This is a genomic window from Enterovibrio nigricans DSM 22720 (assembly GCF_900167155.1).
GTDB classification, from domain to species: domain Bacteria; phylum Pseudomonadota; class Gammaproteobacteria; order Enterobacterales; family Vibrionaceae; genus Enterovibrio; species Enterovibrio nigricans.
This window is the reverse complement of record NZ_FUXU01000023.1, coordinates 1-57,671: the sequence shown is the minus strand read 5'-3', so window position 1 is coordinate 57,671 and position 57,671 is coordinate 1. Positions and strand designations below refer to the sequence as shown.

The window sequence follows — 57,671 nt, the reverse complement described above, 5'->3', positions numbered from 1 at the left end:
AATAGACTTAAAATCATTTTCAAAGTCTGAAATCAGCTTTGATTCATTTATAAATACATCACCTTTATCTGTAATCTGAAACCCACCATTAGATGTTTTTGCTATTAACCCTTCTGATACCGCAAAAGAAAGAGCCATATTTAAAGATGGATCAATGCCCCATACCCCAATGACTAACTCTTTTCTCTCAGCTGATAACTCTAATGCCCTAAGTCTCTTGGGTTCCAACATTGCCCAATTAAAAAGATGTAGCTTGAGAAGACTAGACTTTCCACCAGCACAGCACACTCTCAAAATCGTAAGTACTTTAGCAATTTTGTATAATGGTCTGAGCTCTGGAAGTACAACGCTTTTTTCCTTGAGAAGGATAGCTTACTCATCACTCAATCCTCATCGGACATTCAGCTATCCATCTCGCGACCATATGTTTACAAATAGATTCTAAATTTGAATACTCTATTGTTTTTATGTAGCTGTCTCTTTCGAACCTTTCCATCAACTTTTCTCTAATTTTGTCAATTAGTTCTTGAGGAGCCCCCTCCCAAGTCATTGATAAGATTTCCACATCATCTTCAAAATCATTAACTGATTTTGCTATCCTCTGATAAAGCTCTGGATTATTGTTGTAAATATTCCTTAATATTTTATATCTACCGATATAATCTTCAGTTGTTTGACTGTTTAGAAATAAATGCAGTTTTTCTTTATACCCACCACCAACATAACTTCTAACTTTATTTTTATCGTGAATATTTTCTTCGTAGTCTGTCTTATCGATGGGCTCACAGATGATTTCATCTTCGAATGCTGAAAAACTGAGAAGCTTCCCATTTACAGTTTGAATAGCTCTTATATCGCTCTCATAGTTACCCAAATCATGAATGAGAATCGTAAAGTCATGAGTACAGATATCTATATTGCTTTCCCTAATGAGCTTTTCATTTTCTCTTGCTACAGCATGAAGATCATTTTTCCCTACTCTCGGAGTTATAAATATCCACTTAGATATTTTGCAGTCACCCAGTCTTTCCCTAATTTGGTCCTTGTACTTTACAAGCTTAGAAATGTCTTCAGTCATTTTCTTCTTCTGCTTTTTATGTAAAGTACCTCCGTCATAGTTTTCTTGTGGGCAATAACACTGAATTGCTACTCCGTTTTCGAGAACAAAACCTTCAATACCATAGTCTCCAGGGGATGCAATCATTGGCTGGTAAGTATCATAGCGGCTCTTATAAACCGATTGGATCAAACCTTCCCACTTGTCACCGTCTAGTAGACCTATATCTGTCTGAAACATGGATTCATTAGTTCTCATAACCACTGATAAATCCATATTACTTGTTGAGCAACCTCGGTTTAATCGATTGTTTTATTGTGGCTTTTTAACTTCTCACTTATGAGACGTTGCGCACATTCCGTTCACTGTTTTATCAACTGACATTTCTATTTACTGTAGATAATAACAATATAACTGTATATAAAAACAGTTGTTTTTGAGGCATAACTCTCAGCTATAGTAATTCGAGGACATTGGCTCAATTACCCCTACCCAGCTGCAACTATCTGGGTAGGGTTTTGTTTTTACTTCTCTATCAGTCTCGAAAAGCTCTCACTGGTCACTCTCTGCCGCTGTATGCTAAGTTTCGCGTATCGCATGGTGCTTTGGATGCTCTGATGGTTCAGCATCATTTGTACCGCTCTGGTGTCGGCTCCGGTCTGGTCAGCATGAGACAGCAACAAGCTCGCCACACTATGCCGCGCTGTATGCAGCACAACCTCGTCAGGATTAACTATCCCTGCCCTTTCCTTTATCAAGTCGAACGCCATGTACGATGAGCCTATCGCCTTGCCTCTACAGCCTGGAAAGAGGTAAGGATTCCCTGCTTTCTGAGAACGCTGCGTAGGGTCTCTATCATCAAATCTGTTAGGTAGATGATATGTGGCGTACCGTTCTTGGTCTGAGGAATGGTGAGGGTGCGTTGTTCCCAGTTCACGTCTGAGTAGAGTCTGACACGAAGCTCATTAAGGCGGCATCCTGTTAAGAACAGCATGGCAATGAAGCCACCAGCACTCTTGTTCTTGTATTGTCGGCATTCGCGCAAAATGGCCTGTACCTCTTCAACACTACAAAAGCGTTGCTTGACGTTGTTCTCACGCAGCAGCGTGACCCGATTAGCTACATTGGGGATGCCTAGCAGCCTTTCAGCCAATCCTCCCATTGTCTTGAGCAAGGCAAGGACTCGGTTACTGGTAGCAGGCTTATATGGCTGCCCGTCTTCCCGTAGCTTCTCCCTCAGTGCCAGTTGTATGGCTTGTATATCAGTGGCTCTGAGTTCGTCATAACGAACGGAGGCAATGCTCTTGCAATGCAGCCTATAACGGGTCTCGTCATCGTCCCATGTTTTCTTTTTCTTCTTCGCCAATGGCAGGAAGGTGTTGTAGAAGAACTCTTCCAGCGTTGGCATCTGCTTATAGCTGTCCCGCTCTTCTTTGGGGTCTATGCATTCGGCAATTTGGTTACGGTATTTCACCGCTATCTTACGGGCCTGAGTGACATCAATATCAGGGAACCTACCGATAGCAATGCTGCGCTTGCGACCTTTGAAGGTATAGCGAAACAGGAAACGTTTACTGCCAGAGCGGCCTGATAGCAGCTTGAGCCCTGAGCACTCCGTATCACTGAACTCTAGCTCGGTGGTTTTGCTTTCTGCCGTGTTAGCTGGAAGGGCTTTTAGGTTGGTATTAGTAAATTTGAAGCGTTTCATCATAAATCCTCCGATTGCTCATCATTTCTTGATGATTCAAAGGATTAATATGCGTTTATGCTTGGGGTCATTACCCTTGTTGTCCCCTGTTTTCTGATGAGGGGTGCCCCGCTTCGCGCTTGCCTAATTACATGATAAACACGGCAATCCCCCGCTTTCCCCAGTTTTCTCTTTGATAAGGGTGAAACTGTCCCTCTTCATCACCTCTCCCAAGAATGAGGGGAAACGGGGTTTTATGGGGGTGGAAAGACCGTAGGGAGACCGGAAAACTCTCCCTGTCTACGAGCGCGAAAGATCTTGGCTATGTTGACCGAGTTAGACCAAGTTGGACGACGTTAGCCGACAATTTTCACAGAAAATGCACAGAAGAAAGCAGGATATGGACAGGAGAGCCCATCAGAGGGTGTTGTTTTTGGGGGATTTATGCGTGATAAGAACTGCTTGATGAGGGATAAAAGCGCAGCTAAGTATTTGATCAGGCTAGAAACAACAAAGCCTCAATCTTTCGATTGAGGCTTTGTCATGAAATTGGTGCCCGGGGCCGGACTTGAACCGGCACAGTTATTCACCGGCGGATTTTGAATCCGCTGCGTCTACCAATTTCGCCACCCGGGCAAGTGAGGCTGATTATACGCAAGCCGAACTACAGCGCAAGCCTATAATTCACAAAAAGTGTTTAACCGTTTCTTTTTTCACCAAGGTGATGCGATAACGCGCAATTTGCAGCAATTTACCCCATACATTCTGCTCGCCAACACTGGTAGACTAGACACATTACTCATTATTAGGACAAACATAATGTCGCAGACATCTGCCCAATTCAGTGTTCCAAAAGGAGCAGGATTCTTCCGCCGCATGGGCGCTTGGCTTTATGACTTTATGGTGCTGGTCGCCGTCGAGATGCTGGCTATCGGTTTGGTCGTTGCTGGCTTTGCTATTGCTATACAATTTGGCTTTTCAATCGAAGGCTATGAGGATGTCAGTCACTACCTCACCAGCAACCCCACCGTGAGTCCTATTTTTACTGTTTACGTGTTTGCTATTGCCGCCGGCTTTTACGGTTACTTCTGGACCCGTGCAGGCCAGACCGTTGGAATGAAAGCTTGGAAATTAAAATTGGTTAGTGAGTTTGGTGGTAACATCACCTTTACGCAAGCCGTTATCCGCATGGCGACATCATGTCTGGGCGCGGGAAATCTTCTCGCGCTGTTCGATAGAAACAACCGCGCGTTTCAAGATCACTTCTCAAACAGCCAAGTCGTTAAAATCGACTAAGCAGCTTTAAAAAAGAAGGGAGCCAAATGGCTCCCTTCTTTTTATGTGTATTTATAACTTCCGGTTTAGCAGGTAGAGCGTTATACCGATAAAGGCCAAACTCGGTGCGATAGCCCCAAAGAATGGCGGCAATTGGTATACTAGGGTAATAGGGCCAAACACTTCATTGGAAATGTAAAAGCCAAAACCAAATATCACACCTGACAATACACGCGCCCCCATGGTGACCGATCGCAGCGGTCCAAAGACGAAGCTCAATGCCAGTAGCATCATGACACCAATAGAGAGCGGTTGAAGCACTTTACGCCACAAGGCCAACTCGTAACGTGACGCATCTTGCTCCGAGGCCTTCAAGTACTCAACGTAACTGTATACACCCGTTAAAGATAACTCTTCGGGTTTCACGGTGACGATAGAGAGCTTCTCTGGCGTTAACGTGGATTGCCAAACGAGCTCAGGCTCCTTGGTTTCCGTAATTTTCACTGGCCCATCAAAGTGCGTGACGGTGACGTTCTTCAGCATCCAGCTATCTTTGTTTAAGTACTCGCCTTTTTCTGCGAACACCACGGCGTCAAGCTGTTGGGTATCGTCGAATTTCCAAATGTTAACGCCTGTCAGAGACTCTTGCTGATCAGTGCGCGCAATATAGATAAAGTCGTTACCATCTTTTGCCCACACACCGCGTCGCACGGACATCACATTACCACCAGACTTGGCAAATGCTCTCAGCTCTCTGGCCTCTCGTTGTGCATCGGGTGCGCCCCACTGCCCAAGCGCCAAGACGATAAGCATCAAAGGCATCGCTGTTTTAAGTACCGAAAGCCCAATGTCCAGCTTTGAGAAACCCGCTGCCTGCATAACCACAAGCTCTGAGCTCGATGCCAAGGTACCAAGTCCAATCAAGGCGCCAAGCAATACCGCCATCGGAAAAAACATCTCGATATCGCGCGGCATACTCAGCAACACATATTGCAGTGCCGTGACCATGGTGAAGGTACCCTCACCCACGGAGCGAAGCTGCTCAACGAACTTGATAATGGCGGACAAGCCCACCAGCGTAGCCAGACACAGGGTTGTCGTGGCGATGATGGTTCGCCCAATGTATAAATCGAGAATCTTAAACATTAGGCAGTTCTCCGCAGTCGATATCGGAATTTACGCATTGGAAGGCTATCCCAACTCAACAAAACAATCGCCAAAAGCAGCGCGGCGACGTTTACGCTCCAAAGCCCAATTTCCGGGATTAAGGTTCCCTCTTCTACCGCTGACTTTGCGGCACTGATCGCCAAGAAGTACGCCAGATAAATCAGTACTGCCGGGAACAACTTCGCAAAGCGGCCTTGTCGCGGATTGACCGAAGACAAAGGCACCACAATCATGGTCATAAGCGGTATACACAGCACAAGCGCGATGCGCCATTGCAGCTCAGCTTGTGCCTGATGAGAGGACTGGCCGAACAAATCTTGCGTTGGCATTGCATCCCAATCCCGGCTTTTCTGACGCACCTCGCGTTGACCAATCAGCACCTGATAGTTTTCATAGTCCGTGACGGTGTAATCCAATCGCGTAGGGAAACCTTCATAGCGGGTACCTTCATTCAAATCCAGTACTTGTCGACCGTCTGGTAACTCTGACACATAGCCTTTCTCAGCAACCACCACATTCGGACGCATGGTGCCGCGCGGAACCGGTTGTGCGATAAAGACCTTGTGCAAATCTTTCCCGTCACCCGTGATGTTATTGATATACACCACGGCCTGACCATCAGGTGTGGTTTGAATTTGACCTTGCATCAGCAATTCGAGTCCGGTATCGGCCTCTAGCTGCTCCATCACTTTAATTTCTTTGTTGTTTGCCCAAGGTGTCAGCCATAGCGAATTGAACGCTGCTACCGCGCCAGTAATTATGGCTAGACAAAGCGCAGCACGGATAAGGAACTTGTTCCCGATACCTGTTGCATTCATCACAGTGATTTCACTTTCGGCATACAGACGGCCAAAAGTGATCAATATGCCAATGTACAAACTCAATGGCAGCATCAGCATTGCCATCGATGGCATATAGAGACCAACCAGTGTTAACACATCGCTGCCCGGAATTGAGCCATCTGTTGCGCTGGTTAGCACGCGAATGAATTTTTGGCTAAAAAAGACCAAAAATAGAACAAACAGCACCGCAAGTTGCGTTTTGACTGTTTCTCGGATCAAATACCGAACAATAATCACGGCGTTTTACCTTTAGAAAACTTGTTTTTTTACTCGAATCGCTATAGTTTTTCGGTAAATCAGTTGTTTTTTAATCTTTCGGCCAAGTGTTGACCTGCTTCTATTCGATTTACGTCGAACACGGTTTCGAGTTCCAATAAAGCGGGCATTATCTAACATTTAGCCTCACTTGTCTTTAGGATGTAGGAGTACGCATGGAGTTCAGTGTAAAAAGCGGGAGTCCCGAGAAGCAACGCAGTGCATGTATCGTCGTTGGTGTGTTTGAACCACGCCGCCTGTCTCCGGTTGCGGAACAGCTCGACAAAATCAGTGATGGCTACATCAGTAGCTTGCTGCGTCGCGGAGACCTCGAAGGCAAACCTGGCCAGATGCTGCTATTGCATCACGTTCCTAATGTACTGTCTGAGCGCGTGCTACTTGTCGGCTGTGGCAAGGAACGTGAACTCGGCGAACGTCAGTATAAAGAAATCATCAAAAACACCATCAATACCCTGAACGAAACCGGTTCGATGGAAGCAGTTTGCTTCCTGACAGAGCTGCACGTTAAAGGACGTGATACCTATTGGAAGGTTCGTCAGGCCGTTGAAAGCACCAAAGACACCCTGTACACCTTCAACCAATTCAAGAGTGTAAAACCTGAGACACGCCGTCCGCTACGTAAACTGGTCTTTAACGTACCGACACGTCGCGAACTGAACTTGGGTGAGCGCGCAATTGCACACGGCCTCGCGGTTTCATCAGGCGTGCGTGCATGTAAAGACCTTGGCAACATGCCACCAAACGTGGCAAACCCAGCATACCTTGCTTCTCAAGCTCGCCGCTTGGCGGACGACTTTGAACGCGTCAGCACCAAAATTATTGGTGAGCAAGAAATGAAAGAGCTGGGGATGACCTCGTATCTTGCGGTCGGCCAAGGCTCGAAAAACGAATCGTTTATGTCCATCATGGAATACAAAGGCCACCCAGATCCAAATGCGAAGCCTATCGTTTTGGTCGGTAAAGGTCTGACGTTTGATGCGGGCGGCATTTCACTGAAACCTGCCGCGAACATGGACGAAATGAAGTACGACATGTGTGGTGCAGCCTCTGTGTTCGGTGCAATGAAAGCACTGGCGAAACTGGACTTGCCAATCAACGTTGTTGGCGCACTGGCGGGCTGTGAAAACATGCCTGATGGCAACGCATACCGTCCGGGTGACATCGTGACTACCATGTCTGGTCAAACGGTTGAAGTGCTGAACACTGACGCAGAAGGCCGTCTGGTTCTGTGTGATGCGTTGACGTACGTTGAGCGTTACGAGCCTGAGTGTGTGATCGACGTAGCGACGCTGACTGGCGCATGTATCGTGGCCCTCAGCCACCACATCAGCGGTTTGTTGTCTAACCACAACCCATTGGCGCACGAAATCGTGAATGCGTCTGAGCAAGCCGGTGACCGTGCTTGGCGTCTGCCAATGACCGAAGAGTACCAAGAGCAGCTTAAGAGCCCGTTTGCGGATATGGCAAACATCGGTGGCCCTGGCGGCGGCACCATTACCGCTGGCTGCTTCCTGTCTCGCTTTGCTAAGAAGTACAACTGGGCACACCTAGATGTCGCAGGTACGTCTTTCCAAGGCGGCGCAAACAAAGGGGCAACCGGTCGTCCTGTCCCATTGCTGGTCCAGTTCTTATTGAACCGTTCTGGCCTTGAGGTTGCAGAGTAAAAACTGCACGAGAGAAAAAGGAGGCCTTGGCCTCCTTTTTTTATCTCCGGCTTATAAAAAGCAGTAGCTTTTAGCACTAACACAACGCACACTGAGCCGGTTAAATTATCATCTTTTCGGAAACCACCATGGCATTGGCAACCTTCTACATTCTGGATGAAAAGCACGCCGAACCTCAGCAACAAATGCTGGAAAAGGTGAGTCTGCTTGCAGGCCAGTACAGTCAGCAAGGTATGAAAGTGTTTATTGCCGCCGAAAGCAAACCTCAGGCAGAAGCCATTGATGAACTGCTTTGGCAACGTTCACCAGACCATTTTGTTCCGCACAATCTTATTGGTGAAGGGCCGCGTGGTGGTACGCAAGTAGAAATTGGCTGGCCGGGCGTACGCCCTGCGGGTCACCGAAATGTGCTAATAAACTTGGCGCAGGAAGCAGCAATTTTTGCGCCTTCCTTTGCACAAGTGGTAGACTTCGTGCCTTGCGAAGAAACTCTCAAGCAACAGGCAAGAGAACGCTACAAAACTTACCGCATGGCGGGGCGCCAAATGCGCACCCTTGCCATTGAAGAATCGTCCGTTATTTGATCCAGCAAGAGCGCTATGGAAAAGACATACAACCCAACATCAATTGAAAAGGCGCTGTACCAGCGCTGGGAAGAGGCTGGTTATTTCAAGCCTCACGGTGACACATCTAAAGATGCTTATAGCATCATGATCCCACCACCCAACGTCACCGGTAGCCTGCACATGGGCCATGCATTCCAAGACACCATCATGGATACCCTGATCCGTTGCGAACGCATGAAAGGCAAAAACACCTTGTGGCAGGTTGGTACTGACCACGCAGGTATCGCAACGCAAATGGTTGTTGAACGCAAAATCGCGGCTGAAGAAGGCAAAACCAAGCACGATTACGGCCGTGAAGCATTCATCGACAAGATTTGGGAATGGAAAGGCGAATCAGGTGGCACAATCACCAAACAGCTTCGTCGCCTTGGCGCATCTGTAGACTGGGATCGTGAACGATTCACTATGGATGATGGCCTGTCTAACGCCGTTCAAGAAGTGTTTGTTCGTCTTTTCCAAGAAGACCTCATCTACCGTGGCAAGCGTCTGGTTAACTGGGATCCGAAACTGCACACCGCAATTTCTGATCTGGAAGTAGAAAACAAAGACGTGAAAGGCCACATGTGGCACTTCCGTTACCCACTGGCTGACGGCGTTAAAACTGCCGATGGCAAAGACTACATTGTTGTCGCAACCACGCGTCCTGAAACCATGCTGGGCGATACCGGTGTTGCAGTAAACCCTGAAGATCCACGTTACATGGATCTGATCGGTAAAGAGATCATGCTGCCTATCGTGAATCGTCGCATCCCTATCGTGGGCGATGAGCACGCAGACATGGAGAAAGGCACAGGCTGTGTAAAAATCACCCCTGCGCACGACTTCAATGACTATGAAGTTGGTAAACGTCACCAACTGCCAATGATCAACATCCTGACCTTCAATGCTGACATTCGTGACAGTGCTGAAGTGTTCAACACCAACGGCGAAGCAAGCGACGCATACAGCACTGAGCTACCAGAAGCTTACCGTGGTATGGAACGTTTCGCGGCACGTAAAGCAATCGTTGCCGAATTCGACACGCTGGGTCTGCTTGAAGAAATCAAAGATCATGACCTAACGGTACCTTACGGCGACCGTGGTGGCGTGGTTATCGAGCCAATGCTGACAGACCAATGGTACGTGCGTGCTGCAACACTGGCAAAACCCGCCGTTGAAGCCGTTGAGAATGGCGACATTCAATTCGTGCCTAAGCAATACGAAAACATGTACTTCTCTTGGATGCGTGACATTCAAGATTGGTGTATCTCTCGCCAACTTTGGTGGGGTCACCGCATTCCTGCTTGGTATGACAACGACGGTAACGTTTATGTTGGCCGCAGCGAAGAAGAAGTGCGTGAGCAAAACAACCTTGCACCTGTTGTTGTGCTTCGCCAAGACGACGATGTATTGGATACCTGGTTCTCATCAGCACTGTGGACGTTCGGAACACAAGGTTGGCCTGAGCAAACACCTGACCTGAAAACCTTCCACCCGTCTGACGTGCTGGTAACAGGTTTCGACATCATCTTCTTCTGGGTTGCCCGCATGATCATGATGACCATGCACTTCTGTAAAGACGAAGACGGCAAATCACAAGTACCGTTTAAAACCGTGTATGTTACGGGTCTGATCCGTGATGAAAACGGTGACAAAATGTCGAAATCTAAGGGCAACGTCCTTGACCCAATCGACATGATCGACGGTATAGATCTTGAGTCTCTGGTTGAGAAGCGTTGTGGCAACATGATGCAGCCTCAGCTTGCAGCCAAGATCGAAAAGAACACGCGCAAAGCCTTTGAAGGCGGCATCGAACCATACGGTACCGATGCACTACGTTTCACCCTGGCAGCCATGGCATCAACAGGCCGTGACATCAACTGGGACATGAAGCGTCTTGAAGGTTACCGTAACTTCTGTAACAAGCTATGGAACGCAAGCCGTTACGTACTGATGAACGCAGAAGATCAAGATTGTGGTATGAACGGCGGCGAGATGGAATTCTCACTGGCAGATAAGTGGATTGAATCTCAGTTCCAACTGGCAGCGAAAGACTTCAACGCGCACATCGAGAACTTCCGTCTGGATATGGCAGCAAACACGCTGTACGAATTCATCTGGAACCAATTCTGTGACTGGTACTTGGAACTCACCAAGCCTGTTCTATGGAAAGGTAACGAAGTACAACAACGTGGTACGCGCCATACATTGATCACGGTGCTTGAGAAGACACTGCGTCTTGCTCACCCAGTATTGCCATACATCACCGAGTCTATCTGGCAGAGCGTTAAGCCGCTGGTTAACGGTGTGGAAGGCGATACCATCATGCTGCAAGCCCTGCCTCAATTTGATGAAGCGCAGTTCGATGAGAATGCACTGGCAGACATCGAATGGGTGAAAGCGTTTATCACGTCAATTCGTAACCTGCGTGCAGAATACGACATCGCACCAAGCAAAGCGCTTGATGTCATGCTGAAAGCAGCAGATGAGAAAGACATTGCACGCCTAGAAGCCAACACCAAAGTACTGGCTTCTCTTGCAAAACTGGAAGGCGTTCGCGTTCTGGCATCGGGCGAAGAGACACCTGCATGTGCAACCGCATTGGTAGGTAAATCTACGCTGATGATCCCAATGGCAGGCTTGATCGACAAAGATGCAGAGCTTGCTCGTTTGGACAAAGAAATCGCGAAAACACAAGGCGAAATCAAGCGTATTTCAGGCAAACTGAACAACCAAGGTTTTGTTGCAAAAGCGCCTGAGGCAGTTGTTGCTGCTGAGCGTGCGAAGCTAGACGGTTACGCTGAAGCACTGACCAAGCTGGAAGAGCAGAAAGCGACAATCGCTGCGTTGTAATTCCTGCTTAGGTAACGCGTAAAGAAAAGGCCGACGAGAAATCGTCGGCCTTTTTGTTTGTCGCCACTCGTTTGATAGGGGGTGGCACTTGATTCTCTTACTCTGACGATGTGAAACGCCTGGCGGCTTCAATGCGATTATCCATGTCTGGATGAGAACTGAGCCATTCCAACAACGCACCGTTACTCTGTGCATTTTTCATCAAAGAGAACATGTCAGCCTGTGCCGTTGCATCACCATATCTCTGTGTCAGATATTTGGACGCGAAACGATCAGACTCTTCTTCTGCTTCACGCGAATACCCCGAAGAGGCGAGGAGTACACCAACCCCAGTCAGCGTATCAATCGCACCTGTGCTCTCACCGGTAATCACAGCGACAGATACCGAGAGCAACGCCGATCGAACCAAAGACTTCATAACATGCTGGTGATAAACATGACCCAGCTCGTGAAGGATCACACTTTCTAATTGCGCCTCTGATTCCGCCATTTCAACCAGAGGATCCAGCAAAATAATCGTACCATCACTCAACGCAAAGGCATTCGCGCCCCCCTTCCAACTTCTAAATACGATGTTGGGGGCAAGTGGCATTTCGGGCAATGACGCAACGATGCTGTCAAATTGGCGAGAGATTTTCGCTTTCTCGTCGTCCGACAATTCAGATGGCGACAGCATGACGTCATCCAGTTGTGTCATCACATGCTCTCCCACAAGCAACGGGACTTGATTAGGAAGGACATGGGTGACACCGGTACTTAGCGCCGGAATGCCAACCTTGAAGAACAGCAGAATAAACACAACCAAAGAGACAATGCTGCCCACAACCGCCGTCTTATTTGACTCCAACGATTGAATCCAACTTTGCTTTTTACTTAGAGCTTGAGGCAGTTCTGCATCACTTACCGGCACAAATAGCTCACCATTTGGAAACCGAAATTGTGTCGGCAAATTACCCACTTGCTCCGCGCATTCTAGCTCATCAATGGCACAGCTAATCTCGGTATCATCGAAACGAAGCAATACCCTGTCGCTGCCAAGGACAAACAACTCTGCTGAGAACTTGGTTGAATTACCAACGTGGTATGCAAACCCTTCCGTCATCACCCGATACCGATATCGAGATCAAAGCTATTTGCCAACTCATCGCCAATAGACGATTTGATGTTCTGCATATCGTCACGAACCGTTAGCGCATCAATATCACCCTGCACTGTCGTCACACTGCACAAATAGCGCGTTGTTCTGACTTTGACCCAAGGGCGAGCAATACCCAGCGTCACAAGCAATAAGAGGAAGTTGGACAACGTCAGCCACATATAGCTCATCGTACGCATCGACGAACCCAGCTTGTACATTGGGTCATCTTCTGCGGTCATTTGCCCTAGCACGTGGTTACGAGTTCTAGCAGCAATGAATGACGTCACAATCAACAACAACGCAAACATACTGGCATACATCAGCACCATGCCAAATAAAGCTCCAGCGAATCCTACACCGCTTAAAGCCTCCTCCACCGAGCCGACATCCATCGCTTGAAGGTACGCGCCCATCCCAACAATCGCGGCAATGACACCAAAAACAATCATACCTAAGATTGTGAGGCCAAAGCCCATCAACGCAGCCAGCAAATAAGTCTTGATAAAGAAACCAAAAGAGACATCGGCCTTAAAGCGAAGTTTTCCATAGCCATAGCCGTTGGCAAAGTATTTCGCCATGCCTTGCATCAGCCATACGTAAGACAAGAAACCAAGGATAGGAACAAGAACAAATGCCATCCAAACACCACTCGGCATGCCCTGCCCTGTGGTCTGAAAATAAGCAAAAAAAGCAATCGGCGCAAAAATACAGGTCGCAAATATCAGGCCGCGGCCAAGGATGTAGCCATAGGCTCCCGCCAAAGAACCATTAAAATTCAAACGCACATTTCGATAACTTGTCATTTTCGCATCAAAACGGACATTGTTTCTGGCAAGCCAAGGCATTGCCAGCATACCCACCAGCATCAGTACAATAGAAAATGTCGGAGAAATTTCACCAGAGATAAACCAAGCAATAAAAATGATCGTCGCAATGATGCGCCCTATAAGGATTTGCTTAGGTGTAGCATGATAATCAAAACGATCGCTCGCTAACTCAGTGTTGCCGTAAAAGTATTTGTTTGTGCGAACCTTCGCCCAGGCCGAATAGATACCGAGAGTAATGATGCTCAGCACAACATTAACTATCCAAATCCCGAAGAACTCTCGACCACTACCGTGAAACGTAAATTTATTTTCTGGTGCCATTTCTAAACCAACCTTGTGTCAAAAAACGAAGCCACATATTATCGATATCTCACCGAAAGCAAGATTCGGATTTCAGCAAGTGCAAACAATAGCATCAAATAAATTAAAACCTCATAAAATCAGCCAGATGCACTAAAAAACGCCAATGCAAGGAGCAATGATGGCAACAGGGGCAGTTCAAATTCGTCAACTCGTTAGACAACTACTTCGTCATAGAGGCTTGTTAGACAATATCTATGGCACAACAAATCTAACCACAGTGCAATGCCATGTACTTATTGAATTGGAGAATGAAGCACTGTCTGCATCTGAGATAGCCTCTCGCCTCAACATTGACGTCGCAAACGCCAACCGTACACTTGCTATTTTGATCAATAACGACAATGTGCTTTCACACGCATCGCCAGAAAGTGTCCAGCCGACCTACAGCCTTTCCGACACGGGTCGTACACGCTTACGTGAGCACCACCAAGGAATCAACCAACAAATCACTGGCTATCTTGAGCAGCTTGATAGCGATGAAATAGAAACACTGTCATGCGCATTACACCGCTATAACCGCGCCATGCTGCAAACAGAGCAACAAAGCGGGTACACAGTAAGACGCCTTGAACCCGCGGACAATGCTGCCATTGCTAACGTCATCCGTAAGGTTTCTGCAGAGTATGGTTTGACGGCAGATAAAGGCTATAGCGTGTCTGACCCAACACTCGATGCACTCAGTGAATGTTACAAACCAAGCAACGCGGCTTATTGGGTGATTGAAAAAGACGGGAAAATTTGGGGGGGAGGAGGTATTGCTCCGCTCTCTGGAGAAGACGACGTTTGTGAATTACAGAAAATGTATATACGACCAGAACTACGCGGCAGAGGCTTTGCTCGAAGGCTAGCAGCAACGGCAATGAAATTTGCCCGAGAAAAAGGGTACACAGCCTGCTATTTAGAAACCACAGCCTGCTTGAAAGAGGCCATTTCTTTGTATGAATCGATGGGTTTTCACCACCTCGACGCCCCGCTGGGCAATACCGGTCACTGTGATTGCGAAGTCGCCATGTTAAAACGCTTTTAACACAGACACAAAAAAGCCGGCAACAGCCGGCTTTTTCACGAAATTAGTCTTCGCCTTCTTCGTCGAAGTCACCTTCTTCTTCGTCGTCATCTTCATCAGACTCGAAGTAAGTGCCCCAACCGTCATAATCGATTTTGTATTTTTCAGCCAGTGCCACCAGCTTTTCCACTTGCTCATCGATTCGCTCAGCTTCCAGTGCCGATTCCATTACTGCGTCAAAACAGATAACGGTGCTGCCATCTTCAAGCTCCAGCTCTTCCGCTTCCAGCACTTCAAAGCCCAATTTAAACGCTTCAACAGCAGCGCCTTCCAGCTCTTCAAAGCTATCAGCAGACAGGTGATGCTCAATGGTGTAAAGCGCATCAGGTTCACTGCCATCTTCCAACAAAGCAGCAATGATTTCGCGGGTGTCCGCTTTTTGTTCTTCAATAATGTCAGCGTAAGACATTGGAAAACTCCAGATTGAATTAAGACGGGGGCACTATCGCATGGATCTGCGCGTAATTCCACGTCGAACTCACGCATTAAGCACCCATTCTCAGCATTCCAGCCACCCCATCCTCGTGCATGGAACGCATGTTAATCAAAAGTAAAATTGACCTGACACCACAAGGTTGTCATTATTTGAGAACAGGGTGATAACAACACAAGATTCTGGCAAATAGCCAACTTACCAAAATCTTGCGCCATTAAAGCCCCTATTTTTGGAATAGTGTGAACACCCATTGCATAGCTACGCACTAGATACGCAAAAATCCTTTTTCCGCCATTTGTCGCAGCCAAATGCCACGACATACAAATTGCAAAAAGGGTTTATTGAGATAAATGGATTTACGACACGTATTCAGGCGTTTTGGCTACATAGCGCCCCTTCTACAGAATTCTGTCGCTCTATATTCCTTTTCCCATCGAGTTTGGTAACACAAGCGCTTACCCCCAACCTTTGGGTGTAAGCGTCTTTCACCAAACGCTTGGAGATTAATAATTATTCAAGAGAGAAATAGTCATGAGTCAGTTATATGTAGGTTCGGAAGTTGGTCAACTTAAGCGAGTCATGCTGCACCGCCCTGAGCGCGCATTGAATCACCTTACTCCCTCAAACTATAAAGATCTGCTATTTGATGACGTACTTGCCGTCGAACGTGCAGGCGAAGAACACGATCAGTTCGCACAAACGCTGCGCGACCAAAACGTCGACGTATTGCTGCTTCACGATCTTCTGGCCCAAACGCTCTCAGTCCCTGAAGCAAAAGCGTGGTTGCTCAATGTACAGGTGGGCGATTACCGTTTAGGGCACCAGTTTTCCTATGATGTCCGTGAATATTTAAGTACGCTCAGCGACGAAGAACTGTCCCATATTCTGCTTGGTGGTCTGAGCTATATTGACTTCCCTCTCCAATCGCCTTCGATGATGCAAGCCATGCACGAGCGCACTGACTTCATTATCGATCCACTTCCCAATCATCTGTTTACCCGAGATACGTCTTGCTGGATCTACAGCGGTGTCTCACTCAACCCAATGGCTATGCCCGCCCGACAGCGCGAAACCAATCATTTACGCGCGATTTATCGCTGGCATCCCCTGTTTGCAGATCAAAACTTCATTACCTACCTCGGCGCAGAGCAACGTGACTATGACAATGCCATGGTCGAAGGCGGCGACGTACTGGTGATTGGCAACGACACGGTATTGGTCGGCATGTCAGAACGCACCACTCCTCAAGGCGTTGAAGCGTTAGCACGCAGTCTGTTCCAACATGATCAGGCAAAGGAAGTTATCGCCATTAATCTGCCTAAGCACCGATCTTGTATGCATTTAGATACGGTGATGACACACATGGACATTGATACCTTCTCTGTCTACCCGCAGGTGATGCGCAAAGACCTACAATGCTGGCGCTTAATCGATAAAGGCAACGGTGACGTTGAAGCAAAGGAAGTCGACTACTTCCTTCATGCCATAGAAAAGGCCCTTAGCATCCCTCACTTGAATATCATCACCACTGGCGGTGACAGCTTCGAGGCCGAGCGAGAGCAATGGAACGATGCCAACAACGTTCTAACAGTACGCCCAGGCGTTGTCATTGGCTACGAAGGTAACGTCTACACCAATGAGAAATATGACAAAGCGGGTATTACAGTATTACCAATACCCGGCGATCAACTCGGGCGCGGACGTGGCGGAGCACGCTGCATGAGTTGTCCTATTGAACGAGAAGACCTTATCTAATCCTATTTCCGCGTGACATCGACGGGCCTCAGCACTCTGAGGCCTTTTTTTTTATCGATAAAAACCGAATATCAACGCTATAAAAATAATTAATTATTCAATAAGGTTGCGTTTTGATGCGTAAATCAGTAAAAATTGTGATTACTATCATAGATAACATTGTCTTCGTCATTCGGAAGCTCAAGGATTTTTGAAAGGGAACTCATCATGGCTTTTAATTTGCGCAACCGAAATTTTCTTAAATTACTCGACTTCACGCCACGTGAGATCGAACATCTACTGTCATTGTCTGCTGAGCTGAAAAAAGCCAAATATGCCGGCAGTGAGCAACCGCGCCTTAAAGGCAAAAACATCGCGCTGATTTTTGAGAAAGCCTCAACCCGAACCCGCTGTGCATTTGAAGTGGCTGCGTTCGATCAAGGTGCGCAAATATCTTACATCGGTCCATCCGGCTCTCAAATCGGGCATAAAGAATCGATGAAAGACACAGCACGCGTGCTTGGCCGTATGTATGATGGCATTCAATACCGTGGATTCGGTCAGACGATTGCAGAAGAACTCGGCCAATATGCAGGCGTACCGGTCTGGAATGGCCTTACTGATGAATTTCACCCAACACAGATCTTGGCCGATCTTCTCACCATGCAAGAACACGGTCGCGGTAAGCACTTGCATCAAATGGCATTTGCCTATTTGGGTGATGCCCGCAACAACATGGGGAACTCACTCATGGTGGGTGCAGCCAAAATGGGGATGGATATTCGCCTTGTTGCACCAAAGCAGTTCTGGCCTGAAGATGCGTTAGTTGCCGAGTGCAAAGCCATTGCTGAAGCCACCGGTGCGCAAATCACGCTCACCGAAGACGTAGCTGAAGGCGTTAAAGGCTGTGATTTCCTCTACACCGACGTATGGGTGTCGATGGGCGAATCTAAAGAAGCGTGGGATGAACGCGTCGCCGTAATGACACCGTACCAAGTGAACATGGATGTCATCAAAGCAACGGGAAATCCACATGTGAAGTTCATGCACTGTTTGCCCGCGTTCCACAATGATGAAACCACCATTGGGGCGGAAATCGCTGCGAAATACGGCATGAATGGACTAGAAGTCACGGAAGATGTGTTCGAGTCAGACTATTCAATTGTGTTCGATGAAGCAGAAAACCGTTTGCACACCATTAAAGCAGTCATGGTCGCCACACTGGGCAGTTAACTCACTGATATGTTCTGAAAGCCGTCCTTTGTGGACGGTTTTTTTATGCTTATTAGAAACATACCTTATTGATGACTTTGCTGACTCCTTCTTGCAAGGCGTGCAAATGGGCGTATAATCCTTCGCAATTTGTCAAAAAACGAACCGGAATGCCACATTTAGTCTCACATTCAGTTGCTAAAGCCTGCCGAATCTCGGCAATGGCCACCGTTTTCGTTTTTAATGTATTTATAAATTAAGCCTCCATATTTGGAGGCTTTTTTTGTCCAAAATCTACCATCCATTGAGGGAAGAGAAGACATGGCGACCTCGCTGTACAACAAGCACATTATCTCCATCCCGGAGTTGTCCCGCGAAGAATTGGAACTTATCGTTGAAACAGCCGGTAAGATAAAGGCTGAGCCGAAACCTACGCTGCTAAAAAATAAAGTCGTTGCGAGCTGCTTCTTTGAAGCATCGACACGTACTCGCCTGTCATTTGAAACCGCGGTTCAACGCCTTGGCGGCACAGTGATTGGTTTCCCTGACGGTGGCAATACCTCTTCGGGCAAAAAGGGCGAAACCTTGTCTGATACAGTACAAGTTATCTCTTCGTACGTGGATGCATTTGTTATGCGTCACCCAAAAGAAGGGGCGGCTCGCTTGGCATCTGAGTTTTCAAAAGGCGTTCCAGTGATCAACGGTGGCGACGGCGCAAACCAGCACCCGTCGCAAACCTTGCTGGATCTCTTTAGCATTTATGAAACACAAGGTCGCTTGGATAACCTCAGCATCGCCATGGTCGGCGACCTAAAGTACGGCCGTACCGTGCATTCTCTGACCCAAGCTCTGTCGAAGTTTACGAATAACCGCTTCTACTTCATCGCGCCGGACGCACTGGCAATGCCAGACTACATTCTGGAAGACTTGGATGAAGCAGGTATTGCATACAGCCTGCACGCCAACATCGAAGATGTGGTGCCAGAGCTGGATATCCTATACATGACGCGCGTACAAAAAGAGCGCTTCGACGAATCTGAATATGCGCACATTAAGTCGGCATATGTTCTCGATAGTCCGCAACTCGAAAACGCGCGCGAAAACCTGAAAGTGCTGCACCCGCTCCCACGTGTGGACGAAATTACTGTCGCTGTCGACAAGACCCCATACGCGTATTACTTCCAGCAAGCAGAAAACGGTGTTTATGCTCGTCAAGCACTGCTGGCACTGGTTATCAATGGCAACATCTAAGGCGGGAGTAAACAAGATGGTTAAAGAACATAAACTACAGGTTGAAGCGATCAAAAACGGCACCGTTATCGACCACATTCCTGCGAACGTTGGTTTTAAAGTCATGAAGCTGTTTAAGCTGCATAAAACCAATCAACGTGTCACGGTTGGCCTGAACTTGCCTTCATCAGCACTAGGCGCGAAAGATCTGATTAAGATCGAGAACATTTTTGTTTCAAAAGAGCAGGCACAGCAACTGGCACTGTACGCACCCAATGCGACCGTCAATCAGATTGAAAACTACGAAGTGGTTGCCAAGTTGCCTCTAACACTGCCAGAGAGCATTCTGGGCGTATTCAATTGTCCAAACACAAATTGTATTACCCATGATGAAAAAGCGGTAGAAAGCAGCTTCAACGTGATTGAAAAAGCGAACGACGTGCAACTGAAGTGCAAATACTGTGAAAAGGTATTCTCACGCGAAATCATGACAGAAAGCCACTGATATTAAAAAAGCTTAAAGGCCGGTGCATGCGCCGGTTTTTTTATTACTCTTAAGGCACTCCACAGACGCTAAACCGCGTAAAATGTGATGTTCTGGGTTTACGTAGGTGCTGGCAAGATGCAGACTAAGCACTTATACCCAAGTTGCTTGAAGAAGCTTGGTATACCCCGTTTCCATGAAAGATTAAAAGTAAGGATAGGTAAATGACTAAAGTGCTTCACACTGAACACGCGCCAGCCGCGATTGGTCCATACATTCAAGGCGTTGACTTGGGCAGCATGGTTCTGACTTCCGGTCAAATTCCTGTAAACCCTGTGACTGGCGAAATTTCTCCAGATATCGCTGCTCAAGCGCGTCAGTCTCTGGAAAACGTGAAAGCAGTTGTTGAGTCATCAGGCCTGAAAGTTGGCGATATCGTTAAAATGACTGTTTTCGTAAAAGATTTGAACGATTTCGGCACCGTTAACGAGGTGTACGGCAAGTTCTTCGACGAGCACGGTGTTGAGCACTACCCTGCACGCTCTTGCGTAGAAGTTGCACGTCTTCCTAAAGACGTGGGTATTGAAATCGAAGCGATTGCTGTTCGTAAATAATCGTATTTGATAGAAAAAACGCTGCCACACGGTGGCGTTTTTTTTCGCTTCTATACTGACTTAAGTGAATCATTCCATGACCATCCTGAACGCCTATTTTAACTGGAGTAGCGGTAAAGACAGTACCATGGCTCTTTACTATGCGCTGCGTGACCCGAGCATCAATATCAAAACCCTGCTGACCTCTGCCAACGAAGCGCATCAACGCGTGTCTATGCATGGTGTGCATGTTTCATTGCTTGAGAAACAAGCCGAATCTCTTGGCTTGCCGCTGAAGACGGTTTGGCTACCAGAGACCGTCACCATGGAGCAGTATGAAAACATCGTGTCGAATGCCGTGGCTGAACTCAAAGCCATCGATTGCACCCATGCGATTTTCGGCGATATTTATTTAGAAGATTTACGTGCCAGCCGCGAAGCGCAATTGGCGACCGTTGATGTGAAAGCCCTTTTTCCACTATGGAAAAAAGACACTCACGCCCTAATGCAAACCTTGTTCGAACTGGGTATTAAAGCCGTCGTGGTCGCGGTTGACGGCAGTAAGCTCAGTAAAGACTTCGTCGGCCGTGAGCTCGATCAGGCATTCTTGGACAGCCTCCCAGAAGGCGTTGACCCGTGTGGTGAGAATGGCGAGTTCCACACCTTTGTGTACGATGGCCCAGACTTCAAACAGCCTGTAGCCTTCACCAAAGGGGACATTGTTACCAAGAAATATGCAGGGACCAATAACCCAGAACATCCGGGATATTATTTCCAAGAGCTGCTCCAAGCCTAAAACGCATCTTGTTGTACAAACCGAAAAAGCACCGTCAGACGGTGCTTTTTGCTTCTAGATCGCTGTTTTTATTTTGAAACGCATTGCCCATTAATGGGGCAGTTGGCGTTCGACTTTATCGACCACTTGGGTAAACCACGCGGTAAAACGCTCAGGTGACGACTGCATTTCTAAGGCTAGCTCTCGCTGTGGCCACCAACGCCAACTCATCACTTCATCTGGATTGGGGTTCAACACCACATCGTCAACCTTACAAAGAATGATCTGGTCCAGTTCATGTTCGATCAAGTTGTTATCAAGTTCCGCGCGATAGCAAAACAAATCGCCCATTTCAAACTCAAGCTGCGTCTCAATGCCTAACTCTTCAAACAAACGACGCGTCGCGGCTGCCTCAAACGCTTCCCCCTGCATGGGGTGAGAACAGCAGGTGTTGGTCCACAAACCGCCACTGTGGTATTTGCTGAGCGCACGTTGTTGCAGCAGGTACTCTCTACCTTCTGCCGTTTCTCGGTAAATCATGACCGAAAACGCCAGATGCAACAGCCCTTCTTGATGCGCCAGCATTTTTTCTGCCAACCCAATCGGTTCGCCTTTTTCGGTGACCAGTACCACCTGATTTTTCAGCATATCTGTCTTACTTCTTTTACAGCACCTGAAAATACAAAAGGATACGCATTGGCGTATCCTTTCAATTCGTTTTGTACAGTGTATTACTTCTTATTCAACTCAGCGACTTCTGCGTCCAATTCCGCCAGTTTTGCCGCCATCAGGTCATGGCAATGTTTCGACAATTCACGAACCCGATCTTTGCCATAGCCTTCCGTTGAGATGGGATCCATGATTTCAACGATGATATGGCCGTTGTCGCGACGCGACACTTCTAAGTGACGCGTAGAACTGCAAACGATAGGTACGATGGGCACACCCGCGCCAATAGCAGCATGAAATGCGCCCGTTTTAAATGGCAGTAAACCACGACCACGTGAACGAGTGCCTTCAGGGAACAGCCAAACCGACACGTTATTGTCTTTGATTTGGTCAACCACTTGACCGATGGTGCCCATGGCTTTGGTGCGGTTGTTACGGTCAATCAGAATATTGCCAGTCAGCCAGTACAAGGTACCGAAGATAGGAATGTAAGCCAGGCTTTTCTTGCCCACAGTTACGGCACCAGGACGCACAGCATTAGAGACAGTGACCAAATCCCAGTTACTTTGGTGGTTTGCGATATAGACGCAGGTTCCGACTTGCTTAGAGGCTTCTGATTGGCGAAGCTCCAACTTGATACCAAAAAGGGAAGACAGCTTGCCGAACAAACGGCCAAAAGTATAAACGTGCTTTGGATTTCTCGGGCTGAACAGGCAATAACCACAACCGAATACAAGCATGAAAATCGCAAACAACGCGACAGCCAACAGTCGCAGTATAAAGTACATTCTTATCTCCTAGGGTCGGTTGACCTTTGCGCCAGTTAACCGCTGGAAAGGTTTGGGAATTGCTACCTGAGAATCGCTTTTACGTTTTAAGCGTACAGGTGTGCGCTAAAAATTTCTGGCCCTAGTATACGTGTCCGACAATAAAATTCATCACACTTTGTCGAAACATTTTTAACCGAGACCCCAAACCCCCTAAAGATGTTTAAATTCCGGCTGCAGGCAGAGAGAAAAAACCCTCCGGCCGGAGGGTTTCAGCATTACGCGTCTGGCGTTTCTATCGAGTCTTTCGGTGTCGAGATCTCAATCGCAGTGACACGCTGAAGACCGCGAGGCAGCATCGAGCCACGACGACCTCGTTCACCGCGGAAGTTATCAATATCCGTCGGTTTCAAAGACAACTTACGCTTACCTGCATGCAAGGTCACTGTCGCCCCTTGCGGGATAACAAACAACTGAGAAAGCAGCTCTTCACGCGCTTTTGCACGAGCAGCAGGAATATTAATGATCTTATTCCCTTTCCCTTTCCCTAATTGCGGCAACTCTTTCACAGGGAACACCAACATGCGGCCTTCATTGGTGATCGCGATAATGTCATCACTGTCGATGTCTGCCACTTTATGAGGCGGCATCACTTCTGACGCCTGAGGCAAGCTCAACAGCGCCTTACCACTACGGTTCTTCGATAACAGGTCATCGTGCTTACACACAAAGCCATAACCCGCATCCGAAGCCATGAGCATCAAGTTTTCATTCTCACCCATCAGCACATGGCGAATAGACGTACCTGCCGTAATGTTCAAGCGACCCGTAATAGGCTCACCCTGACTGCGTGCGGATGGCAAGCTGTGAGACTCCAGCGCATAGCTTCGACCGTCAGTACCAATAAACACCGCAGGTTGACTGCTCTTGCCTCTCGCGGCAGCTAGATATCCATCGCCCGATTTGTAGCTCAGCGTCGATGGATCAACATCGTGCCCTTTTGCATGACGGATCCAGCCTTTTTCTGACAGAACCACTGTAATAGGTTCGCTTGGCACCAAATCACGTTCCGTCATCGCTTTCGCTTCTTCACGCTCAACCAATGGCGAGCGGCGATCATCGCCATACTTTTCAGCATCTGCGGCAATTTCTTTTTTCAGCAAAGTGTTTAAGCGACGTTCAGAACCCAGCAGTTTCTCCAACTGCTCGCGTTCTTTGTTCAATTCGTCTTGCTCGCCACGGATCTTGATTTCTTCCAGTTTCGCTAACTGACGAAGTTTGATTTCAAGGATGGCTTCAGCTTGTCGCTCGCTCAGCGAGAAACGCTGCATCAACTCGGCTTTCGGATTGTCTTCCGTACGGATGATCTCGATGACTTCATCGATATTCAGGTACGCAGCCAATAAACCGTCAAGGATATGTAGGCGCGCTAACACTTTATCCAAACGGTATTGCAGACGACGACGCACTGTTTCACGGCGAAACACTAGCCACTCAGTCAAGATTTGAAGCAGACCTTTAACCTGAGGGCGGCCGTCGAGACCAATCATGTTCAGGTTCGCGCGGTAACTACGTTCTAGATCAGTTGACGCAAACAAGTGATTCATCAACTGATCGCAATCCACACGGTTTGAGCGCGGTACGATCACAATACGCGTTGGATTTTCATGATCCGATTCATCACGAAGATCTTCTACCATCGGCAGTTTCTTCGCGCGCATCTGGTTGGCGATCTGCTCAAGCAATTTCGCGCCCGATACCTGATGCGGCAGCGCACTGATCACAATGTCGCCATTCTCTTTGTGCCAGCAGGCACGCATGCGGATAGAGCCTTTACCGCTGCGATACAGTTTCTTCAACTCCACCGCAGGGGTAATAATTTCGGCTTCCGTTGGATAGTCAGGGCCTTTTACGTACTCCAGTACGGCGTCTAAGTCCAAACTCGGTGAGTCGATCAACGCCACCAGCGCATTTGCCACTTCACGCACGTTATGAGGAGGAATGTCTGTGGCCATACCCACGGCTATCCCTGTCACACCATTCAACAGAATGTGCGGCAAGCGCGCAGGCATGGTTTTCGGCTCCTTCATGGTGCCGTCAAAGTTTGGTTGCCAGTCAACCGTGCCTTGGCTGATTTCGCTCAGCAAGACCTCAGAAAAGCGAGAAAGACGCGATTCCGTATAACGCATTGCTGCGAACGATTTCGGATCGTCGGGTGCACCCCAGTTCCCTTGACCATCAACCAACGGGTAGCGGTAAGAGAAAGGCTGCGCCATCAGTACCATGGCTTCATAACACGCAGAGTCACCATGCGGGTGATATTTACCCAGCACATCACCCACGGTACGGGCAGATTTTTTATATTTCGCCGTTGCCGACAAACCCAGTTCAGACATCGCATAGATGATGCGACGCTGCACAGGTTTAAGACCGTCACCAATAAATGGCAAAGCACGGTCCATGATGACGTACATCGAGTAGTTGAGGTATGCATTCTCGGTGAACTTCCTTAGCGGAAGCTGCTCGACACCGTCATAAGTAATATCAGTCATTGAAAACGTCCGATTCTAAAATCCAGTTAAATTTCTGCCAGCTCGGCCATGTCGCCTTTTTCTTGTAGCCAATGGCGACGATCTTCCGCACGCTTTTTGCCTAGCAGCATGTCCATCATTCGATCCGTCTCTTCCTGATCGTCGATAGTAAGCTGAACAAGACGACGCGTGTTCGGATCCATGGTGGTCTCACGAAGCTGAAGTGGGTTCATCTCACCCAGACCTTTGAATCGCTGAACATCGATTTTTGCGCGTTTCTGGCTAAGGCTTTCTAAGATGCCGGCTTTCTCGGCATCATCGAGTGCGTAGAAAACCTCTTTACCGCAGTCAATGCGATACAGTGGAGGCATAGCCACATAAACGTGCCCTGCACGAACCAACGCATGGAAATGCTTCACAAACAGTGCGCACAGCAAGGTCGCGATGTGTAGACCGTCCGAGTCCGCATCGGCGAGGATACAAACTTTACCGTATCGCAGGCCTGTCAGATCTTCGCTGTCAGGGTCAATGCCCAACGCGACGGAAATATCATGCACTTCTTGCGATGCCAACACTTGGTCTGCCGAAACTTCCCATGTATTTAGGATTTTACCGCGCAGCGGCATGATGGCTTGGAATTCACGGTCACGCGCCTGCTTGGCTGAGCCACCTGCCGAGTCACCCTCGACGAGAAACAGTTCGGTGCGCGCGAGATCTTGCATTGAACAGTCGGTCAATTTACCTGGTAGTGCAGGACCTGACGCGACCTTTTTGCGCACCACTTTCTTGGCGGCACGCATACGGCGATGTGCGTTTGCAATACAGACTTCAGCAAGCTGTTCCGCCAATTGCGGACGCTCATTTAGCCATAAACTGAACGAGTCTTTCACAACGCCGGATACGAATGCCGCACACTGGCGCGAAGACAAACGCTCTTTGGTTTGGCCAGCAAACTGCGGATCCTGCATTTTCACAGAAAGCACGTAAGCACAACGTTCCCAAATATCGTCAGCCGTGAGTTTTACACCACGCGGCAAGAGATTCCGGAACTCACAGAACTCTCGCATCGCATCCAGCAGACCTTGGCGTAAGCCATTTACGTGCGTACCGCCTTGTGCAGTCGGTATCAAGTTAACGTAACTTTCAGTGATGAGTTCACCACCTTCTGGTAGCCAGATAATGGCCCAGTCGGCAGCTTCATGAGGTGCTCTAAACTCCCCCACGAAAGGTTCAGCAGGCAGTAACTCATATCCTTTCACGCCTTCGGCCAAGTAGTCTTTCAGGCCACTTTCGTAACACCACGTAATGGTTTCATTGGTGTTTTTATCCGTGAAGACAATCTCAAGCCCCGGGCACAATACGGCTTTGGCTTTGAGGTTGTTTTTCAGGCGAGAAACGGAGAATTTTGGAGAGTCAAAGTACTTTGCATCCGGCCAGAAATGTACGCGAGTGCCTTTTGCACGACGCCCACAGGTTCCAACGACCGTCAGTTCTTGTACTTTATCGCCATGTTCAAATGCAATTTCATACACCTGACCATCGCGTTTGACAGAGACTTCAACACGGTTCGATAGCGCATTCACTACCGATATACCTACCCCGTGCAAACCGCCACTGAACTGGTAGTTATTGTTCGAGAACTTACCACCCGCATGGAGTTTACAAAGGATCAGCTCGACACCCGACACACCCTCTTCTGGGTGGATGTCGACAGGCATCCCTCGGCCGTCATCAATAACTTCCAAAGACTGATCCGCATGGAGGATAACTTCCACCTTGCGTGCATGTCCTGCCAACGCCTCATCGACACTGTTATCAATGACTTCTTGACCGAGGTGATTAGGACGGGTCGTGTCTGTATACATTCCGGGACGACGACGCACCGGTTCCAGGCCATTAAGAACTTCAATGGAGCCCGCGTTATAAACTTGCTCTGTCATAGATGAATGGTTTTCTAAAGTTTGTCACATGGTCTGTGATGCCCCGTCAACTTGTCAAATAAAGACAGTGCTGATGAGGTTATTCTGTGAGTTACCCTCACAGTCCAAGGAATTGTATGATTTTAGCGGGGTATCTGTCGAAGCCAACAAAAGCGTGATCGCCTCCCGCTTCTACCGTTTGTTTACATCCCTGATACTTCGCGACAGCTTGACTGTAGTCCAAGACTTCGTCGCCTTCTTGTTGCAGTAACCAGATCGTATCGGGATGCGAGATAGACTCAGTGTCCAGTGCTTTGAGATCGCCCATATGGTGAGCCTCAAACACATACTGCTCCCCCGTATATGGATTCTGTTGGGGGCCGAGATAATCAACAAGAAGTTCGTAAGGCTTGACTGCTGGGTTAACCACTACAGCCGGAAAGCCAAATTGTGCATTGAGCCACGTCGACAGATAACCGCCTAAAGAACTACCGACCAAACCGATACGATAGTCACCCTGATACGTATTCACCAGTGCTTTTAGCTGGTTTGCAGCATCGGAAGGGTAACAGGCAAGACGGGGAACTTCCAGCTTTATGTCTGGGCGGTGCGTTTCACACCACGCCTGTATCTGCTGGGCTTTTGCTGACAACGGAGAGCTATTAAACCCGTGAATATAAATCAGTAATGGTGGCATTTTAGTATCCAGATGAGGTCATATCTGGCTGGAATTCATTGCCTTTCAGGCGCCCCACAGTGGTCGAAATCGAGCCGTCTGCATGAAGCGAAATTTCGCGCCAGCCAGGGTTAGTCAGATCCAACGCGAAATCGTCAGAATTAGGCTGAAACTGAATACAGGTTGACGGTGCTGCCATCACTCGACAGTTTTGGTACTGTGTGTCCAATGCCTGATGGATATGCCCGCAAACAACACCTTTTACCGTGTTGTACTTCGCGACAATGGCCCAAAATGCATCTTGGTTGTGCAACTTATGCTGATCAAGCCAAGCACTGCCCGCAGGGAGTGGATGGTGATGCAACAACACCAACGTATTGCGCTCTGGATTGTCACGTAATATCACCTCTAAGAGCATCAATTGCTCATCAGACAGTCGACCGTGAGGCACACCCGCAACTTGGCTGTCCAGCATCACTAACTGCCAATGTTCCCCCATCAACACATGCTCGCAACGCTCAAGCGTTGACTGTTCCAACACCGCATTCATTTTTTGTTGGTAATCATGATTGCCCGGCAACCAGTAACAAGGCTGCTCCCAGCGCGTAATACCACTAACAAAGCGTTGATAAGATTCGGCGGTGTGATCTTGTGAGATATCACCCGTCGCAATAATGGCATCAAATTCCACACCGTCTTGGACAATTTCATTTACCACAGCTTTAAAGCTCGCAGACGTGTTCACGCCGAGTAAGCTACCCGCGTGATCTGCAAAGAGGTGTGTATCTGTAATCTGCAACAACCTAACGGTTTGGTTGTGTTGTTTGGGTAGATGGCAAATCCGCAACGTCTTGAAAACCCTGATCTTAAATTGCGTTATTTGATTAACGCTAATACTAATAAATTATGTTGTGTTTTGTTATACCGTTTTTCAGGCACAGCACCAGCCAATCCGAGAGAAATGCATTGACCTGACGCTTTTCATCACGCTGGTGCATGCGCGGATTCGGGTAATCATAACGCGGCTGAATTCGGGAAATCTGCTGACTGGTACACACTTCAGCGACACGTGCGTCGTGATACAGTCGAACTGTCAGCTTCGGTCGCAAATAACTTGGCACTTCACCACGTTGCCAAATATTAATCAGTGTGGTGTATCGCGTAGATTCAACAATATCCAGTTGAAACTCTTGACCTTGGATTTCGTATACACAGTATTCACCAACGTCATCTTGACGTGGCATCAGCCTGACTAACTTGGCGTAATTCGTTTCATACATTCGCATCAAGGCACTTAAATCAACCTGATACTCTCGTCTCAACATACAACGTCCTGTGAATCTATTTCCCTGACGTTACATCGAATTTGTCTCGATTCAGCGTCAGCCACTGTAATGCGATAATTGAGGCAGCGTTTTCAATTTTACCCTTCGCTACCCACTCCATTGCACGTGCTCGTTCAACCACATGCACCAGTATGTCTTCACCTTCTTCAGGAAGCCCGTGAACGCCTTTTGCACTTGAAGCATCAACAAGGCCCAAATACAAATGAATGCGTTCTGAGCATCCACCAGAGCTCGACAAGTAACTTGTCATTGGATGCAACGACAACACATGAAGCCCAGCTTCTTCTTCCGCCTCGCGAATCGCAACGGCGTCAGGCGTTTCGTCCTTGTCGATAATGCCAGCGACTATCTCCAATTGCCAAGGAGAATCGCTAGCAACCATCGCACCAATACGGATCTGCTCAACCAGCACGACTTCGTCTGTGACGGGGTCATAAGGTAGCATGGCAACTGCATGACCTCGCTCGAAAAGTTCTCTGTCGAGCACATCACTCCAACCACCCGCAAACAGTCGATGCCGAAAGCGATACTTTACCATCTTAAAGTAACCATTATAGACAACGTCGGTTTTTTCAATCTCAACGTCATCCTTTCCAAACTGGTCAAGCTCTGTGGTCAGTGGCACGGGAGTCCCCTTACTCTGAATGATGGGGGGCAAATAATAGTGGTGCATAGCAGGAAGCTGCAATCTAAAACCTTTACTTTTTTGGTATGGATTGCAGAATTATTTGAATATATTTATTGCAGTGATGCTTTTACAATCACTTTTTCTCAAGAAACCATCACATTGTCAGTTTCAAGTAAGCAAGCTTGGTTTACACTATGTGTCGGATACCTCTATACCCAAGCAACCTGAAGATGCAGAGTTCAGGTAATTTGGGTATATCAGCAATTTATTAGAATACGACAAGTTCAGGGACTACCTACTATGAAGAAATTGCTTCCCATTTTTATCGGGGTTGCGCTAGGCACCGCAGCTCCGCTTGCGAGTGCAGACGATCTATTGCAAGTCTATCAACAAGCAAAACAAAGTGATCCAACACTTCTGCAGTCGGCGGCTACCCGCGATGCTGCATTTTCCCAAGTAGGCGTAAGCCGTGGAAGCACCTTGCCGCAAATTAACCTGTCCGCAGGTTACAACCTTGCGAGAAACAGTGAAGAAAGCACCTCAGGCCCTTTTGATACAAACACCCTATCAGCAGGCGTCGATGTCAGCCAGCAACTGTTCAACCAAAACAGCTGGATTAACCTAGATATCGCTGAAATTACAGCGCGACAAGCTGATGCTTCTTATGCAGCTCAGCAACAAGGTCTAATCCTGCGCGTTTCGCAAGCGTATTTTAACGTATTGAAAGCCGCCGATGATTTGGTTTTTGTCCGTGCAGAAAAAGCGGCTGTAGGCCGTCAGCTAGAACAAACTAAGCAACGTTTTGAAGTGGGTCTGTCTGCCATCACCGATGTGTATGATGCCCAAGCTCAGTATGATTCTGTTCTGGCTCAAGAAATTCTGTCTGAAAACCAAGTTGCGAACAGCTACGAAGAACTTCGTGAAATTACGGGCCAAAGCCACGCTGATCTGTACGAGTTAAACACTAAGTCGTTCTCAGCAAGCCGTCCTGAACAAGTCGTTGACGAGCTAGTGAAGAAGGCAGAACAAGAAAACTTGTCACTGCTAGCACAACGTATTACGCGTGATGCGGCGAAAGAGCGCATTTCACTGGCTCAAGCTGGTCATATGCCGTCGCTGACGCTGAACGCTGGCTACGGCTACACAGATCAGGATAACAAAACGCTATCTCGTGACACCAGCAATAGCCAGTTTACTGGCGGCATCAACTTCTCGATGCCTCTTTACTCTGGCGGCAGTATCGATGCAGGCGTAAAACAAGCGCAATTCAACTATGTTGCGGCGTCTGAAGCGCTAGAAGGCACTTACCGCACTACGGTGAAAGATGTTCGTGCGTTCTACAACAACATCAACGCGAGCATCGGTGCACTGAAAGCGTATGAGCAAACGGTGGTATCACAGCGCTCTGCATTAGAAGCGACAGAAGCAGGCTTTGAAGTGGGTACACGTACTATCGTCGACGTATTGGATTCGACGCGTGGTCTGTATGACGCGAACCGTAACCTATCTGATGCACGCTATGACTACATTCTGAGCGTTCTGCAACTGCGTCAAGCTGTGGGCACGTTAAGCGAACAAGATCTGGTTGAAATCAACAACGGTTTGGTTGCACCAAAGTAATCGCGTACGCGACACGCTATAAATAAAGAAAAGGCACCAAACGGTGCCTTTTTTGTGCCTGTTTACAAACACCCTATCAGTTGTTGTGACCACTCAGAATCGAGTTAATGATCTCTGTCGTTGAACAACCGTCTTCAAAATTCAGCACGAGCACGTCGCCACCCGCCGCAATCACTTCTTTACCACCAGCAATCTCTTCTGGCTTGTAGTCACCGCCTTTTACCAGCAAGCTTGGCAACACTTCACTGATCAGACGTTGTGGGGTTTCTTCGTTAAACGGCACAACCCAATCCACCGCACCCAAACCAGCAAGAACAGCCATACGGCGATCGGTCGGGTTAACAGGGCGACCCGGTCCTTTCAAACCACGCACTGACTCATCAGTGTTGACGGCAACAATCAGGCGATCGCCCAGTTTTGCAGCTTCATTCAAATACGCCACATGGCCCGCATGCAGAATATCAAAGCAGCCATTGGTCATGACCACAACCTCACCACGCGCTTTAGCCATCAGCACAGAGGCTTTCAGTTGCTCTTCGGTGACGACACCAAAGCCTGACTGGTGACTGCCATGCACCGCTTCTGTCAGTTCGATGGTCGACAGCGTAGACGTACCCAGCTTACCCACCACCACGCCTGCGGCTGCATTTGCCAGCGCACATGCATCTTCAATCGGTTTGCCCGCAGCAAGAGACGCCGCCAGAACAGAAATCACCGTGTCGCCTGCACCGGTTACGTCGTACACTTCTTTCGCCAGTGTCGGCAGGTTTAGAGGCTCTTGGCCCGCACGCAATAGAGTCATGCCGTTTTCGCTACGCGTTACCAGCATGGCATCGAATTCAAACTTCTCAATCAGAGCCAGACCGCGCTCAACGATGTCATCTTCGGTGTGGCATGCGCCGACCACCGCTTCAAATTCGCTCATGTTTGGCGTTAATAACGTCGCACCACGGTAACGCTCAAAGTCCGTCCCTTTCGGGTCAACCAACGTCGCAACACCCGCTTGGCGTGCCAGTTGGATCATTGGTTGCACATTTACCAGCGCACCTTTCGCGTAATCAGACAAGATCATCGCTTTAGTGTTTGGCAATGCCGCTTCAATGCGATCCAGCATTGGCTGAGGATCAACGTTGTGGAAACCTTCTTCGAAGTCCAAACGGATCAGCTGCTGGTTGCGGCTCATTACGCGTAGCTTGGTGATGGTAGGAAAATCAGACAAGCCTACAAAGTCACAATCTACTTTCAATGAACACAGTTTGTCGTTCAGAACGTTCGCTTGCTCATCCTGCCCCACCAAACCGATAAGTCTTGCCTTGCCACCCAAAGCAGCAATGTTCATTGCAACGTTAGCAGCACCGCCTGGACGCTCTTCTGTTTGATTGATTTGTACCACTGGAACCGGTGCTTCTGGTGAAATACGGCCAGTTGGCCCATACCAGTAACGGTCGAGCATTACATCACCAACAACCAGAACATTCGCTAGCTGATAGTCAGGCAAAGTCAGTTTCATTGTCTTCTCCAAGCATAAGGGCTTCTCGCCCCTGCTATGTCGTTTGCTTTAATCTGTTAAACGTTTGGCAAGCGCGTGCAGCGTTTGATCATCAGGTATCTGCACCGCCTACAAAATATTGTTGGCGATATTACCATAAAGACATTAAAGCGACAGCCGAACAGGTTGGCTCCTGAACCAATCCTGTCTAACAATTAACATTGAACGTGGTTGCCACACTGAAATATGCATTGAAGGTAAATTTCGGTATACAATGCCCACCTTGATTGACCCGCTTTATTGTTAGGAAATACCTCACTGTCATGAGTAGCAATTCCAAGGCACCAACATTCCAATGGTCGTTTTTGCATCCTAAGTATTTTCATACTTGGATTGGCATTGGCTTCATGTTTTTATTCAGTTGGTTACCCTACTGCACGCAGCGCTTTTTAGGCAAAAAGCTGGGACTTCTTATTATGAAGTTCTTTAAAAGTCGTAAGAAAATTGCCAAGCGCAATCTCGAGCTTTGCTTTCCTGAGATGACAGGAGCCGAGCGTGAAACCCTGCTGCGTGAAAACTTTGAAAACATGGGCATGGCCTTCTTCGAAACCTGCATGGCATGGTTTTGGCCAGCATGGCGTGTAAAAAAGCACGTTAAGTATGTCGGTTTTGAACAAATCGAAGCCATTCAGAAAGCCGGTAAAGGTGTCCTGATTGTCGCAGTTCACTCCTTTAACCTCGAGTTTGGTGCACGTGCGTTCGGTGTGCATACCACGGGTTATGGCGTTTACCGCCCTAACACCAATCCCGTGTTTGATTACGTTCAATACTGGGGCCGTTCTCGTGAGAAAAAATGCATCGACCGACGTGACGTCAAACAAATGGTGAAACGCCTTAAACAAGGCAGCTTTGTCTGGTACGCCCCGGACCACGATTATGGTCGACATCGTTATGCATGGGCACCGTTTTTCGCCGTTGAAAAAGCATGTACCACGACGGGAACACACCTGTTGGCATCGGCGAGCAAATCACTTGTGGCCACCTTCACCATCACGCGCGATCGCGAGGGGACGGGTTACACCATGATCCTAGATACGCCGATGGATGCCTTCCCATACGATGATGCAGAAGCCGCAGCCATTTACACCAACAAGTTTGTTGAGCGTTCAATCATGCGCGCGCCTGAGCAATACATGTGGCTACACCGTCGCTTTAAAAGTCGCCCTGAAGGTGAACCGTCATTGTATGACTGACAAAAAAAGGCGCGTAAGCGCCTTTTTTAATGAATCGAATTCCGACAATGTTCAACACCCCACCTACTCAGGTTTTTCTCCATCCTCAGGTTTTTCTCCGTTCATAGGCGTTGTCTCCATCCACATAGCCCACGCATCTCGCACAATGCGGCGTTCTACCGTGAATTTGCCGTCATCCACTTCAACAGACGCATCCAGCAAATTTAAGCGGTGAATTTCATCGCGCATCAGGACATAAGCATCTCGCAGTGCCAACGCCTGAGACGTATCCACGATACCCGCTTGTGCCATATCTTCGAGAATACGTACATTGTCACTCCAACGTGTCAGTGCGGGCTCTTCATGACTATTTGCCAACACCAAATATTGGGTGATGAATTCAATGTCAGTGATCCCACCGGGATCTTGCTTGATATGGAACTTATCTGCCTGCTTGCTTCCCAAGTGCTCACGCATTTTGACACGCATCTCTGCGACATCTTTTCGCAGGGTCTCAATATCACGCACTTTGGTGAGCACCGATTTGCGTACGTTCGCAAAGCCTTTTTGTAACGCCATATCACCGTAAATCATACGCGCCCGCACCAGTGCCTGATGCTCCCATGTCCACGCTTCCGTGTTCTGGTAATCCTCAAACGATTCAACCGTCGTGACCAACATACCAGATGCACCTGAAGGACGAAGTCGGGTATCAATTTCATACAACACACCCGATGCGGTACGTGTCGAAAACAGGTGAACAATACGCTGCGCGAGACGCAGATAAAATTGGCGACCATCAATTTCTTTCGAACCATCGGTATAAACGTTGTCAGGACAATCATGCAGGAAAACGACATCTAAATCTGAACCGTAGCCCAGCTCAATACCGCCCACTTTGCCGTACCCCACCACGGCAAACCCTCTGCCGTCACGTCCAGCAAGGTGAGATGGCTGACCATATTTGGAGACCATCTGATACCACGCCTGATTCACCACAGCCCCGACAATGGCTTCAGCCAGATAAGTCAGATGATCACTCACCTTCATCACAGGCAATACACCGGCGATATCTGCCGCCGCAATACGCAGTAGCTGCGTCTGTTTGTATTGCCGGATCATCTCCATTTGCTGCTCCATATCCTCTTCAGGGATACGGGCCAGAAACTCGAACAACTCGTTGCCGTATTCTTCGAACGGCGTCGGGTTGTAGAGATGCTGAAGATCCAACAGCTCATCAAGCAGAATCGGATAGCTCGCCAATTGCTCGGCAACCATTGGGCTCGCACTGCAAAGACGTACGAGCTGCTCGATAGCACCGTGGTGCTCATCAAGCAATTCAAGGTAGGTGGTGCGCGTGGCGATACGCATCAACAGCTTGATAATACGTGCCAACACCACGCTGCCATCCTCTCGACACAAAATGTGGCTGAGCAGAATGGGCATCAATCGGTTTAGTACCTCACGACCACGCGGGCCCAAGGTTCGCTTTGCCAGTTCTTCTTTGAATCTAAGCAGCGCCTTGGCATTGTCAGACGCGTCTGGTGCGGACATATCAGACAGGATTTTTTCCACCAACTCTGGATCACGTCCGCCGTCCCAGATCACACGAAAGTCTGGCGAAATTTGTTCGTCTTCGCCTTCTTCTTCATCCCCAATCAGCGCATCAAAAATAGCGTGGACACCCGCCATATGCTGGCTGAGGTTTTCCATCAGCGCTTCCCAATTATCTTCGCCCATCGCCACAGCAAGGCGAGCTTGATCCCTTGGCGTATCAGGTAACGTTTGTGTCTGTTTATCATCAATGGCTTGAAGCAAGTTTTCTAACCGACGTAAATATCGGTATGACGTCTCTAGCGTATCCACGTCAGGCTCTGGCAACAGGGCGAGCTCGCGGATTGCCTCTAGCGTAATGAACAGGCCGCGTTTACGTAAAATCGGGTCGCGTCCACCACGAATTAGCTGAAAAGATTGAGCGATAAACTCAATTTCACGGATGCCGCCCGCCCCAATTTTAATGTTGTTGTTCACACCACGACGACGGGCTTCACTCCGAATAAGTGCCTTCATTCGGCGCAGTGACTGAATCGCACTGAAGTCGATATACCGACGGAAAACGAAAGGACGAAGAAGTTGTCGAAGTGTCTGGTAACAGGCAAATTGCTCTTTGCCCATCACCCTTGCTTTGATCATGGCGTAACGTTCCCAGTCACGCCCTTGCTCCTGATAATAATCTTCCAAAGCCGCAAAGCTCATGACCAAAGGACCACTGTCACCAAATGGACGAAGCCGCATATCAACGCGGTAACAGAAGCCATCAAAGGTTTGCTGATCGAGAGCCTTAATCAAGCGTTGGCCGAGACGGGTAAAGAACTGAGCATTGGCAATGCTTCTGCGCGCACCTTGCGTCTCGCCGTTTTCGGGATAGGTGAAAATAAGATCAATGTCCGAAGAAAAATTCAGCTCCCCCCCACCCAACTTGCCCATACCGAGAACAAGCATAGGCTGAGGATTACCTTCAGCATCACAAGGGGTGCCCCATTCAGCGCAACACGTCGCATACAGCCAACCATACGCCTCCATAATCATGGCTTCGGCCAGCTTAGAAATATGTGAAAGACTGTCATTCAGGGAAAGGGCATTGTTAAAGTCATGCCAAGCCAGCCAGGTCATTTCACGACGACGAAAACGACGAAGCTCACGCATCATGCTATATTCATCTGACTGGGCATCCAAAATGGCTTTTAGCTTCTTACGGTAATGCGGCGCACGAAGCTTGGGTGATTGGCGATCCAACATCCAGGGCAGCAGCGTTTCATCGTGAAGAAAAGATTCCGCAATAAAATCACTCAATGCCAGCGTACGCGTGAGGCGTTCTTTGTCTTCACCTTGCCAACTTTCAAGATTTTGTGGTTGTTTCTCTGAAAGTTGTTCCAGTCTGCGCGAAACGCAGGCTTCCAATTCCTTGGGCAACACCATGTATTCCGTTCCCTATTACCTTTGCTTAGTGGATTAAAATAACATAAAAAAAGCCCACGCATGCGGTGGGCTTTTTGACTGAAATGTCGCTGTTAAACTGCAAACTCTTTGATTTTCAAATCCAGCTCAGTCGCATTGTTTTGTAAGCTACCGGATGTCTCCGCGAGCTCGGTTACCACGGTCACCGATGCTTGAACAATTTCGCGCACGTTCGTCAGGTTGGCATTCATTTCATCGGCTACTGATGCCTGTTGTTCCGCAGCGGATGCGATATGGAAGTTCATGTCATTGATTTGGTCAATTTGCTCAACAATCAAATTCAGCTCATCACCCGCCTTGCTCACTGACTCGACGCTTTCCACGGCCTCAATCACGCTTTGCTCCATCAAGCCAACCGCTTGTTGTGCGGCTGATTGAAGCTGGCCGATCATGTCCTGAATTTCCACGGTCGCTTTCTGCGTGTTCTGCGCGAGGTTACGTACTTCATCCGCAACCACCGCAAAGCCACGGCCAGCTTCGCCAGCACGAGCTGCCTCAATGGCGGCATTCAACGCAAGGAGGTTTGTCTGCTCAGAGATCCCCTGAATGGTGACAACCACAGAACTGATCTTTTCAACACGCGCTTCAACCTGATTCACCACACCCGCAGAATCACGAATGTCCTGTGAAAGCTTGTTAATAGTGCCAATGGTATTTGCCACGTATTGCTGACCGGCGATAGCCTGCTCACGAGAGCTTTCTGTCGCTTGAGACGCGGCACGTGCATGTCCCGCCACTTCCTGAACCGTTGATGACATTTCGCTCATGGCTGAGGCCAGTAGGTCAATTTCACCAAACTGTTCTTTCGCCGACTCACGCGTTTCATCCATGCTGATGGTCATCACTTCCGCGATCTCAGAGAGCTCTTCTGACGAACTGCGCTGCGCTTTGATCACGCTCGCCAATTGGCTCCGTGTTTTTTCCAGCTCGGCGGCAAGTTCTCCAAACTCGTCACGACAATCCATCAAAATAGGCACACTCAAGTTCTTGCCTGCCATATTTCGAATACTGTCAATCAGGTAGTTGATTTGGCGCAGCATCATTCTTGATGCCCCTAGCAGGATCACCACGAACGCAACGATCATTGCCAACGTCTGCCAGACAACTTGAGTCAGATAGGTTTGGTAATAATGACTAGCCGCTGAGTCCGACTGGGAAGCAATGCTCACCCAATCCGTGCCAGCCACTGGCACCACAATGCCATGACGCGCTTCTGTTTGAAGATGGTAAATAAATTCGCCACGTTCTTTTCGCAGCTGTTCAGACAGCAACTGACCGTTTTCGAGGGGTAACCCTAGACCATCAAACGTTGTGATACGGGGATGTCCCAGAACCTCGCCACTTTGTTTATTCACCATGAAGACATAGTCATTACCTTCACTCGTGGCGTTTTCAGCATCAAGGACGCGAGACAGTAATGTTTTGCCGTCTGGCAGCGAAAACAGTTCACGACTCAGCTCTGCACTGCGCACCGCTTGGTTGCGGCTGTGAGATTCGGTCACTTGCGTCACTGACTCTCTAAATGTATTGGCATCCCAGAGCTGCTTTGCACCAAGAAGGACGGTACTAAATACCATCAGTAAAACCAGCTTAGGTACCAGCTTGATGTTACTGATAGCCTTTTCCCAAGGCTTGAATATCATCTGTGACATTCTTGATTATCTCCATGATATTGGTACAACTTCCGCATCAACGTCGGGTACGCGTGCAACAAAGGTGTACAACGATGTATCGGCGAATCGACCCAAGAATTGAATACTCGCTAAACCCTAGCGATAAAAGTGAGAGTTGGATCGCCTACGCATGTATGAATCAATTCGCCTTTCAATATTCGTGGTACGAATTCGTCATTCTCGACGATGAAAAACTGTCTCCTTTATACCTCATCCACTGTAAAGTCATCGTCGTTTGTACGGATTTTATGGTGTTGATAAAGATTATTTTTTTCATAAATGTTAACGAAATCACCAATCCATAAAAAAGTGTCGACGCAAATAGACAGTCAAAAGCCGAAAGACAAATAGCAGTAAACAGGCAAGATGGTGAGAAGAAAATCAGCGATCTCAGAAATGAGGTGAAAAAAAAGCACCTTTCGGTGCTTTCTTTAAACTTTAGGCGCTCTATTCAAAATAGATATCCCAGTAAGGATCAAGGCTTAACCCTATCTGGCGGCTTTGCATCATGGCGTGAAGTAAAGATTCTTCTTTTCGTCGTAGCCACTTTTCTATCTGCGCACGATCTTCTTCATCAATGTCTTCATCATTGACGAAGGCACGGATCGGCTCAAGCAATACGATGTCTTCAAGACCCTGCAACAGATCCAGCCATGGAAGACGGAACGTTTCTCGCTCCTCAACATCATATAGCGATGCTACGCAGCACCCTGACAGCAGATTCTTCGTCAAGCGAGGTAGCTGATCAAGGTAGCCAAAACGGTCCATGTCATTATTGACCGCAAAAACGCTCAATAACTCTTCCCAAGATTGTGCCAAAGAGCGATTTGCAAAAGCACGGATTGGCTCTGCCAGTTTTTCTCGGGATTTATCATCGAGGAAAGGCTGCCAACCGCGCGTCAGGATCCAACGGCTAAGATCGAGCAACAAATTGCAATAACGTGCAGATTGGAAAAGTTCTAAGACTTCTGAGCGCTCAGGCAACGCTTCATAACGCGCTTCAAGTTTTTTACGAAGCTGCTTCTGCGTGTTTAACTTACGTAAGAAGTAACCTTTGTCTTCGCACAAGCGTTCGATGGCGCGAGACTCAAAGATCCAACTCAACTCACCTTCTAGCCATTGCAACTCTTGGCGCAACAACGCACTGGCGCGACGAGGGATCAACCCACCGTACAGAGTCAACGCCTGACGAATGAGCGAAACCGCGTTACAAATTTCGAAGATCGCTTCCTGCTCAGGACGCTCAACATAAATTTGCTCGTGGTAGTGCCAATGCTCCAGCGCATGTTCCAGCACCTTCACAAACGCCTGCTCCGTCGATAACTGACTGCTTACAGGCACCACGCTCAATGCTTTAACGGCATCGCCCTGATAATCTGTCGACAAGCGATAGCCACGCGCAGCCTTACTGAGGTTACCCAAACGGAGTCCGCCGTTTTCAGCCAGCTCTCGCGCCAACACGAACAGCGCATCGGTTTGTCCGGACTTCAGTTCAATTTCTACTTCGCAGATCGGATCGTAGCCACCCGCGTCAGTCGTGACCTCACCACTGTCAAACGCCAGTTCAACTTGACTGCTATCAGGCATGGCAATTAACCATTGCTGACGTTCAAAATCCGTAGAGAACAAAGGATTTAGTTGCGCACTCAATGCCTCAACGTCTAATCCTGCGGGCCATGCATCAGCCGGGATGAGTGAGAGATCTGGCGTCGGAGAGTCAAGCTCGGCGTTATATTCCGGTCTCTGATGAAGACCTGCAACCACGCGTCCGGCTGTCTTCAATGTTTGAACATATACGTCATCATAGCGTCTCACACGGAGACCAATATCATATTGACGTAAAAGAAAGTCCGAGGTGTCGTAGTAGATATTGCCCAGCTGTCTTTGACGCTGCTGCAATACTTTTAGGTCGGTGATTTTGTCTCGAATTTGGCGTGAAAAATCTGAAGAGACAAAAAATTTTAACTCTATCTCAGTTTCCATAAAGGGGCCCATAATCAATAGCACGACAAGGATATGGGGAATTGGTTAGACGAGCAAGCGTCTTTCATTGATCTGAAACGGTATCATTGCAAATGTGATTGCGTTAACATTCGCCGCTTGTACACCATCGTGTGAATTTTAGCCTATTCTTCGGAGACGGCTTTTCAGGTAGATACGGCTATGCCAGTAAATACAATTATTGGGCTATTTGCAAAGAGCCCTTTAAAACCTTTGCAAAGACATGTGAGTCGCGTTAACGACTGCTGCGCACTGTTAATCCCCTTCTTCGAAGCATGCGAAAAAGGCGATTGGGAGCGTGCGGAGGAACTGCGCCACGAGATATCGACTATAGAGAAAGAGGCCGATACGCTAAAACGCGAAATTCGTCTCCGACTCCCCCGCGGTCTCTTCCTCCCTGTCGACCGCACCGATATGCTCGACCTTCTCACACAACAAGACAAACTTGCCAACCTGGCAAAAGATATCGCTGGCCGCGTCATCGGCCGCAAACTCCAAGTCCCCGCCCTCCTGTACGTCGATTTCGTGGCCTATGTGCTGCGTTGCCTTGATGCAGCAGATCAAGCACGACGTGTCATCAGTGAATTGGATGAACTGTTAGAAACTGGCTTTAAAGGACGCGAAGTCACACTCGTTGAAGAAATGATCCACCAGCTGGATACCATCGAAGACGATACTGATTCAATGCAAATTCAATTGCGTCAGCAACTCATGTCAATCGAAGATCAATACAGCCCGGTTGATGTGATGTTCCTGTACAAAATTTTGGAATGGGTCGGCGCAATCGCTGATCAGGCACAACGTGTTGGTTCTCGATTAGAACTGATGCTGTCTCGTTCTTAGTGTTTAGGCGCTAGCAAACTTAGTGTTTAGGTACTTGCAAACAACTCGTGCTACGGCTCTAACAATTTAAACAAGGTAACACAATGGAAATCCTAGCGAATTACGGCACCATTATTATCCTGGTGGCGGCTGCTTTTGGTTTCATGATGGCGATTGGTATTGGTGCAAATGACGTTGCCAATGCGATGGGCACGTCCGTAGGGTCTAAAGCCCTGACCGTTAAACAAGCAATCATCATCGCGATGATTTTTGAATTTGCCGGTGCCTATTTGGCAGGTGGTGAAGTAACCGATACCATTCGAAAAGGTGTCATCGAAACCTCACTGTACGCTCATCAGCCAGAGATTCTCGTCTATGGCATGATGTCAGCCCTGTTAGCGGCTGGCTCTTGGCTATTGCTTGCCTCTTTTATGGGCTGGCCTGTCTCAACCACGCACTCCATTATTGGTGCGATCATCGGTTTTGCCTGCGTGTCTGTGGGTACTGAAGCCGTTGACTGGAGCTCGGTTCAAGGCATCGTAGGCAGCTGGCTTGTCACGCCGCTGATCTCAGGTATTTTCGCCTACATTATCTTCGTAAGCGCCCAGCGACTCATCTTTGATACCGACAAACCGTTGGTCAATGCTAAGCGCTTCGTCCCTGTTTACATGTTCCTTACCGCAATGATTATTGCGATGGTAACGATTAAAAAGGGCTTGAAACACGTCGGTCTACACCTGACAACGGGTGAAGCCTTCATGGTCTCTGTCGTGATTTCTGCACTGGTGATGGCATTCGGTTATGTCTACATCAGCCGCAAATACAAAGACGATACCGCCGGTGAAAATGGCTACCAAGGCGTTGAGCGCGTGTTCAGCTTGCTGATGGTTGTTACTGCATGTGCGATGGCCTTTGCACACGGCTCAAACGATGTTGCGAATGCGATTGGTCCACTATCAGCGATTGTTTCGACCGTTGAACACATGGGTGCCGTTGCAGAGAAAAGCCAGATTGCTTGGTGGATCTTGCCACTGGGTGGTATTGGTATCGTTGTCGGTCTTGCGACCTTGGGTCATAAAGTCATGGCAACCGTGGGCACAGGTATCACTGAACTCACACCTAGCCGCGGCTTTGCAGCACAGTTGGCGACAGCCTCTACCGTTGTTTTGGCGTCAGGTACTGGCCTGCCAATTTCTACCACACAAACACTGGTAGGTGCGGTTCTGGGTGTTGGCTTTGCACGCGGTATCGGTGCGCTGAATCTCGGCGTTGTGCGTAATATCGTGGCATCTTGGGTGGTCACACTACCTGCAGGTGCACTACTTGCTGTCATCTTCTTCTACGTGATGAAAGCGGTATTCGGGGCGTAACAGACGCATTTCCGTCACGTTTTCGTGCAGTGATGTCAGCCTTTGGTCAAAAAAGGGAGGTTTTACCTCCCTTTTGTTGTACCTGAACCCCAAAATTTTTTAGTATTTGTTACTTAGAAAATATTCTCACGACCAACCAAAGGAATAATCCGTGAAGCGACTTTTTTCTGCCCTAGCTGTTTTGATGGTGCTTGCTGCACCTGCTGCAAATGCGCAGGACAATTACATCTCTGATGAGCTTTTCACTTACATGCATTCAGGCCCAGGCACTCAATTCCGCATTCTTGGTAGTATTGATGCGGGCGAAAAAGTGACAGTGGTAGATAGCAATAAGAATGCCGGATATACCCAAGTCTTAGACGAGCGCGGCCGCAAAGGTTGGGTTGAAACTAAATTCGTCACAAACCAGCCAGGTCTGAAAACACGTGTACCGGCACTGGAAGAAGAGCTAAAGCAAGTGAAGACGGCACTGTCTAGTGCACAAGGCGATGCTGAAGCGCAAACCAAAGGTTTGATTGAATCTCTAGACCAGCGTAATGCGCAGGTGAAGGAGCTGGAATCGCACACCAGCGAATTGAACCAGAAGCTGATTGACGCACAAGCGGAGATCCGTGAGCTACGCGCACGTATCGACACCCAAAAAGATGACCTGCTGATGCGTTACTTCATGTACGGCGGCATGGTGGCGGGTGGCGGTCTGCTGTTTGGCTTGGTCCTGCCGCACGTTATCCCACGCCGTAAAAAGCGTAATAATGGTTGGGCGTAAGCGTTAAGCTTCAAAAATAAAGCCGCGAATGCGGCTTTATTTTTGTCTGTGATTTATCCGCGATTTGTCCGAAAAACTACCAGGTTGTCAGCGCAGGAATCGCAATTAGCGCATTTTCAAACTGCACCACCACTTGCTGCGGCTCTATGCCACGAAGCAGCACCCCGTCAGCGACAAACTCACCTTCACGTGTATCCACACCATTCACCTTCACCCAACGCGACTTTTCATTCGACGCATAGATATGGGTTTGGAAATCCAATTTAGGTAAACGGTTCAGCATGTCTGACGGAATATCCGAGATTGCTACCACGTTTGATGGCGACTTGGCGCGTTCCAGTTTTGCGTCTAAAGCGCGAGATTTGTCCGCGTTCATTGCAGATTCCACTTTCATCGCCAACTCGGGCGACAACACAGAGAGATCTAAATTCTCAAGGGTCAATTCACTGGTATCCACTGGACGAGCTTGTGCTTGTTCTGTCCCCTCGATGTCGCCGGATGAAATCGTCACAACCTCTGGCTCTGAAGGCGCTGGCGGCACTTCAGCGATCACGTCTTTAAGCGCGATCGGTGGCAACGGTTTTAGCGCCAAGGTAAACAAGTCCCTTTTTGGCAACGCGACAATGTTGTCTTCTCGAATAAGCGCGGTCTCAGCAAGCGTTGCATCTATACTGGCACTCAGAGAAGGCCCCGGCATTTCCAGCACCGTATCAAGCACCATAAATGTGAGTGGCCCGGGAATACCATCGGCATCCAAGCCATTAGCGCGTTGAAATTCGCGCACCTTCGAACGCTGTGAAGATCCAAAACGATTCGACACAGGATCGGTGCTGCCTAACACCAAGTTCAAACGCTGATCCAACCAACGTACACGTTCACCTCGCTGGCCGGATTTAATTGCCCCACTGTTGCCCAAAGGCGGACGCCAAAGGATCAAGGCTTCACCACTCCAGTGCTGCTTTAAGAATGCGTCACTGACCAAGACGCGCTGATCGCCAGACAGCAATTCAACTTGTCCATTACCTTTCCCTGTCATCAAGGTAAACCAGTTCTTCCCTTCTGGGCCATTCATGGCCAATACCGCAGGACGGTTAATGGTAACCAACTGATCGTAAGGCAGCTTGCTTTTGTAACAGGCTAAATCTCCACGCACCTCGGTTGAGCAACTTGCCGCCAGGACATCCGCATCAAAGCCCCAAAGCTTATACAGCGATTGCATTGCCGTGCCTGCACTAAGGCTTTGATTGACCAGTGACGCGAACGACAACGTTTCAGGGGCTTGAGGGGTAACCACATTGATGGCCGAAGGTTGAACCGCTGCGGCTTCAGCGACAACCGCAGTCTGCGGTGGCTGAGCGACCACCTCCACCACAGTCTGTGGCTGAGAAGTCGGTACCGGAGCGATAAGCTCGGGCTCTTTGTCATTCAATCCAACGCGAATGGCGACAGCAAGCAAAGCGGCACCGCCAATTGCGCCGACATAATAGGGCCAATAACGGCCCCCGCTGGCTTGGGGTTTCGCCATGTCTTGCCACTCAAGTGCCTCTTTACACGCCTGTGTGGCAATCTTTGACGACACGGTTTGCTTAGAGGCGCGATAGGCAAGCTTCAATGACTGATCGCAAACAAGGTTGATCAAACGGGGAACGCCGCCCGTTTCACGTGCAATCACTTTGATTGCACCATCGTCAAACAATTTGTCTAATCGCCCCGCACAACTAAGTCGGTGCAGAATGTATTGGCGCACTTCTTCGGTGACCAAAGGCATCAAGTGGTAACGGCCTGTTATACGCTGGGCTAACTGACGTAGTTGGGGCTGACGCAGCAATTGTTGCAGCTCAGGCTGACCAATCAGGATAACTTTGAGTAGCTTTCGATTAGCGGTTTCGATATTCGTAAGCAGACGCAACTGCTCCAGCACATCGGGCATGAGGTGCTGCGCTTCGTCCACGAGCAATACCGTCTGAATACCGCCGACATCATTGAAGTAGAGCCGCTCAGAGATCGCATCATTCAGCACTTTAAAACCATCTTCTGGCTGGTACGAGATGCACAACTCATCACACAGTGTTTGCATTAACTCAAGCACGGAAAGGCTCGGGTTTAAAATCGTTGCGACCTGACTGCGTGTTGGGAGCCTCTCCCGCAATGCTTTCATGGTCGTGGTTTTGCCAGTCCCGACTTCTCCGGTCAGAAGCGCCAGACCACCGCCATCTTCAATGCCTGATAATACGTGGCTCAATGCTTCTTTGTGCCGCTCACTCAAAAAGTAGAACTTAGGATTTGGCACAATCGCAAACGGTGATTCTGTTAGCCTGAAGAAGTCTTGATACATGGGGAGTTCTCTAAGTCCTTAATCCCTGATCGCCGATCCGTCACCGTATCTTGGCGATAATTGCTTGTAAAGCTGTGACACCCTATTCGAGTACAGGTTCGCACCAATGGGGCAGATGGGTATATCATACTTCCATTATCGATCATCTATTGGATTGAATTGTGAATACTTATCTTGTTGGCGGTGCAGTCAGAGACAAACTGCTCGGGCTGGACGTAAAAGACAGAGACTGGGTCGTGGTCGGCGCGGATATCGATGGCATGTTGGCGGCAGGTTATCAACAAGTGGGTTCTGATTTTCCCGTGTTCTTGCACCCCAAAACCCACGAGGAATATGCCCTCGCCCGCACCGAGCGTAAGTCAGGTAAAGGCTACACAGGGTTTGTGTGTGATTTCACCCCTGACGTCACACTGGAAGAAGACCTGCAGAGACGGGATCTGACCGTCAATGCGATTGCAGAAGCCAAAGACGGCACCCTGATTGACCCTTATCACGGCCAGTCGGATCTGCAAAACCGTCTGCTTCGCCACGTGTCCCCTGCGTTTATTGAAGACCCATTGCGTGTGTTGCGTGTTGCCCGTTTCGCTGCGCGTTTTGCCCATTTAGGGTTCACAGTAGCACCTGAAACCCTGTCGTTGATGCGAGAAATTGCCGAAAGTAGCGAACTGGCTTCGCTCACCGCTGAACGTGTCTGGAAGGAGTGGGAAAAATCACTCACCTATCAACATCCCGAGGTATTCCTTCAGGTGTTGAGAGACTGTGGTGCACTGGCGGTTGTATTGCCTGAGATTGATTGTCTGTTTGGTGTTCCCCAGCCCGAGCAATGGCACCCAGAAATTGATACCGGCATTCACACCTTGATGGTCGCCAAGCAAGCGACAGCACTGACTGATGACCCGGTTATCCGCTTCGCCGCGCAGGTGCACGATTTGGGCAAAGGGCTTACGCCTGAATCCGAGTGGCCGAGCCACAAGCTGCACACCAAGCTAGGGTTAAAGCCCATCAAAGCCCTGTGCGAGCGCATTCGTGTGCCAAATGCGTACCGAGATGCCGCACTGCTGGTTTGCGCGGAGCACACCAACGTGCACAACGCAGGCGAGCTAAAAGCCGCGACTTTTGTGAAGATATTTGACCGCAATGATTGCTGGCGCAAGCCAGAGAAAGTGCCGCAACTCGCCATCGCCAGTCAGGCCGATCACCAAGGGCGTACGGGGTTTGAAGCGCGTGAGTACCCACAAGCACAATGGCTGTTAAGCGCGTTTGATGCGGCAAACCGCGTCGATGTGAAGCCTATTGTCGCAGAAGGCTTCAAAGGCCCCGCAATTCGTGACGAGTTAACCAACCGACGCATTGCCGCGGTCAAAGACTTCCTCGCCATCGAAAGGCCGCACAAGCCTGAGTAAACAGGCATTAGACGCAAAAAAAACGCTGCCCATTGGGCAGCGTTTTTTGTCTGAGCGAATCACCGCTTAGCGCGTAGCGAGGAACGCCGCCAAACCGACACCAAGCAAGATACGGTAAATAACAAACGGCTTCATGCCCATGGTCGTGACTAGCTTCAGGAACCAATGAATACAGATATAGGCACTGATGAAAGAAACCACCACCCCCGTCAAGATAGGCGCCCACATCACTGGTGCATCACTTTGTACCAAACCGAGGCCAAGGTAAGAGCCTGCCAGCACGATGATTGGAATCGACATCAGGAAAGAGAAACGTGCCGCCGCTTCACGGGTATACCCCAAGTAAAGCGCCATGGTCATGGTCGCACCGGAGCGAGACGTTCCCGGGATCATCGCTGCCGCTTGAGCAAGACCTATCAGAATCGCAGACTTGGGTGTTGTCTTGTACTCATCAATCTCGCACTTGGCTTTCACATCGACCCACCAAAGCAGCAGACCGAAGATGATACAGGTCGCCGCAATCACCCACGCCGAACGCAGATAGATTTCGATGATGTCTTTCATAAAAAGGCCGAAGATACACGCAGGAATGGTCGCCAATGCAATCATCCACGCTAAGGTAGCATCTGCAGAGCGCTCACCTTTGAAAATCGAGCGGAAGAACGCACCGAGCAATTGAACCACTTCCTTACGGAAATAGAGTACAACCGCTAACAAGGTGCCCACATGCACCGCCACATCAAACGCGAGTCCCTGATCTTGCCAACCGAGAATTTCAGACGGGAGAATAAGGTGTGCAGAGCTGGAAACAGGCAAAAATTCCGTTAATCCCTGAATCAAAGCCAGCGCAAAGGCTTCAAACATACTCATTATTGTTATTCACTTATAAAGGTTAAAAAGAGAAGTCTGTTACGGGCCATAGAGGTTGTTCTTCACTGAACGCCTCCCAGGCCTGTTTGTAGGTTTGGGTATCACCCGGAATGCATTGCTCGGGACAAAGCTCCGCCAACGGCCACAGAGTAAACGCAAATTTATACACGTCTTTACGTGGTAACGTTGGCCCTTCCGGCTGACTTAATTCACCGTAGGTCAATAAATCGATATCCAAGGTACGGTCGCGAAACTTTATCGCATTGCGCTCACGTCCCCAGCGAGATTCAATCTCACGTAGCGCATCCATGATGCCTTTCAAGCTGAGATCGGTATGAAGCTCGACCACCAAATTGTAGAAGTTTGGCCCTTCAAACCCAACGGGTACCGCTTCAAAAATGCGTGAGATACGACAATTTGGATCAAGCTCTTTTAACGCCGCAATCCCTTCACGGATATGGTGTTCGCGTTCGACATTCGACCCTACACTCACCAGAACTTGTGTCACCGTGTACCTCGTTCAATCACAACACCCACGGTGCGAGCATGTGGCACGGCGCCAGGTTTGCTGACTTTCACACGTACCCATGGCACAGAAAACTGCTTTTGGATCAACGCCGCAATATCTTCTGCAACACGCTCAACCAATAAGAATCGTCCATTTTCGACCAAATCAATGATGGCACCACTGACCGCGGAATAATCCAACGCGAACGCGACATCATCACTTGCGGCTGCAGGCTTGTTGTCATGCGCCATTTCGATATCAAACACTAGCTTTTGTTTGATCTGCTGCTCCCAGTCATACACACCAATGGTCGTGATCACTTCGAGCTGTTCAATAAATACTAAATCCATGTTCACTCAAAAAATTCAGAGGTCGGATACCCATTAAGCGCAAAAGCACGTAACATCGCTGAACCAACGCATTAATTTTTGCGTTAAAGAAACAAAGTATCCTTATAAATTGAATACTTTGTGTCTGGTGCGCGAACTATAGCAAGTTCTCGTCGCCCTAGCGAATGTTCACATTGGATGACTAAATGACTGCACTCGGCATGCTGATGATTGTAATCGCCTACCTTCTGGGCTCGATCTCCAGTGCTGTCCTTATTTGTCGAATTTACGGTCTGCCCGACCCGCGAGAGCAAGGTTCTGGCAACCCCGGTGCCACCAATGTCTTTCGGCTCGGCGGGCGACTGGCCGCAGCGTTAGTATTGCTCTGTGACATACTCAAAGGCACTATCCCCGTATGGATCAGTTACCTGCTTGGCATTAACCCCTTCCTGCTTGGGCTGATTGGTATCGCCGCCTGTTTAGGCCACATATACCCTATTTTCTTTCATTTTCGTGGTGGCAAAGGTGTCGCAACTGCACTCGGTGCCATTGCGCCTATCGGTTTAGACTTGATGGGTATGATGCTAGGCACATGGCTTACCGCCCTTTTGGTCACGGGTTACTCCTCCGTTGGCGCGATTCTCGCCTCACTGTTCGCCCCCTTTATCACTTGGCTGGTGAAACCACAGTTCACTATGCCTGTGGCCATGCTGTCGTGTCTTATCATTTTCCGACATCAAGAAAACATAAAGAGACTGTTTAACGGTGCTGAGCAGAAGATTTGGAATAAAAAGAAGAAACAAACAGAAAGGGAAAAAACGGGAAGCTAACGCAATAACAGGCAACCGTTGACAGTGAAAAGCAGAGACAAAAAAAGAGGCGAATTCGCCTCTTTTTACATTTCACAAGAGATGAACTTAGTTAGCCCTTTCTCGCTTCCGATGTATCACTCGGTATCAATTGGCTTCAAAGTATCAATCGGCCAACGAGGAAATGCTTTTACACCTAAGTCATGGTGTTCGCCGTTTTTCAGGCGCTGCAAACCAGCATAAGCAATCATCGCACCGTTATCAGTACAGAACTCAGTGCGAGGGTAATACACATCGCCGCCCATTGATTTGGCCAGCTCTTCCAACTTGGCACGCAAATGACGGTTTGCACTCACACCACCTGCGATCACAATGCGTTTCATACCACTTTGCTTTAACGCGCGTTTGCATTTGATCACCAGCGTATCCACGACCGCATCTTCAAATGCACGGGCAATGTCAGCACGAGTCTGCTCATCATTGTCGTTTGCTGCAATGGTGTTTGCCGTGAAGGTTTTCAGGCCAGAAAAGCTCATATCCAGCCCCGGCACGTTCGTCATTGGGCGCGGGAAAGTAAAGCGGCTGCTGTCACCTTTCTCCGCCAACTTAGACAACAGAGGACCACCAGGGTAATCCAGCCCCATCAGCTTTGCCGTTTTATCAAACGCTTCGCCGGCCGCATCATCAATCGACTCACCGAGAATTTTGTATTCACCAATGCCTTTCACTTCCACCAACACGGTGTGACCGCCCGACACCAGCACCGCGATAAACGGAAACGGCGGAGGGTTATCTTCCAACATCGGTGCCAGTAAGTGACCTTCCATATGGTGAACCGCCACCGCTGGTATGTTCCACGCATAGGCCAGACTGCGACCAATGGTTGCACCCACCAATAATGCGCCGACCAGACCGGGACCTGCCGTGTATGCCACGCCGTCCAAATCTGCGGAAGTCAGGTTCGCTTCTGCCAGTGTCGCTTTGATCAGCGGGATGGTCTTTTTCACGTGATCGCGAGATGCCAGCTCTGGAACCACGCCACCGTAGTCAGCATGCAGCTTTACCTGGCTATACAGCTGATGAGCCAGTAGCCCTTTTTCATCATCATAAATCGCAACGCCGGTCTCGTCGCACGATGTTTCGATGCCCAGAATTCGCATAACACCTCAGCTCATTTCGTTACTATTCGTACTGTCTTTTCAAAAACAGGCGGCAATCTTACATGGGCACGATCAAATTCACCAGTTATGCTTTACAAGCACCCATGTATCGGATTAAAATTCCGCACCATTTTTAATCAAAGCTGGTCATTTTGTCACCAGCGTTAACTAGATAACCCCTGAGGTGAAAGGCACATGCCAGTAGTTAAAGTACGTGAAAACGAACCATTCGACGTAGCACTGCGTCGCTTCAAGCGCTCTTGTGAAAAAGCAGGTATCCTTTCTGAAGTTCGCCGTCGTGAGCACTTCGAAAAGCCGACTACCGTTCGCAAACGCGCTAAAGCAGCTGCAGTTAAACGCCACCTGAAAAAGCTGGCTCGCGAAAACGCACGTCGCGTTCGCCTGTACTAATTACGATTAATACAGGATTGTGATATGGAATTAATTGCTCGCATCAAGAGTGAACAAATTATAGCGATGAAAGCCAAAGACAAACCTCGTCTTGGCACCATTCGTTTGATCATGGCTGCAGTTAAACAGCAAGAAGTTGACGGTCAGAAAACTCTGAACGATGACGAGGTGCTGGCAGTCATGGTGAAGATGGTAAAACAGCGTCGTGACTCTGTATCACAATATCAGTCAGCAGGCCGTGATGATCTGGCTGACGTGGAATTGGCTGAAATTTCCGTTTTGGAAGAATTCATGCCACAGCCACTCAGCGATGAAGAAGTTGATGCTCTGGTTAAAGCAGCCATCGCAACTTCAGGCGCAAGCTCCATGCAAGACATGGGGAAAATCATGGCCGTCCTGAAACCACAGGTTCAGGGTCGCGCTGACATGGGTAAAATTAGCCAACTCGTTAAAGCGAATCTGGCATAACTTTTATCCAACCTGCAAACAAGCCGTGCTATCCATTTTTGGAGTGCGCGGCTTGTTCGTATTCGCTCAGTAGCAAATACTGAGTCACATCTCACGCAACAATCACCGAAATTTTAAAGGTTTATGGCAGGAAAAATCCCACGCACTTTTATTGACGATCTTCTGGCACGACTAGACATAGTCGAGTTGATCGATGCGAGGGTGAAACTGAAAAAGCAAGGCAAGAACTATGGTGCTTGCTGTCCTTTCCATAACGAAAAGACTCCCTCTTTCTCCGTCAGTCCCGACAAACAGTTCTATCACTGTTTCGGTTGTGGTGTTCACGGCAACGCTATCGACTTCGTCATGGAGTTTGACCGTCTGGAGTTTGTTGAAGCCATTGAAGAACTTGCATCCCAACTGGGGTTAGATGTACCGCGTGAAAACGACGGCGGTGGCCCAAAAGGTCCTTACGCACGTAGTGACCAAAAACGCGACCTCTACCAGATGATGGGACAAATTGCCAAGTTCTACCAAAGTGGCCTTCGTAACACCGGCGGGCAGCACGCCATTGACTACCTCAAAGGGCGCGGACTTTCAGGTGAGATCGTACAAAAATTCGGAATAGGTTACGTCGCAGACGAATGGGACCAAGTGCGCACGCGTTTCGGTCAAGACAATGCCAGCCAGCAAGCGTTAGTTTCTGCCGGCATGTTGATTGAAAACGACAATGGACGCCGCTACGACCGCTTCCGTGGTCGTGTTATGTTCCCCATTCGTGATCGTCGTGGTCGTGTGATTGGTTTTGGTGGCCGCGTCATAGGCGAAGGCACACCGAAATATCTCAACTCGCCAGAAACGCCCATCTTCCATAAAGGACGAGAGCTCTATGGCTTGTTTGAAGTGCTTCAAGCGCACCGCGAACCTCTACAACTTCTGGTTGTCGAAGGGTATATGGACGTGGTTGCCCTGGCACAGTTCGATGTCGATTACGCCGTCGCCTCGCTGGGTACCTCAACCACTGCTGAGCACATTCAAACCTTGTTCCGTCAAACGTCAAATGTCGTGTGTTGCTACGACGGTGACCGGGCAGGCCGCGAGGCTGCATGGCGTGCCATGGAACAAGCCCTGCCCCACCTGATTGACGGCAGACAACTAAAATTCATGTTCCTGCCTGATGGTGAAGACCCGGATTCCATCGTACGACAGGAAGGGAAAGAAGGCTTCGAGCAGCGTATGGCTAAAGCCATGCCACTGTCAGAGTTTCTTTTCTCTAACTTAATGGAACAAGTCGACACCAGCAGTCGAGAAGGCAAAGCCAAGCTCACTACGCTAGCGGTTCCGCTTATCGACAAAGTGCCGGGCGGCACCTTGCGCCAATACTTGCGCAACATGCTCGGTCAGAAACTCGGTTTGCCGGATGAAGCTCAGCTCTCAAAGCTCATCAGTGAGCATGGTAAGGCGCAAACGCGTAAGCCATTGCCGGAAATGAAACGCACACCGATGCGCGAAGTGATCACCCTGCTATTGCAGAACCCGAGCTATGTGAATTCCGTTCCACCGCTCGACGGACTGCAAGAAGTTGCAATGCCAGGGTTAAATTTGTTCACCACCATGCTTGAACTTTGTCGACATCGTCCCAATATTACGACAGGACAGCTGCTCGAACATTGGCGCGGCACAGAACAAGAGGCATTGTTAGCAAAGCTCGCTAGCTGGGAACTTCCCATTACAGAAGACAATGCACTAGATGTATTTTTAGACTCACTGGACAAAATACTGGCTCAGTGTGTCCAACAACAAATAGCCAAGTTGCAAGCTAAATCAAATACCGTCGGCTTATCAGTCGAAGAGAAGCGGGAGTTGCAGTTGTTAATCCTCAACAGACCCGAATAGAAACTAGCCAGCACACTTGTGATTTGCTAAAATTGGCAGTTTGCGTTTCCGCATACTAAATTCTTCACTCAGACCCGAAGTTGGATATCGTCTATGGATCAAAATCCGCAGTCACAGCTAAAGTTGCTTGTCGCAAAAGGTAAGGAACAAGGCTATCTAACCTATGCAGAAGTAAATGACCACCTACCAGAAGACATTGTCGATTCTGATCAGATAGAAGATATTATTCAGATGATCAACGACATGGGTATTCAGGTAGTGGAAACTGCTCCTGATGCCGATGAGCTGATGATGTCTGAAACTGTAGCTGACGAAGATGCCGTCGAAGCTGCAGCGGCAGCACTGTCCAGCGTAGAATCCGAAATAGGTCGCACCACTGACCCAGTCCGCATGTACATGCGTGAAATGGGTACTGTAGAACTGCTAACCCGTGAAGGCGAAATCGACATCGCCAAACGTATCGAAGATGGTATTAACCAAGTACAGATCTCTGTTGCCGAATACCCTGGCTCAATTTCTTACTTGCTAGACCAATTCGATAAAGTTGAAGCCGAAGAGCTTCGTCTTACTGACATCATCTCTGGCTTTGTTGACCCAAGCCAAGACGACATCGCACCAACCGCGACTCACATCGGCTCAGAGCTGACTGAAGAGCAGTTGAAAGATGAAGACAATGACGGCGATGATGACGAAGACGACGACGACTCAGAAGAAGATGTAGGCATCGATCCTGAGTTGGCGCGTGAGAAATTCTCTGAACTTCGTTTGTCATATGAAGGCATGCAAGCCGCTATTAATAAAAATGGCCGCTTCCATGACGACACACACGCTGCAATCGCAGAGCTGTCTGAAGTATTCAAACAGTTCCGACTGGTACCAAAGCAATTTGACCGTCTGGTCAATGAAATGCGTGGCACCATGGACCGCGTTCGTACGCAAGAGCGTATCGTTATGCGCCTGTGTGTTGACCAAGCGAAGATGCCGAAGAAAACCTTCGTTCAACTGTTTGGTGGCAACGAGTCTTCTGACAACTGGCTGGATGCTGCATTGGCAACTGAAAAGCCATTTGTAGACCGTCTGAAACTGTACGAAGAAGATCTCCGTCGTTGTGTTCAGAAGCTGAAAATCATCGAAGATGAAACTGGCCTGAACGTAGAACGTATTAAAGACATCAGCCGTCGCATGTCAATCGGTGAAGCGAAAGCGCGCCGTGCGAAAAAAGAGATGGTTGAAGCGAACTTGCGTCTGGTTATTTCTATCGCGAAGAAATACACCAACCGTGGCCTGCAATTCTTGGATCTGATCCAAGAAGGTAACATCGGCCTAATGAAAGCGGTAGATAAGTTTGAATACCGCCGCGGTTACAAGTTCTCGACTTACGCAACATGGTGGATCCGTCAGGCAATCACCCGTTCAATCGCCGACCAGGCACGTACGATTCGTATCCCTGTTCACATGATTGAAACCATCAACAAACTGAACCGTATCTCTCGTCAGATGCTTCAGGAGATGGGTCGTGAGCCGCTGCCAGAAGAGCTGGCAGAGCGCATGCAAATGCCAGAAGACAAGATCCGCAAAGTGCTGAAGATCGCCAAAGAGCCAATCTCCATGGAAACCCCAATCGGTGACGATGAAGATTCACATCTGGGCGACTTTATCGAGGATACCACCCTCGAACTGCCAATGGATTCCGCAACCATGAACAACCTACGCATGGCAACCAGCGAAGTACTTGCTGGCCTAACGCCACGTGAAGCGAAAGTTCTGCGTATGCGTTTCGGTATCGACATGAATACCGACCACACGCTGGAAGAAGTCGGCAAGCAGTTTGACGTAACGCGTGAGCGTATCCGTCAGATTGAAGCGAAAGCACTGCGTAAACTGCGTCACCCTAGCCGCTCAGAAGTTCTGCGCAGCTTCTTGGACGAATAATCCGGACGCAATTTAAGCGAAAAATGAGAAGGCGAGCACATGCTCGCCTTTTTCTTGTTTAAATGCTTAAAAAGCATACTGAACATAGGCAGGTTGCGGCTAGACACTCCCGCCCCCATCCCCTATAATCATTCGCCTACACGGCCCCTTAGCTCAGTGGTTAGAGCAGTCGACTCATAATCGATTGGTCCCCAGTTCAAGTCTGGGAGGGGCCACCAAATTCTTGATAAGGCGTATGGAGAAATTCATGCGCCTTTATCTTTTCTAGTCCGGTCCATATCCGGTCCGCAATGACTTCCGGTAAGCTCTGGTCCATCTACCTAACCGAACCTCTCCACGTAGTCACCACCGAACCACATTCCCAACTACAGCCCGATATTCGCCAACAGAACCCACATTCGTCTGTCTGAGTGCAATCTGCGCCAATTGATGCCACTTAACACCATTCCCGGTTCACAGAAAAACTCACAGCCTAAACCAACAAAAATATAACCAACATCCGTTCCCTTAGGTTCAAGTTATTAATATATATAATTCAGATACCTAACTGATGCAAATTGACCATAGAGCCATGAGATTCAGCGAGTAACACAGGGACAGAACGGATGCTCAAGGATGATGACCAATTACCATATCAGGGTAATTGGTCTGTTTTATCGTAACGTCATTTAGCTAGAACCACCTCAGGCTCACTCTCAGAACTAGAACCAGCCACTAATCACTAGACTGCTATTCATACTCGAATCATGGATAACGCTGTTCTAGGTGGTTGTAGTGCAAACCTGCTATGTACGTGGGAGCTGAGTCGGCTGGCTGGTATCAGATAAAACCACCCTGACAAATGCAGATAGAGCTGTCGAACTGGAACCGAAATGCCGTCGACGCCGTCGGGAAACTCACTAAAAATTACCTCAAAGACCGGATACGGACCGGACGAGAGAAATTGGTGCTGTAATTCGGGGAAAGCTATGTTGAGGAAGTCAGGTAGAACAAGGCTTGAGGGATGATAGCTAGGCCAGTCTAGTGTGACCGACCCAGCGACTTAGGATTTTAGATTGGGTTGATGTAGCGATTACTTTTTTTCGTACCACATATCAAACTTTTCTAAGATTCGGTTGTGGTAGAACGTTTTACTTAAATTTTTAGGATTTTCAGGGTCTAGGCGGCGTACCTTGCTAAATTTTTCACCCTCTGTTTTGACTTCTTTCATTCGAGCATTGAACTCAGCGTTTTGTTTGAAGTTACTGTACCTTTTTCGAAATAGAGCTAACAGTTCCGCATAATCAAATGGATAACTCTTAAGAGCGTCCTCTTCTGATAGAACAATCTCAGGCGCATCAGGGTCATCAGTCAACCGAACCTGCAAAGCTTCATCACCTGTAGTTTTAACTAGTTTGGTGTGTAATTTAAGCGAAACTGTGGTAAGACCCCAGAACTCTATACACTTTCAAGCTTCTGATAATACTGTCTTTCGTATTCATTCGGTGACAGTCCACCATTAGTACCATGATTCCGTTTTGGATTGTAGAAGTACTCGATATATTCAAATATCTCAGAGCGTGCTTCCTCACGGGTTTTATAGATTCTTCGTTTTACTCTATTTTTCTTGAGCAGCGAGAAAAAACTCTCAGCAACGGCGTTGTCGTGACAGTTTCCCTTTCTACTCATGCTAATTTCCATATTGTGTTCTTTTAGGAAACTGCGCCAGTCGCTCGAGGTATATTGAACGCCTTGATCAGAGTGAACGAGCACCTGTTCAC

General features: G+C 48.6%; 47 protein-coding genes, 2 tRNA genes and 2 pseudogenes (1 of these 51 running past the window's edge). 23 read left to right on the top strand and 28 right to left on the bottom strand.

The window, feature by feature from the left end; genetic code table 11:
• From B5D35_RS10565 to B5D35_RS10545, 4 genes and pseudogenes are all read right to left on the bottom strand, one after another.
• Positions 1-231, bottom strand: the 5' portion of a protein-coding gene (locus tag B5D35_RS10565) for a hypothetical protein (protein ID WP_198557043.1). It extends 72 nt beyond the left edge of the window; 231 of the gene's 303 nt are visible here — the first part of the coding sequence; its start codon is at positions 229-231; the stop codon falls past the left edge of the window.
• A gap of 148 nt (positions 232-379) precedes the next feature.
• Positions 380-1,315, bottom strand: a complete 936-nt coding sequence (locus B5D35_RS10560; protein WP_244556557.1) for a hypothetical protein — start codon at positions 1,313-1,315, stop codon at positions 380-382.
• A 266-nt stretch (positions 1,316-1,581) separates the two neighbouring features.
• Positions 1,582-2,765: pseudogene (locus tag B5D35_RS10550) on the bottom strand (tyrosine-type recombinase/integrase).
• A gap of 529 nt (positions 2,766-3,294) precedes the next feature.
• Positions 3,295-3,380, bottom strand: a tRNA-Leu gene (locus B5D35_RS10545).
• A 183-nt stretch (positions 3,381-3,563) separates the two neighbouring features.
• Between B5D35_RS10545 and B5D35_RS10540 the strand changes: the two genes are divergently transcribed.
• Positions 3,564-4,040 (top strand): RDD family protein, encoded by a 477-nt coding sequence (locus B5D35_RS10540; RefSeq protein WP_078752545.1) that lies wholly within the window; start codon positions 3,564-3,566, stop codon positions 4,038-4,040.
• Positions 4,041-4,091: 51 nt separating this feature from the next.
• Here the strand turns inward: B5D35_RS10540 and lptG are convergent, their stop codons facing one another.
• Both lptG and lptF read right to left on the bottom strand, forming a co-directional pair.
• The gene (gene lptG, locus B5D35_RS10535; protein ID WP_078752544.1) at positions 4,092-5,165 is read right to left on the bottom strand and encodes an LPS export ABC transporter permease LptG; all 1,074 of its coding nucleotides are present in this window, start codon (positions 5,163-5,165) and stop codon (positions 4,092-4,094) included.
• Positions 5,165-6,265, bottom strand: coding sequence for an LPS export ABC transporter permease LptF (gene lptF, locus B5D35_RS10530; protein ID WP_078752543.1), 1,101 nt, complete (start codon positions 6,263-6,265; stop codon positions 5,165-5,167). Before lptF ends, lptG begins: the two co-directional genes overlap by 1 nt.
• 194 nt (positions 6,266-6,459) lie before the next feature.
• Between lptF and pepA the strand changes: the two genes are divergently transcribed.
• From pepA to B5D35_RS10515, 3 genes are all read left to right on the top strand, one after another.
• Entirely contained in the window at positions 6,460-7,968 is a 1,509-nt protein-coding gene (gene pepA, locus B5D35_RS10525; RefSeq protein ID WP_078752542.1) for a leucyl aminopeptidase, read from the top strand.
• 128 nt (positions 7,969-8,096) lie between these two features.
• Complete coding sequence (locus tag B5D35_RS10520) at positions 8,097-8,552, top strand: DNA polymerase III subunit chi (RefSeq protein WP_078752541.1); 456 nt, start codon at positions 8,097-8,099, stop codon at positions 8,550-8,552.
• Between the two features lie 15 nt (positions 8,553-8,567).
• The gene (locus B5D35_RS10515) at positions 8,568-11,426 is read left to right on the top strand and encodes a valine--tRNA ligase (protein ID WP_078752540.1); all 2,859 of its coding nucleotides are present in this window, start codon (positions 8,568-8,570) and stop codon (positions 11,424-11,426) included.
• A 97-nt stretch (positions 11,427-11,523) separates the two neighbouring features.
• Here B5D35_RS10515 and B5D35_RS10510 read toward each other — a convergent pair whose 3' ends face one another.
• Positions 11,524-12,528: a M48 family metallopeptidase gene (locus B5D35_RS10510; protein ID WP_078752539.1), complete on the bottom strand. Its 1,005-nt coding sequence runs from the start codon at positions 12,526-12,528 to the stop codon at positions 11,524-11,526.
• Positions 12,528-13,712 (bottom strand): YjgN family protein, encoded by a 1,185-nt coding sequence (locus tag B5D35_RS10505; protein WP_078752538.1) that lies wholly within the window; start codon positions 13,710-13,712, stop codon positions 12,528-12,530. Before B5D35_RS10505 ends, B5D35_RS10510 begins: the two co-directional genes overlap by 1 nt.
• 160 nt (positions 13,713-13,872) lie before the next feature.
• Here B5D35_RS10505 and B5D35_RS10500 point away from each other — a divergent pair, with 160 nt between their 5' ends.
• Entirely contained in the window at positions 13,873-14,781 is a 909-nt protein-coding gene (locus B5D35_RS10500) for a bifunctional helix-turn-helix transcriptional regulator/GNAT family N-acetyltransferase (RefSeq protein WP_078752537.1), read from the top strand.
• A 43-nt stretch (positions 14,782-14,824) separates the two neighbouring features.
• Here the strand turns inward: B5D35_RS10500 and rraB are convergent, their stop codons facing one another.
• On the bottom strand, positions 14,825-15,229 hold the full coding sequence (gene rraB / locus B5D35_RS10495; protein WP_078752536.1) for a ribonuclease E inhibitor RraB: 405 nt from the start codon (positions 15,227-15,229) through the stop codon (positions 14,825-14,827).
• Between the two features lie 558 nt (positions 15,230-15,787).
• Here rraB and arcA point away from each other — a divergent pair.
• The 6 genes from arcA (at position 15,788) to B5D35_RS10465 (ending at position 21,305) form a co-directional block, all read left to right on the top strand.
• Positions 15,788-17,011, top strand: a complete 1,224-nt coding sequence (gene arcA / locus B5D35_RS10490) for an arginine deiminase (RefSeq protein ID WP_078752535.1) — start codon at positions 15,788-15,790, stop codon at positions 17,009-17,011.
• A gap of 207 nt (positions 17,012-17,218) precedes the next feature.
• Positions 17,219-18,223 (top strand): ornithine carbamoyltransferase, encoded by a 1,005-nt coding sequence (argF, locus tag B5D35_RS10485; RefSeq protein WP_078752534.1) that lies wholly within the window; start codon positions 17,219-17,221, stop codon positions 18,221-18,223.
• Positions 18,224-18,523: 300 nt separating this feature from the next.
• A complete protein-coding gene (gene pyrB, locus B5D35_RS10480; protein WP_078752533.1) occupies positions 18,524-19,453 on the top strand; it encodes an aspartate carbamoyltransferase in 930 nt (309 codons plus the stop codon).
• Positions 19,454-19,469: 16 nt separating this feature from the next.
• On the top strand, positions 19,470-19,937 hold the full coding sequence (gene pyrI, locus B5D35_RS10475; protein WP_078752532.1) for an aspartate carbamoyltransferase regulatory subunit: 468 nt from the start codon (positions 19,470-19,472) through the stop codon (positions 19,935-19,937).
• A gap of 203 nt (positions 19,938-20,140) precedes the next feature.
• Positions 20,141-20,530: a Rid family detoxifying hydrolase gene (locus B5D35_RS10470; protein WP_078752531.1), complete on the top strand. Its 390-nt coding sequence runs from the start codon at positions 20,141-20,143 to the stop codon at positions 20,528-20,530.
• Positions 20,531-20,606: 76 nt separating this feature from the next.
• A complete protein-coding gene (locus B5D35_RS10465; protein ID WP_078752530.1) occupies positions 20,607-21,305 on the top strand; it encodes a Dph6-related ATP pyrophosphatase in 699 nt (232 codons plus the stop codon).
• Between the two features lie 90 nt (positions 21,306-21,395).
• Here B5D35_RS10465 and idi read toward each other — a convergent pair whose 3' ends face one another.
• The 8 genes from idi to nudF all read right to left on the bottom strand — a co-directional run bounded on the left by idi (position 21,396) and on the right by nudF (position 29,817).
• The gene (gene idi / locus B5D35_RS10460; RefSeq protein ID WP_078752529.1) at positions 21,396-21,932 is read right to left on the bottom strand and encodes an isopentenyl-diphosphate Delta-isomerase; all 537 of its coding nucleotides are present in this window, start codon (positions 21,930-21,932) and stop codon (positions 21,396-21,398) included.
• Between the two features lie 83 nt (positions 21,933-22,015).
• Positions 22,016-22,741, bottom strand: a complete 726-nt coding sequence (locus tag B5D35_RS10455; RefSeq protein WP_078752528.1) for a 1-acylglycerol-3-phosphate O-acyltransferase — start codon at positions 22,739-22,741, stop codon at positions 22,016-22,018.
• A 257-nt stretch (positions 22,742-22,998) separates the two neighbouring features.
• Positions 22,999-25,272, bottom strand: coding sequence for a DNA topoisomerase IV subunit A (gene parC / locus B5D35_RS10450; RefSeq protein ID WP_078752527.1), 2,274 nt, complete (start codon positions 25,270-25,272; stop codon positions 22,999-23,001).
• A 26-nt stretch (positions 25,273-25,298) separates the two neighbouring features.
• Positions 25,299-27,191, bottom strand: a complete 1,893-nt coding sequence (gene parE / locus B5D35_RS10445) for a DNA topoisomerase IV subunit B (RefSeq protein WP_078752526.1) — start codon at positions 27,189-27,191, stop codon at positions 25,299-25,301.
• Positions 27,192-27,288: 97 nt separating this feature from the next.
• A complete protein-coding gene (gene yqiA, locus B5D35_RS10440) occupies positions 27,289-27,867 on the bottom strand; it encodes an esterase YqiA (protein ID WP_078752525.1) in 579 nt (192 codons plus the stop codon).
• A gap of 1 nt (position 27,868) precedes the next feature.
• On the bottom strand, positions 27,869-28,693 hold the full coding sequence (gene cpdA / locus B5D35_RS10435; RefSeq protein ID WP_078752524.1) for a 3',5'-cyclic-AMP phosphodiesterase: 825 nt from the start codon (positions 28,691-28,693) through the stop codon (positions 27,869-27,871).
• Positions 28,694-28,742: 49 nt separating this feature from the next.
• Complete coding sequence (locus B5D35_RS10430; RefSeq protein WP_078752523.1) at positions 28,743-29,171, bottom strand: DUF1249 family protein; 429 nt, start codon at positions 29,169-29,171, stop codon at positions 28,743-28,745.
• A 16-nt stretch (positions 29,172-29,187) separates the two neighbouring features.
• Complete coding sequence (gene nudF / locus B5D35_RS10425; RefSeq protein WP_425291234.1) at positions 29,188-29,817, bottom strand: ADP-ribose diphosphatase; 630 nt, start codon at positions 29,815-29,817, stop codon at positions 29,188-29,190.
• Positions 29,818-30,120: 303 nt separating this feature from the next.
• Here nudF and tolC point away from each other — a divergent pair, with 303 nt between their 5' ends.
• Entirely contained in the window at positions 30,121-31,440 is a 1,320-nt protein-coding gene (tolC, locus tag B5D35_RS10420; RefSeq protein WP_078752522.1) for an outer membrane channel protein TolC, read from the top strand.
• Between the two features lie 76 nt (positions 31,441-31,516).
• Here the strand turns inward: tolC and hldE are convergent, their stop codons facing one another.
• Positions 31,517-32,950, bottom strand: a complete 1,434-nt coding sequence (gene hldE / locus B5D35_RS10415; protein ID WP_078752521.1) for a bifunctional D-glycero-beta-D-manno-heptose-7-phosphate kinase/D-glycero-beta-D-manno-heptose 1-phosphate adenylyltransferase HldE — start codon at positions 32,948-32,950, stop codon at positions 31,517-31,519.
• 302 nt (positions 32,951-33,252) lie between these two features.
• On the opposite strand from hldE, the gene lpxL reads away from it, so the two are divergent.
• A complete protein-coding gene (lpxL, locus tag B5D35_RS10410) occupies positions 33,253-34,182 on the top strand; it encodes an LpxL/LpxP family Kdo(2)-lipid IV(A) lauroyl/palmitoleoyl acyltransferase (RefSeq protein WP_078752520.1) in 930 nt (309 codons plus the stop codon).
• Between the two features lie 63 nt (positions 34,183-34,245).
• Here the strand turns inward: lpxL and glnE are convergent, their stop codons facing one another.
• From glnE to B5D35_RS10390, 3 genes are all read right to left on the bottom strand, one after another.
• Entirely contained in the window at positions 34,246-37,140 is a 2,895-nt protein-coding gene (gene glnE, locus B5D35_RS10405) for a bifunctional [glutamate--ammonia ligase]-adenylyl-L-tyrosine phosphorylase/[glutamate--ammonia-ligase] adenylyltransferase (RefSeq protein WP_078752519.1), read from the bottom strand.
• Positions 37,141-37,232: 92 nt separating this feature from the next.
• Positions 37,233-38,831, bottom strand: coding sequence for a methyl-accepting chemotaxis protein (locus B5D35_RS10400; protein ID WP_078752518.1), 1,599 nt, complete (start codon positions 38,829-38,831; stop codon positions 37,233-37,235).
• Positions 38,832-39,299: 468 nt separating this feature from the next.
• Positions 39,300-40,835: a CYTH and CHAD domain-containing protein gene (locus tag B5D35_RS10390; protein WP_078752516.1), complete on the bottom strand. Its 1,536-nt coding sequence runs from the start codon at positions 40,833-40,835 to the stop codon at positions 39,300-39,302.
• A 180-nt stretch (positions 40,836-41,015) separates the two neighbouring features.
• Here B5D35_RS10390 and B5D35_RS10385 point away from each other — a divergent pair, with 180 nt between their 5' ends.
• The 3 genes from B5D35_RS10385 (at position 41,016) to B5D35_RS10375 (ending at position 43,811) form a co-directional block, all read left to right on the top strand.
• Positions 41,016-41,696 (top strand): TIGR00153 family protein, encoded by a 681-nt coding sequence (locus tag B5D35_RS10385; protein WP_078752515.1) that lies wholly within the window; start codon positions 41,016-41,018, stop codon positions 41,694-41,696.
• A gap of 83 nt (positions 41,697-41,779) precedes the next feature.
• On the top strand, positions 41,780-43,045 hold the full coding sequence (locus B5D35_RS10380) for an inorganic phosphate transporter (RefSeq protein ID WP_078752514.1): 1,266 nt from the start codon (positions 41,780-41,782) through the stop codon (positions 43,043-43,045).
• A gap of 151 nt (positions 43,046-43,196) precedes the next feature.
• Positions 43,197-43,811: a TIGR04211 family SH3 domain-containing protein gene (locus tag B5D35_RS10375; RefSeq protein WP_078752513.1), complete on the top strand. Its 615-nt coding sequence runs from the start codon at positions 43,197-43,199 to the stop codon at positions 43,809-43,811.
• A gap of 76 nt (positions 43,812-43,887) precedes the next feature.
• Here the strand turns inward: B5D35_RS10375 and B5D35_RS10370 are convergent, their stop codons facing one another.
• A complete protein-coding gene (locus tag B5D35_RS10370) occupies positions 43,888-46,146 on the bottom strand; it encodes an AAA family ATPase (protein WP_078752512.1) in 2,259 nt (752 codons plus the stop codon).
• A gap of 161 nt (positions 46,147-46,307) precedes the next feature.
• Here B5D35_RS10370 and B5D35_RS10365 point away from each other — a divergent pair, with 161 nt between their 5' ends.
• A complete protein-coding gene (locus tag B5D35_RS10365; RefSeq protein WP_078752511.1) occupies positions 46,308-47,549 on the top strand; it encodes a multifunctional CCA addition/repair protein in 1,242 nt (413 codons plus the stop codon).
• Between the two features lie 66 nt (positions 47,550-47,615).
• On the opposite strand, the gene B5D35_RS10360 is transcribed toward B5D35_RS10365, so the two are convergent.
• The 3 genes from B5D35_RS10360 to folB are packed head-to-tail and all read right to left on the bottom strand — an operon-like array spanning position 47,616 to position 49,283.
• On the bottom strand, positions 47,616-48,419 hold the full coding sequence (locus B5D35_RS10360) for an undecaprenyl-diphosphate phosphatase (RefSeq protein ID WP_078752510.1): 804 nt from the start codon (positions 48,417-48,419) through the stop codon (positions 47,616-47,618).
• A 22-nt stretch (positions 48,420-48,441) separates the two neighbouring features.
• Positions 48,442-48,927 (bottom strand): 2-amino-4-hydroxy-6-hydroxymethyldihydropteridine diphosphokinase, encoded by a 486-nt coding sequence (gene folK / locus B5D35_RS10355; protein ID WP_078752509.1) that lies wholly within the window; start codon positions 48,925-48,927, stop codon positions 48,442-48,444.
• Entirely contained in the window at positions 48,924-49,283 is a 360-nt protein-coding gene (gene folB, locus B5D35_RS10350; RefSeq protein WP_101210402.1) for a dihydroneopterin aldolase, read from the bottom strand. The genes folK and folB overlap by 4 nt, the downstream gene beginning before the upstream one ends.
• A 179-nt stretch (positions 49,284-49,462) precedes the next feature.
• On the opposite strand from folB, the gene plsY reads away from it, so the two are divergent.
• The gene (gene plsY, locus B5D35_RS10345) at positions 49,463-50,086 is read left to right on the top strand and encodes a glycerol-3-phosphate 1-O-acyltransferase PlsY (protein WP_078752507.1); all 624 of its coding nucleotides are present in this window, start codon (positions 49,463-49,465) and stop codon (positions 50,084-50,086) included.
• Positions 50,087-50,202: 116 nt separating this feature from the next.
• On the opposite strand, the gene tsaD is transcribed toward plsY, so the two are convergent.
• Positions 50,203-51,225: a tRNA (adenosine(37)-N6)-threonylcarbamoyltransferase complex transferase subunit TsaD gene (gene tsaD / locus B5D35_RS10340; RefSeq protein WP_078752506.1), complete on the bottom strand. Its 1,023-nt coding sequence runs from the start codon at positions 51,223-51,225 to the stop codon at positions 50,203-50,205.
• Positions 51,226-51,420: 195 nt separating this feature from the next.
• On the opposite strand from tsaD, the gene rpsU reads away from it, so the two are divergent.
• The 5 genes and pseudogenes from rpsU to B5D35_RS10315 all read left to right on the top strand — a co-directional run bounded on the left by rpsU (position 51,421) and on the right by B5D35_RS10315 (position 56,129).
• Positions 51,421-51,636 (top strand): 30S ribosomal protein S21, encoded by a 216-nt coding sequence (gene rpsU, locus B5D35_RS10335; protein WP_002537656.1) that lies wholly within the window; start codon positions 51,421-51,423, stop codon positions 51,634-51,636.
• Between the two features lie 24 nt (positions 51,637-51,660).
• Positions 51,661-52,104, top strand: coding sequence for a GatB/YqeY domain-containing protein (locus B5D35_RS10330; RefSeq protein WP_078752505.1), 444 nt, complete (start codon positions 51,661-51,663; stop codon positions 52,102-52,104).
• A gap of 123 nt (positions 52,105-52,227) precedes the next feature.
• Positions 52,228-53,979, top strand: coding sequence for a DNA primase (gene dnaG, locus B5D35_RS10325; RefSeq protein WP_078752504.1), 1,752 nt, complete (start codon positions 52,228-52,230; stop codon positions 53,977-53,979).
• Between the two features lie 81 nt (positions 53,980-54,060).
• Positions 54,061-55,911, top strand: a pseudogene (gene rpoD / locus B5D35_RS10320) (RNA polymerase sigma factor RpoD); the annotation flags it as partial.
• A 142-nt stretch (positions 55,912-56,053) separates the two neighbouring features.
• Positions 56,054-56,129: transfer RNA gene (locus tag B5D35_RS10315), tRNA-Ile, on the top strand.
• An 854-nt stretch (positions 56,130-56,983) separates the two neighbouring features.
• On the opposite strand, the gene B5D35_RS10310 is transcribed toward B5D35_RS10315, so the two are convergent.
• Together B5D35_RS10310 and B5D35_RS10305 are read right to left on the bottom strand one after the other, a co-directional pair.
• Positions 56,984-57,265: a hypothetical protein gene (locus B5D35_RS10310; protein WP_244556555.1), complete on the bottom strand. Its 282-nt coding sequence runs from the start codon at positions 57,263-57,265 to the stop codon at positions 56,984-56,986.
• Positions 57,266-57,348: 83 nt separating this feature from the next.
• Positions 57,349-57,671, bottom strand: a 323-nt coding sequence (locus B5D35_RS10305; protein WP_139367745.1) for an IS3 family transposase, incomplete at its 5' end; no start/stop codon positions are given.

What these genes read in the sequence shown, in the direction of transcription:
- B5D35_RS10560 (WP_244556557.1), bottom strand. Translation starts at nt 1,315, where the DNA reads ATGAGAACTAATGAATCCATGTTTCAGACAGATATAGGTCTACTAGAC.
- B5D35_RS10540 (WP_078752545.1), top strand. Translation starts at nt 3,564, where the DNA reads ATGTCGCAGACATCTGCCCAATTCAGTGTTCCAAAAGGAGCAGGATTC.
- lptG (WP_078752544.1), bottom strand. Translation starts at nt 5,165, where the DNA reads ATGTTTAAGATTCTCGATTTATACATTGGGCGAACCATCATCGCCACG.
- pepA (WP_078752542.1), top strand. Translation starts at nt 6,460, where the DNA reads ATGGAGTTCAGTGTAAAAAGCGGGAGTCCCGAGAAGCAACGCAGTGCA.
- B5D35_RS10520 (WP_078752541.1), top strand. Translation starts at nt 8,097, where the DNA reads ATGGCATTGGCAACCTTCTACATTCTGGATGAAAAGCACGCCGAACCT.
- B5D35_RS10515 (WP_078752540.1), top strand. Translation starts at nt 8,568, where the DNA reads ATGGAAAAGACATACAACCCAACATCAATTGAAAAGGCGCTGTACCAG.
- B5D35_RS10510 (WP_078752539.1), bottom strand. Translation starts at nt 12,528, where the DNA reads ATGACGGAAGGGTTTGCATACCACGTTGGTAATTCAACCAAGTTCTCA.
- B5D35_RS10505 (WP_078752538.1), bottom strand. Translation starts at nt 13,712, where the DNA reads ATGGCACCAGAAAATAAATTTACGTTTCACGGTAGTGGTCGAGAGTTC.
- B5D35_RS10500 (WP_078752537.1), top strand. Translation starts at nt 13,873, where the DNA reads ATGGCAACAGGGGCAGTTCAAATTCGTCAACTCGTTAGACAACTACTT.
- rraB (WP_078752536.1), bottom strand. Translation starts at nt 15,229, where the DNA reads ATGTCTTACGCTGACATTATTGAAGAACAAAAAGCGGACACCCGCGAA.
- arcA (WP_078752535.1), top strand. Translation starts at nt 15,788, where the DNA reads ATGAGTCAGTTATATGTAGGTTCGGAAGTTGGTCAACTTAAGCGAGTC.
- argF (WP_078752534.1), top strand. Translation starts at nt 17,219, where the DNA reads ATGGCTTTTAATTTGCGCAACCGAAATTTTCTTAAATTACTCGACTTC.
- pyrB (WP_078752533.1), top strand. Translation starts at nt 18,524, where the DNA reads ATGGCGACCTCGCTGTACAACAAGCACATTATCTCCATCCCGGAGTTG.
- pyrI (WP_078752532.1), top strand. Translation starts at nt 19,470, where the DNA reads ATGGTTAAAGAACATAAACTACAGGTTGAAGCGATCAAAAACGGCACC.
- B5D35_RS10470 (WP_078752531.1), top strand. Translation starts at nt 20,141, where the DNA reads ATGACTAAAGTGCTTCACACTGAACACGCGCCAGCCGCGATTGGTCCA.
- B5D35_RS10465 (WP_078752530.1), top strand. Translation starts at nt 20,607, where the DNA reads ATGACCATCCTGAACGCCTATTTTAACTGGAGTAGCGGTAAAGACAGT.
- idi (WP_078752529.1), bottom strand. Translation starts at nt 21,932, where the DNA reads ATGCTGAAAAATCAGGTGGTACTGGTCACCGAAAAAGGCGAACCGATT.
- B5D35_RS10455 (WP_078752528.1), bottom strand. Translation starts at nt 22,741, where the DNA reads ATGTACTTTATACTGCGACTGTTGGCTGTCGCGTTGTTTGCGATTTTC.
- parC (WP_078752527.1), bottom strand. Translation starts at nt 25,272, where the DNA reads ATGACTGATATTACTTATGACGGTGTCGAGCAGCTTCCGCTAAGGAAG.
- parE (WP_078752526.1), bottom strand. Translation starts at nt 27,191, where the DNA reads ATGACAGAGCAAGTTTATAACGCGGGCTCCATTGAAGTTCTTAATGGC.
- yqiA (WP_078752525.1), bottom strand. Translation starts at nt 27,867, where the DNA reads ATGCCACCATTACTGATTTATATTCACGGGTTTAATAGCTCTCCGTTG.
- B5D35_RS10430 (WP_078752523.1), bottom strand. Translation starts at nt 29,171, where the DNA reads ATGTTGAGACGAGAGTATCAGGTTGATTTAAGTGCCTTGATGCGAATG.
- tolC (WP_078752522.1), top strand. Translation starts at nt 30,121, where the DNA reads ATGAAGAAATTGCTTCCCATTTTTATCGGGGTTGCGCTAGGCACCGCA.
- hldE (WP_078752521.1), bottom strand. Translation starts at nt 32,950, where the DNA reads ATGAAACTGACTTTGCCTGACTATCAGCTAGCGAATGTTCTGGTTGTT.
- lpxL (WP_078752520.1), top strand. Translation starts at nt 33,253, where the DNA reads ATGAGTAGCAATTCCAAGGCACCAACATTCCAATGGTCGTTTTTGCAT.
- glnE (WP_078752519.1), bottom strand. Translation starts at nt 37,140, where the DNA reads ATGGTGTTGCCCAAGGAATTGGAAGCCTGCGTTTCGCGCAGACTGGAA.
- B5D35_RS10400 (WP_078752518.1), bottom strand. Translation starts at nt 38,831, where the DNA reads ATGTCACAGATGATATTCAAGCCTTGGGAAAAGGCTATCAGTAACATC.
- B5D35_RS10390 (WP_078752516.1), bottom strand. Translation starts at nt 40,835, where the DNA reads ATGGAAACTGAGATAGAGTTAAAATTTTTTGTCTCTTCAGATTTTTCA.
- B5D35_RS10385 (WP_078752515.1), top strand. Translation starts at nt 41,016, where the DNA reads ATGCCAGTAAATACAATTATTGGGCTATTTGCAAAGAGCCCTTTAAAA.
- B5D35_RS10380 (WP_078752514.1), top strand. Translation starts at nt 41,780, where the DNA reads ATGGAAATCCTAGCGAATTACGGCACCATTATTATCCTGGTGGCGGCT.
- B5D35_RS10370 (WP_078752512.1), bottom strand. Translation starts at nt 46,146, where the DNA reads ATGTATCAAGACTTCTTCAGGCTAACAGAATCACCGTTTGCGATTGTG.
- B5D35_RS10360 (WP_078752510.1), bottom strand. Translation starts at nt 48,419, where the DNA reads ATGAGTATGTTTGAAGCCTTTGCGCTGGCTTTGATTCAGGGATTAACG.
- plsY (WP_078752507.1), top strand. Translation starts at nt 49,463, where the DNA reads ATGACTGCACTCGGCATGCTGATGATTGTAATCGCCTACCTTCTGGGC.
- tsaD (WP_078752506.1), bottom strand. Translation starts at nt 51,225, where the DNA reads ATGCGAATTCTGGGCATCGAAACATCGTGCGACGAGACCGGCGTTGCG.
- rpsU (WP_002537656.1), top strand. Translation starts at nt 51,421, where the DNA reads ATGCCAGTAGTTAAAGTACGTGAAAACGAACCATTCGACGTAGCACTG.
- B5D35_RS10330 (WP_078752505.1), top strand. Translation starts at nt 51,661, where the DNA reads ATGGAATTAATTGCTCGCATCAAGAGTGAACAAATTATAGCGATGAAA.
- dnaG (WP_078752504.1), top strand. Translation starts at nt 52,228, where the DNA reads ATGGCAGGAAAAATCCCACGCACTTTTATTGACGATCTTCTGGCACGA.